At 69.8% G+C, this 56,217-nt stretch carries 54 protein-coding genes (2 of these 54 cut by a window edge); 28 read left to right on the top strand and 26 right to left on the bottom strand.

What is annotated here, in order from left to right:
* On the top strand, nt 1–1,108 hold the 3' portion of the coding sequence (locus AB0K15_RS16295) for a homoserine O-acetyltransferase (protein ID WP_364050156.1). The gene continues 26 nt to the left of window position 1, outside the view; only the last 1,108 of its 1,134 coding nucleotides appear in the window; its start codon lies off the left edge, out of view; the stop codon is at nt 1,106–1,108.
* Nucleotides 1,109–1,193: 85 nt separating this feature from the next.
* Here the strand turns inward: AB0K15_RS16295 and AB0K15_RS16290 are convergent, their stop codons facing one another.
* Complete coding sequence (locus AB0K15_RS16290; RefSeq protein WP_364050901.1) at nt 1,194–1,964, bottom strand: SGNH/GDSL hydrolase family protein; 771 nt, start codon at nt 1,962–1,964, stop codon at nt 1,194–1,196.
* Nucleotides 1,965–2,161: 197 nt separating this feature from the next.
* On the opposite strand from AB0K15_RS16290, the gene AB0K15_RS16285 reads away from it, so the two are divergent.
* From AB0K15_RS16285 to AB0K15_RS16255, 7 genes are all read left to right on the top strand, one after another.
* Nucleotides 2,162–2,752, top strand: coding sequence for a TetR/AcrR family transcriptional regulator (locus tag AB0K15_RS16285; protein WP_364050154.1), 591 nt, complete (start codon nt 2,162–2,164; stop codon nt 2,750–2,752).
* Nucleotides 2,753–2,806: 54 nt separating this feature from the next.
* Entirely contained in the window at nt 2,807–3,304 is a 498-nt protein-coding gene (locus AB0K15_RS16280) for a hypothetical protein (protein WP_364050152.1), read from the top strand.
* Between the two features lie 47 nt (nt 3,305–3,351).
* Entirely contained in the window at nt 3,352–3,726 is a 375-nt protein-coding gene (locus tag AB0K15_RS16275) for a VOC family protein (protein WP_364050150.1), read from the top strand.
* A 19-nt stretch (nt 3,727–3,745) separates the two neighbouring features.
* Nucleotides 3,746–4,633: an oxidoreductase gene (locus AB0K15_RS16270; RefSeq protein WP_364050148.1), complete on the top strand. Its 888-nt coding sequence runs from the start codon at nt 3,746–3,748 to the stop codon at nt 4,631–4,633.
* Nucleotides 4,634–4,747: 114 nt separating this feature from the next.
* Complete coding sequence (locus AB0K15_RS16265; RefSeq protein WP_364050146.1) at nt 4,748–6,361, top strand: carboxyl transferase domain-containing protein; 1,614 nt, start codon at nt 4,748–4,750, stop codon at nt 6,359–6,361.
* Nucleotides 6,362–6,381: 20 nt separating this feature from the next.
* The gene (locus AB0K15_RS16260) at nt 6,382–8,355 is read left to right on the top strand and encodes an acetyl-CoA carboxylase biotin carboxylase subunit (RefSeq protein ID WP_364050898.1); all 1,974 of its coding nucleotides are present in this window, start codon (nt 6,382–6,384) and stop codon (nt 8,353–8,355) included.
* Nucleotides 8,352–9,509, top strand: coding sequence for an acyl-CoA dehydrogenase family protein (locus AB0K15_RS16255; RefSeq protein ID WP_364050144.1), 1,158 nt, complete (start codon nt 8,352–8,354; stop codon nt 9,507–9,509). The genes AB0K15_RS16260 and AB0K15_RS16255 overlap by 4 nt, the downstream gene beginning before the upstream one ends.
* Before the next feature lie 3 nt (nt 9,510–9,512).
* Here the strand turns inward: AB0K15_RS16255 and AB0K15_RS16250 are convergent, their stop codons facing one another.
* Entirely contained in the window at nt 9,513–10,241 is a 729-nt protein-coding gene (locus AB0K15_RS16250) for a class I SAM-dependent methyltransferase (protein ID WP_364050142.1), read from the bottom strand.
* A 128-nt stretch (nt 10,242–10,369) separates the two neighbouring features.
* Between AB0K15_RS16250 and AB0K15_RS16245 the strand changes: the two genes are divergently transcribed.
* On the top strand, nt 10,370–11,251 hold the full coding sequence (locus AB0K15_RS16245; protein WP_364050140.1) for an alpha/beta hydrolase: 882 nt from the start codon (nt 10,370–10,372) through the stop codon (nt 11,249–11,251).
* 258 nt (nt 11,252–11,509) lie between these two features.
* On the opposite strand, the gene AB0K15_RS16240 is transcribed toward AB0K15_RS16245, so the two are convergent.
* Nucleotides 11,510–11,989, bottom strand: a complete 480-nt coding sequence (locus AB0K15_RS16240; RefSeq protein WP_364050138.1) for a RidA family protein — start codon at nt 11,987–11,989, stop codon at nt 11,510–11,512.
* Between the two features lie 44 nt (nt 11,990–12,033).
* Between AB0K15_RS16240 and map the strand changes: the two genes are divergently transcribed.
* From map to AB0K15_RS16220, 4 genes are all read left to right on the top strand, one after another.
* Nucleotides 12,034–12,801: a type I methionyl aminopeptidase gene (gene map / locus AB0K15_RS16235; protein ID WP_364050136.1), complete on the top strand. Its 768-nt coding sequence runs from the start codon at nt 12,034–12,036 to the stop codon at nt 12,799–12,801.
* A 16-nt stretch (nt 12,802–12,817) separates the two neighbouring features.
* Nucleotides 12,818–13,327: a GNAT family N-acetyltransferase gene (locus AB0K15_RS16230; RefSeq protein WP_364050134.1), complete on the top strand. Its 510-nt coding sequence runs from the start codon at nt 12,818–12,820 to the stop codon at nt 13,325–13,327.
* Between the two features lie 95 nt (nt 13,328–13,422).
* Complete coding sequence (locus tag AB0K15_RS16225) at nt 13,423–14,286, top strand: SDR family oxidoreductase (RefSeq protein WP_364050132.1); 864 nt, start codon at nt 13,423–13,425, stop codon at nt 14,284–14,286.
* A gap of 126 nt (nt 14,287–14,412) precedes the next feature.
* Nucleotides 14,413–15,465, top strand: a complete 1,053-nt coding sequence (locus AB0K15_RS16220; protein ID WP_364050130.1) for an alpha/beta fold hydrolase — start codon at nt 14,413–14,415, stop codon at nt 15,463–15,465.
* Between the two features lie 54 nt (nt 15,466–15,519).
* Here the strand turns inward: AB0K15_RS16220 and AB0K15_RS16215 are convergent, their stop codons facing one another.
* The 4 genes from AB0K15_RS16215 to AB0K15_RS16200 form a co-directional block, all read right to left on the bottom strand.
* Nucleotides 15,520–15,948 (bottom strand): hypothetical protein, encoded by a 429-nt coding sequence (locus AB0K15_RS16215; RefSeq protein WP_364050128.1) that lies wholly within the window; start codon nt 15,946–15,948, stop codon nt 15,520–15,522.
* A 100-nt stretch (nt 15,949–16,048) separates the two neighbouring features.
* Complete coding sequence (locus AB0K15_RS16210; RefSeq protein ID WP_364050126.1) at nt 16,049–16,660, bottom strand: hypothetical protein; 612 nt, start codon at nt 16,658–16,660, stop codon at nt 16,049–16,051.
* A gap of 110 nt (nt 16,661–16,770) precedes the next feature.
* Nucleotides 16,771–17,973 carry an acyl-CoA dehydrogenase family protein gene (locus AB0K15_RS16205; RefSeq protein WP_364050124.1) on the bottom strand — a complete coding sequence of 401 codons (1,203 nt, stop codon included), beginning with the start codon at nt 17,971–17,973 and terminating at the stop codon, nt 16,771–16,773.
* Nucleotides 17,974–17,985: 12 nt separating this feature from the next.
* Nucleotides 17,986–19,284 (bottom strand): acyl-CoA dehydrogenase family protein, encoded by a 1,299-nt coding sequence (locus AB0K15_RS16200; protein WP_364050895.1) that lies wholly within the window; start codon nt 19,282–19,284, stop codon nt 17,986–17,988.
* Nucleotides 19,285–19,547: 263 nt separating this feature from the next.
* Between AB0K15_RS16200 and AB0K15_RS16195 the strand changes: the two genes are divergently transcribed.
* Entirely contained in the window at nt 19,548–20,069 is a 522-nt protein-coding gene (locus AB0K15_RS16195; protein ID WP_364050122.1) for an EF-hand domain-containing protein, read from the top strand.
* A gap of 10 nt (nt 20,070–20,079) precedes the next feature.
* Here AB0K15_RS16195 and AB0K15_RS16190 read toward each other — a convergent pair whose 3' ends face one another.
* On the bottom strand, nt 20,080–21,282 hold the full coding sequence (locus AB0K15_RS16190) for a low temperature requirement protein A (RefSeq protein ID WP_364050120.1): 1,203 nt from the start codon (nt 21,280–21,282) through the stop codon (nt 20,080–20,082).
* A 312-nt stretch (nt 21,283–21,594) separates the two neighbouring features.
* Nucleotides 21,595–22,767: a TetR/AcrR family transcriptional regulator gene (locus tag AB0K15_RS16185; protein WP_364050118.1), complete on the bottom strand. Its 1,173-nt coding sequence runs from the start codon at nt 22,765–22,767 to the stop codon at nt 21,595–21,597.
* 159 nt (nt 22,768–22,926) lie between these two features.
* On the opposite strand from AB0K15_RS16185, the gene AB0K15_RS16180 reads away from it, so the two are divergent.
* The 3 genes from AB0K15_RS16180 to AB0K15_RS16170 all read left to right on the top strand — a co-directional run bounded on the left by AB0K15_RS16180 (nt 22,927) and on the right by AB0K15_RS16170 (nt 29,373).
* Nucleotides 22,927–24,138: an acetyl-CoA C-acetyltransferase gene (locus tag AB0K15_RS16180; protein WP_360594468.1), complete on the top strand. Its 1,212-nt coding sequence runs from the start codon at nt 22,927–22,929 to the stop codon at nt 24,136–24,138.
* Between the two features lie 9 nt (nt 24,139–24,147).
* Nucleotides 24,148–26,319 carry a 3-hydroxyacyl-CoA dehydrogenase NAD-binding domain-containing protein gene (locus AB0K15_RS16175; protein WP_364050116.1) on the top strand — a complete coding sequence of 724 codons (2,172 nt, stop codon included), beginning with the start codon at nt 24,148–24,150 and terminating at the stop codon, nt 26,317–26,319.
* Between the two features lie 252 nt (nt 26,320–26,571).
* Nucleotides 26,572–29,373: a hypothetical protein gene (locus AB0K15_RS16170; RefSeq protein ID WP_364050114.1), complete on the top strand. Its 2,802-nt coding sequence runs from the start codon at nt 26,572–26,574 to the stop codon at nt 29,371–29,373.
* Nucleotides 29,374–29,544: 171 nt separating this feature from the next.
* Here AB0K15_RS16170 and AB0K15_RS16165 read toward each other — a convergent pair whose 3' ends face one another.
* From AB0K15_RS16165 to AB0K15_RS16140, 6 genes are all read right to left on the bottom strand, one after another.
* Nucleotides 29,545–29,760 carry a hypothetical protein gene (locus AB0K15_RS16165; protein WP_364050112.1) on the bottom strand — a complete coding sequence of 72 codons (216 nt, stop codon included), beginning with the start codon at nt 29,758–29,760 and terminating at the stop codon, nt 29,545–29,547.
* 98 nt (nt 29,761–29,858) lie between these two features.
* The gene (locus AB0K15_RS16160; RefSeq protein ID WP_364050110.1) at nt 29,859–30,644 is read right to left on the bottom strand and encodes a class I SAM-dependent methyltransferase; all 786 of its coding nucleotides are present in this window, start codon (nt 30,642–30,644) and stop codon (nt 29,859–29,861) included.
* 319 nt (nt 30,645–30,963) lie between these two features.
* Complete coding sequence (locus tag AB0K15_RS16155) at nt 30,964–31,512, bottom strand: dihydrofolate reductase family protein (RefSeq protein WP_364050108.1); 549 nt, start codon at nt 31,510–31,512, stop codon at nt 30,964–30,966.
* A gap of 80 nt (nt 31,513–31,592) precedes the next feature.
* Nucleotides 31,593–32,966, bottom strand: a complete 1,374-nt coding sequence (locus tag AB0K15_RS16150; protein WP_364050106.1) for a hypothetical protein — start codon at nt 32,964–32,966, stop codon at nt 31,593–31,595.
* A gap of 34 nt (nt 32,967–33,000) precedes the next feature.
* Nucleotides 33,001–34,167: an SPFH domain-containing protein gene (locus tag AB0K15_RS16145; protein WP_364050104.1), complete on the bottom strand. Its 1,167-nt coding sequence runs from the start codon at nt 34,165–34,167 to the stop codon at nt 33,001–33,003.
* A gap of 119 nt (nt 34,168–34,286) precedes the next feature.
* Nucleotides 34,287–35,396, bottom strand: coding sequence for an FAD-dependent monooxygenase (locus AB0K15_RS16140; protein WP_364050102.1), 1,110 nt, complete (start codon nt 35,394–35,396; stop codon nt 34,287–34,289).
* A 237-nt stretch (nt 35,397–35,633) separates the two neighbouring features.
* On the opposite strand from AB0K15_RS16140, the gene AB0K15_RS16135 reads away from it, so the two are divergent.
* Nucleotides 35,634–36,107 carry a DUF3761 domain-containing protein gene (locus AB0K15_RS16135; RefSeq protein ID WP_364050100.1) on the top strand — a complete coding sequence of 158 codons (474 nt, stop codon included), beginning with the start codon at nt 35,634–35,636 and terminating at the stop codon, nt 36,105–36,107.
* A 135-nt stretch (nt 36,108–36,242) separates the two neighbouring features.
* Nucleotides 36,243–37,652 (top strand): MFS transporter, encoded by a 1,410-nt coding sequence (locus tag AB0K15_RS16130; RefSeq protein WP_364050098.1) that lies wholly within the window; start codon nt 36,243–36,245, stop codon nt 37,650–37,652.
* Nucleotides 37,653–37,718: 66 nt separating this feature from the next.
* Here AB0K15_RS16130 and AB0K15_RS16125 read toward each other — a convergent pair whose 3' ends face one another.
* Complete coding sequence (locus AB0K15_RS16125) at nt 37,719–38,342, bottom strand: NAD(P)-binding domain-containing protein (protein WP_364050096.1); 624 nt, start codon at nt 38,340–38,342, stop codon at nt 37,719–37,721.
* Between the two features lie 24 nt (nt 38,343–38,366).
* Nucleotides 38,367–39,101: an SDR family oxidoreductase gene (locus AB0K15_RS16120; RefSeq protein ID WP_364050094.1), complete on the bottom strand. Its 735-nt coding sequence runs from the start codon at nt 39,099–39,101 to the stop codon at nt 38,367–38,369.
* A gap of 125 nt (nt 39,102–39,226) precedes the next feature.
* Here AB0K15_RS16120 and AB0K15_RS16115 point away from each other — a divergent pair, with 125 nt between their 5' ends.
* A complete protein-coding gene (locus tag AB0K15_RS16115) occupies nt 39,227–39,805 on the top strand; it encodes a helix-turn-helix domain-containing protein (protein WP_364050092.1) in 579 nt (192 codons plus the stop codon).
* Between the two features lie 133 nt (nt 39,806–39,938).
* Here the strand turns inward: AB0K15_RS16115 and AB0K15_RS16110 are convergent, their stop codons facing one another.
* Both AB0K15_RS16110 and AB0K15_RS16105 read right to left on the bottom strand, forming a co-directional pair.
* Nucleotides 39,939–41,492 carry an acetolactate synthase large subunit gene (locus AB0K15_RS16110; protein WP_364050090.1) on the bottom strand — a complete coding sequence of 518 codons (1,554 nt, stop codon included), beginning with the start codon at nt 41,490–41,492 and terminating at the stop codon, nt 39,939–39,941.
* A 33-nt stretch (nt 41,493–41,525) separates the two neighbouring features.
* Entirely contained in the window at nt 41,526–42,899 is a 1,374-nt protein-coding gene (locus tag AB0K15_RS16105) for an FAD-binding oxidoreductase (RefSeq protein WP_364050088.1), read from the bottom strand.
* 862 nt (nt 42,900–43,761) lie between these two features.
* On the opposite strand from AB0K15_RS16105, the gene AB0K15_RS16100 reads away from it, so the two are divergent.
* Complete coding sequence (locus AB0K15_RS16100) at nt 43,762–44,067, top strand: winged helix-turn-helix transcriptional regulator (RefSeq protein WP_364050086.1); 306 nt, start codon at nt 43,762–43,764, stop codon at nt 44,065–44,067.
* A 75-nt stretch (nt 44,068–44,142) separates the two neighbouring features.
* On the opposite strand, the gene AB0K15_RS16095 is transcribed toward AB0K15_RS16100, so the two are convergent.
* Nucleotides 44,143–44,643: a DUF3830 family protein gene (locus tag AB0K15_RS16095; RefSeq protein ID WP_364050084.1), complete on the bottom strand. Its 501-nt coding sequence runs from the start codon at nt 44,641–44,643 to the stop codon at nt 44,143–44,145.
* Between the two features lie 3 nt (nt 44,644–44,646).
* On the bottom strand, nt 44,647–45,906 hold the full coding sequence (locus AB0K15_RS16090) for an aminotransferase class III-fold pyridoxal phosphate-dependent enzyme (protein WP_364050082.1): 1,260 nt from the start codon (nt 45,904–45,906) through the stop codon (nt 44,647–44,649).
* 110 nt (nt 45,907–46,016) lie between these two features.
* Between AB0K15_RS16090 and AB0K15_RS16085 the strand changes: the two genes are divergently transcribed.
* The 3 genes from AB0K15_RS16085 to AB0K15_RS16075 all read left to right on the top strand — a co-directional run bounded on the left by AB0K15_RS16085 (nt 46,017) and on the right by AB0K15_RS16075 (nt 49,099).
* Nucleotides 46,017–47,480, top strand: a complete 1,464-nt coding sequence (locus AB0K15_RS16085) for an NAD-dependent succinate-semialdehyde dehydrogenase (protein WP_364050080.1) — start codon at nt 46,017–46,019, stop codon at nt 47,478–47,480.
* Nucleotides 47,477–48,535 (top strand): tartrate dehydrogenase, encoded by a 1,059-nt coding sequence (locus AB0K15_RS16080; protein WP_364050078.1) that lies wholly within the window; start codon nt 47,477–47,479, stop codon nt 48,533–48,535. Before AB0K15_RS16085 ends, AB0K15_RS16080 begins: the two co-directional genes overlap by 4 nt.
* A gap of 84 nt (nt 48,536–48,619) precedes the next feature.
* Nucleotides 48,620–49,099, top strand: coding sequence for a DUF4262 domain-containing protein (locus tag AB0K15_RS16075; protein WP_364050076.1), 480 nt, complete (start codon nt 48,620–48,622; stop codon nt 49,097–49,099).
* A gap of 310 nt (nt 49,100–49,409) precedes the next feature.
* On the opposite strand, the gene AB0K15_RS16070 is transcribed toward AB0K15_RS16075, so the two are convergent.
* The 3 genes from AB0K15_RS16070 to AB0K15_RS16060 are packed head-to-tail and all read right to left on the bottom strand — an operon-like array spanning nt 49,410 to nt 51,630.
* A complete protein-coding gene (locus tag AB0K15_RS16070; protein ID WP_364050074.1) occupies nt 49,410–50,105 on the bottom strand; it encodes a GntR family transcriptional regulator in 696 nt (231 codons plus the stop codon).
* Nucleotides 50,106–50,108: 3 nt separating this feature from the next.
* Entirely contained in the window at nt 50,109–50,843 is a 735-nt protein-coding gene (locus tag AB0K15_RS16065) for a maleate cis-trans isomerase (RefSeq protein WP_364050072.1), read from the bottom strand.
* Between the two features lie 46 nt (nt 50,844–50,889).
* On the bottom strand, nt 50,890–51,630 hold the full coding sequence (locus AB0K15_RS16060) for an Asp/Glu/hydantoin racemase (protein ID WP_364050070.1): 741 nt from the start codon (nt 51,628–51,630) through the stop codon (nt 50,890–50,892).
* 114 nt (nt 51,631–51,744) lie between these two features.
* Between AB0K15_RS16060 and AB0K15_RS16055 the strand changes: the two genes are divergently transcribed.
* The 3 genes from AB0K15_RS16055 to AB0K15_RS16045 all read left to right on the top strand — a co-directional run bounded on the left by AB0K15_RS16055 (nt 51,745) and on the right by AB0K15_RS16045 (nt 54,439).
* Entirely contained in the window at nt 51,745–52,737 is a 993-nt protein-coding gene (locus AB0K15_RS16055; protein ID WP_364050068.1) for a D-2-hydroxyacid dehydrogenase, read from the top strand.
* The gene (locus AB0K15_RS16050; protein ID WP_364050066.1) at nt 52,734–54,116 is read left to right on the top strand and encodes an amidase; all 1,383 of its coding nucleotides are present in this window, start codon (nt 52,734–52,736) and stop codon (nt 54,114–54,116) included. The genes AB0K15_RS16055 and AB0K15_RS16050 overlap by 4 nt, the downstream gene beginning before the upstream one ends.
* Nucleotides 54,117–54,178: 62 nt before the next feature.
* On the top strand, nt 54,179–54,439 hold the full coding sequence (locus AB0K15_RS16045; protein ID WP_364050064.1) for a hypothetical protein: 261 nt from the start codon (nt 54,179–54,181) through the stop codon (nt 54,437–54,439).
* Here the strand turns inward: AB0K15_RS16045 and AB0K15_RS16040 are convergent, their stop codons facing one another.
* Complete coding sequence (locus AB0K15_RS16040) at nt 54,440–55,147, bottom strand: helix-turn-helix transcriptional regulator (RefSeq protein ID WP_364050062.1); 708 nt, start codon at nt 55,145–55,147, stop codon at nt 54,440–54,442.
* A gap of 65 nt (nt 55,148–55,212) precedes the next feature.
* Here AB0K15_RS16040 and AB0K15_RS16035 point away from each other — a divergent pair, with 65 nt between their 5' ends.
* Nucleotides 55,213–55,683 carry a MaoC family dehydratase gene (locus AB0K15_RS16035; protein WP_360594512.1) on the top strand — a complete coding sequence of 157 codons (471 nt, stop codon included), beginning with the start codon at nt 55,213–55,215 and terminating at the stop codon, nt 55,681–55,683.
* Between the two features lie 16 nt (nt 55,684–55,699).
* Here AB0K15_RS16035 and AB0K15_RS16030 read toward each other — a convergent pair whose 3' ends face one another.
* Nucleotides 55,700–56,217: the 3' portion of an MFS transporter gene (locus AB0K15_RS16030; RefSeq protein WP_364050060.1), read on the bottom strand. 706 nt of this gene lie beyond the right edge of the window; 518 of the gene's 1,224 nt are visible here — the last part of the coding sequence; the start codon falls outside the window, past its right edge; its stop codon occupies nt 55,700–55,702.

The following is a 56,217-nucleotide window of genomic DNA, read 5'->3' as shown; positions in this document are numbered from 1 at the left end:
GCCCGTCACCGGTGCGTGGCGGGCGGGGGACCCACCCGGCAGGCGGCAGTGGTTCACCGGTTCCGGCGCGCTGTCGCTGGAGGCCGGTGGGTCGCTGCCGTCCTACACCCTCGCGTACGAGACGTGGGGCACGCTCAATTCCGACGGTTCCAACGCGGTCCTCGTCGAGCACGCCCTGACCGGCGACAGCCATGTCGCCGGCCCCGCCGAGCCCGGTCACCTCAGCGCGGGCTGGTGGGACGGGCTCGTCGGCCCCGGCAAGGCGCTGGACACGGACTCGCTGTTCGTGGTGGCGCCCAACGTACTCGGCGGCTGCCAGGGCTCCACGGGCCCGTCGTCGCCCGATCCCGACGGCCGGATCTACGGCAGCCGCTTCCCGGCCGTGACCGTGCGGGACCAGGTGGCGACCGAGGCGGCGCTGGCCGACGCGCTCGGCATCGACCGCTGGGCCGGCGTCGTCGGCGGCTCGATGGGCGGTATGCGGGCCCTCGAATGGGCGGTGACTTTGCCCGATCGGGTGGCGTCTGTCCTGGTTCTCGCTTCGACGGCCCGCGCGTCGGCCGAGCAGATCGCCTGGGCCGCACCGCAGCTGCACGCCATCCGCTCCGACCCGGGCTGGCACGGCGGTGACTACTACTCGTCGGCGCCGGGCGAGGGCCCGCACGCCGGCCTCGGCGTCGCCCGCCGGATCGCCCACGTGACCTACCGCAGCGAACCCGAACTCGCGCGACGCTTCGGCCGCCGGGCGCAGGGTTCGGAGAACCCGCTGCGCCGTGGCCGCTTCGCCGTGGAGTCCTATTTGGACCACCACGCCGACAAACTGCTGCGCCGCTTCGACGCCGGTTCCTACGTGGTCCTCACGGAGTCCATGAACACCCACGACGTGGGCCGAGACCGTGGCGGCGTGGGATCGGCGCTGTCGCGGGTCCGGGCGCGCACTGTGGTCGCCGGCGTGGACAGTGACCGGCTTTATCCGCTGTACCAGTCGGCGGAGATCGCGGAAGGTGTCGGCGGTGAGACGGCGGTGGTTTCGTCGCCGTACGGGCATGATTCGTTTTTGATCGAGACGGGGCAGATCGCGGCTTTGGTGAAGTCTCTCCTGGGCTGACCGCTCCGGCACGAAAACCCCGAACCAAAGGAAAGGGGCGCCCCACCACGGGGCGCCCCTTCCGAACGAGCAGCAGACAGGAAGATCAGCCGATCGCCGACGTCAGCGGGTTGTAGTAGCCGCCCCGCTGGCCGGCCGCCGTCGGGTGGTACGACTCGTCCACCGGCCAGGTGAGGCTGTGGAGGTAGTCGCTGGCCGACGAGCAGATGTTGTGCCCCACGAAAGCCGAGCGTACGTCCACGAACTGGGCGCCCGCGGCCGCCGCGCGGGAAGCCAGCACCGAGGCCAGCGTGTCCGCGCCGGAGTTGATCGCGGAGCGCTTCGTGTCGCTCAGGCCGACGCTGCAGGAGCCCGGCACGGTGTAGAAGCGCGGGTAGGACAGCACCACGAGCTTCGCGTTGGGCGCCTTGGACTTGACGGCGCGGTAGACGTTGTCGAGCAGGGCCGGGAGGGTGTTCTGCACGTAGGTCTTGGCGGTGTTGACCCGGTCGATGCAGGTCTGGTCGCCGTTGAGGGTGCAGGTGGTGATCACGTCGGTGAAGCCGGCGTCGTTGCCGCCCACCGTGAGGGTGACCAGGGTGGCGCTGGACGGCATCGAGTTGATCTGGTTGAGCACGTCACCGGTCTTCGCGCCGGAGCAGGCGAGGAAGGTGAACGTGGTGCCGGAGTGGGCGTTGGCCCACAGCTGGCCGTAGGCGTTGGCGCTGCGCTTGCAACTGCCCGAGCTGCCGTAGCTCCCGGCGCCCACCCCGGAGGAGTAGGAGTCGCCGAGTGCGACGTAGTTGGCGGGCGCCGCTTGGGCGATGCCGGCGAGGCCGAGAGAGGCGAGTAGAGCGACCCCCAGGGCCGCGCACATCCGGAGGAACGATCGTGAGGTGGGACGGGTGGCTTCAGCCATGGGTCACTCCTGGTCGTGACGGCTCGACGAGGAATACGAATACCAGGTGGAATCCCCACACGACACCCCAGAATCCGCAGGTGACTCCACTTGGCTCAAGCAGGAAGTAGGGCCGTAAGTTAGCGCTCGCTAACCGCCCGCCCTACTATGGCCAGATGCCGGCGAACCCCACCCCACTCGTGAACGGCGAGAAGGCGAACAGGCGTGAACAGATCATGGCGGCCGCCGCCGAGCTGTTCGCCCACCACGGCTTCCACGGTGTCGGGATCGACGACATCGGCGCGGCCGTCGGCATCTCGGGCCCGGCGCTCTACCGGCACTTCCGCAGCAAGGACGCCATCCTCGGCGAGATGCTGAACTCGATCAGCCACTACCTGCTCGAAGGCGGCACCGACCGCGCCGAGAAGGGCGGCACGCCGCTCGAACTCCTCGAAGCGCTGGTGCGCTTCCACGTCGGCTTCGCGCTCGATCACCCGGCGCTGATCACCGTGCAGGAGCGCAACCTCGCGAACCTCACCGACAGTGACCGCAAGCAGGTGCGCGCGCTCCAGCGGCAGTACGTCGAGGTGTGGGTGCGCGCGATCCGCGACGCGATCCCCGGTCTCGAAGAGCGCGAAGCCCGCTCGGCGGCACACGCCGTGTTCGGCTTGATCAACTCGACGCCGTACAACCGCCATCTCGGTGACGTAGAGCTGTCCGAGCTGCTCTGCCGGCTCGCTCTGGGCGCACTTTCCGCGGCGGGCTGATCACCCGGATTCGGGGTATCCCCACGGAAGCCGGTGCTGGTGTTTGATAGGCACGTGACCCCGGACCGGAGCGAGGACGAGCAGCGGCTCGTGGAGAAGGCGCAGCGCGCGCTCGTCGCGATCAGCCTCGGCGAGGACGCCGAGGCGCTCGAAGAGGTCACCCCGTCGTCCGACGAGCCGCAGGCGCGCTCGGAGGAGACCAAGGAGCTCATGCTGCTGCTGTTCGGCGAGTGCAGCGCCATGGTGTCCACGCTCGGTGACGGCGGCACGGCCCCGGTGAAGGTCCAGGTCTTCGACGAGGACGGCGAAGAGGTCTCCATTGATCAGGCCGACCCGCCCGTGCGCACCGCCGTGCGCACGCTGCTGGCCGAGGTGCACGGCAACACCGCCGCCGCGCGCGAGCAGGTGGAGATCGCGTTGGCCAGCGCCGCGCCCAACGAGGTCGACAGCCTCGTGCTCCAAGCGCTGCGCTGGACGATCCGGCTGTCGGTCGAATGCCTCGACCGCGACCTGCCCGTCGCCGACTGGATCTCCGACGCCGTCACCGGCTGAGCCCCGGCTTCCGGACAAACACCCGCCGCGCTGGCAGGATCACGTGCATGGAACGCGTGCTCGGCATCGGCGGCTACTTCATCCGCGCCGCGGACCCGGCGGCCCTGGGCGCCTGGTATCGCGACTGCCTCGGCCTCGACGCCGACGAGAACGGGCTGTGGCAGCAACAACCCGGCCCCACCGTCTTCGCGCCCTTCGAGGCCGGCACCGACTACTTCGGCTCGAAGTCGCAGCAGACCATGCTCAACTTCCGCGTCCGCGACCTCGACGCCATGCTCGCCCAGCTGCGCGACAAGGGCACCGCAGTGGCCGAGGAGACGCAGGAGATGGCCGGCGTCGGGCGCTTCGGCTGGGTCACCGACCCCGGAGGGCAACCGCATCGAGCTGTGGCAGTCCGCGTGACGACAAGCCGGTCGCGGTGAACCGGGCGATACTCGAACGATGACGAGCCCGAACGTCGCCGTGGTCGGCCCCGGAGCGATCGGGACGACCGTCGCGGCGGCGCTGCACCAGGTCGGCCGCACGCCCCGGCTGTACGGCCGCACCGCTCGTGATCAGCTCGAACTCCACGCTCCGGCGGAACGAATCGTGGTGCCCGGCCCCGTCCGGATCGCCGCCGACCAGGACGTGACCCCGGTCGATCTCGTTTTCCTGGCCGTCAAGGCGACGCAGGTGGAAGCGGCCGGGCCCTGGCTGTCCGCGCTGTGCCGGGCGGACACGATCGTGTGCGTGCTCCAGAACGGGGTCGAGCAGGAATCCGTCGTCGCGGCCCACAGCCGCCTCGGCCGGGTGTTGCCCAGCGTCGTGTGGTTCCCTGCGCAGACCCAGGCCGACGGGACGGTGTGGCTGCGCGCCCGGGCCCGCTTGACGGTGCCGGACACCGAGCCGGGCCGCGCGGTGTCCGAAGCTCTGGCCGGGAGCCTGTGCACCGTCGAGACGGCAGGCGATTTCCGCTCCTTGGCCTGGCGCAAGCTCATGCAGAACGCGCTCGCGGGGCTCATGGCGCTCACCGGCCGGCGCGCCGGCCTGTTCGCGCGCGCCGACATCGCCGAGCTCGGGCTCGCCTATCTGCGGGAGTGCCTCGCCGTGGCCCGGGCCGAGGGCGCCGACCTCGATGACGAGGTGCCCCGGGAGATCATCGACGCGTTCCGCGCCTACCCGGCGGACCTGGGTACGTCGATCCTGGCCGATCGCGACGCCGGGCGGCCGCTGGAATGGGACGTCCGCAACGGGGTCGTACTGCGTCGTGGGCGCCACCACGGCATCCCGACGCCCGTCAGCGAAGTCGTGGTCCCGCTGCTCGCGGCCACGAGCGACGGGCCGGGATGACGCGGGTGTGAGCCCCCGCGCCCTGGCTGGACACTCCGGTTAGCGGTCGCTAACATCCGAAGGGGAGTTAACGACCGCTAACATCTTGGATCACCAACGTCTCGACGGGGAGTCATGGACACGCCGGTACTGAGCAGTTCCGCGGATCCGCGCAGCGACGCGTTCGCCCGCAGCGTCACCTCGCACGGCGAGCTGGTCGAGGACCTGCGCAAGCGCCTGGACACCGCCCGCCTCGGCGGGCCCGAGAAGTCCCGTGCCCGGCACGTGGAACGCGGCAAGCTGCTGCCGCGCGACCGCGTCGACACGTTGCTGGACCCGGGCTCGCCGTTCCTGGAGCTCTCGCCGCTCGCGGCCAACGGCCTCTACGACGACGACGCGCCGAGCGCCGGGATCATCACCGGCGTCGGGCGCGTCTCCGGGCGTGAGTGCGTGATCGTGGCCAACGACGCCACCGTCAAGGGCGGCACGTACTACCCGCTGACGGTCAAGAAGCACCTGCGCGCTCAGGAAGTGGCGCTGCACAACAACCTTCCGTGCATCTACCTCGTCGACTCCGGCGGCGCGTTCCTGCCGCGCCAGGACGACGTGTTCCCCGACCGCGAGCACTTCGGGCGCATCTTCTACAACCAGGCCACGATGTCCGCGCGCGGCATCCCGCAGATCGCCGCCGTGCTCGGCTCGTGCACCGCAGGTGGCGCGTACGTGCCGGCCATGAGCGACGAAGCGGTCATCGTCCGCAACCAGGGCACGATCTTCCTCGGCGGCCCGCCGCTGGTGAAGGCCGCCACGGGTGAGGTCGTCACGGCCGAAGAGCTGGGCGGCGGCGACGTGCACTCGCGCCAGTCCGGTGTCACCGACCACCTCGCCGACGACGACGCCCACGCGCTGCGCATCGTCCGCGACGTCGTCGCCACGCTCGGCCCGCGCACGCCGCGGCCCTGGGACGTGCGGCCCGTCGAGGAGCCGGTGGTGGACCCGCGCGAGCTCTACGGTGTGGTGCCCACGGATTCGCGCACGCCGTACGACGTGCGCGAGGTGATCGCGCGCGTGGTGGACGGCAGCCGGTTCTCCGAGTTCAAGAAGGAGTACGGGGCGACGCTCGTCACCGGCTTCGCGCACATCCACGGCCACCCGGTGGGCATCATCGCCAACAACGGTGTGCTGTTCGCGGAGTCGGCCATGAAGGGCGCGCACTTCATCGAGCTGTGCGACCGCCGCTCGATCCCCTTGGTGTTCCTGCAGAACATCACCGGGTTCATGGTCGGCAAGGCCTACGAGGCCGGCGGTATCGCGAAGCACGGCGCGAAGATGGTCACCGCCGTCGCGTGTGCGCGGGTGCCGAAGTACACCGTGATCATCGGCGGCTCGTTCGGCGCCGGGAACTACTCGATGTGCGGCCGGGCGTACTCGCCGCGGTTCTTGTGGATGTGGCCCAACGCGCGGATCTCCGTGATGGGCGGCGAGCAGGCGGCGTCGGTGCTTTCGACGGTCCGCCGCGACGCGATCGAGGCCCGCGGCGACGAGTGGTCGGCCGAGGACGAGGACGCGTTCAAGGCGCCGATCCGCGACCAGTACGAGCACCAGGGCAGCCCGTACTACTCCACCGCACGGCTGTGGGACGACGGCGTGATCGACCCGGCGGACACCCGCACGGTGCTCGGGCTCGCGCTGTCGGCCGCGGCCAACGCGCCCCTGCCCGAGGTCAACTACGGCGTCTTCCGGATGTGATGAGCGTGTCTGACGGTTCTTTGTTCACCACGGTCCTGGTCGCCAACCGCGGCGAGATCGCGGTCCGCGTGATCCGCTCGCTGCGGGAGCTGGGCATCCGCTCGGTCGCGGTGTACAGCGACGCGGACGCCGACGCCAAGCACGTGCGCGAGGCGGACACAGCGGTGCGCCTCGGCCCGGCCGAGGCGGCGAAAAGCTATTTGTCGATCCCGGCCATCGTCGCCGCGGCTCAGGTGACGGGCGCGCAGGCCGTGCACCCGGGGTACGGCTTCCTCGCCGAGAACGCCGCGTTCGCGCGAGCGTGTGAAGAGGCGGGGCTGGTGTTCATCGGCCCGCCCGTCGCCGCGATCGAGCAGATGGGCGACAAGATCCGGGCCAAGGCCACGGTGTCCGCGGCCGGCGTGCCCGTCGTCCCCGGCGTGTCCGATGTGGACATTTCCGAGGGCGGGTTCGCCGAAGCCGTGGCCGGGGTGGGCTACCCGGTGCTGCTGAAGCCGTCCGCCGGTGGCGGCGGCAAGGGCATGCGGCTCGTGCACGAGGAATCGGAGCTCGCCGCCGCGGTCGAGTCCGCGCGCCGCGAGGCCCGGGGTTCCTTCGGCGACGACACGCTGCTGGTGGAGCGGTTCGTCACCACACCGCGCCACATCGAGATCCAGGTGCTGGCGGACCGGCACGGCACCGTCCTGCACCTCGGCGAACGCGAGTGCAGCCTGCAGCGGCGGCACCAGAAGATCATCGAAGAGGCGCCGTCGGTGCTGCTCGACGAAGCCACGCGGCAGAAGATGGGCGCCGCGGCGGCCGAGGCCGCGCGGTCCGTGGGTTACGTCGGCGCGGGCACCGTCGAGTTCATCATGTCCGCGCACGACCCGGACGAGTTCTTCTTCATGGAGATGAACACGCGGCTGCAGGTGGAGCACCCCGTCACGGAGATGGTGACCGGGCTCGACCTCGTGGCGTGGCAGGTGCGCGTGGCCGCCGGTGAGCCGCTGACGGTGAAGCAGGAGGACGTGCGCCTCGAAGGCCACGCCGTCGAAGCCCGTGTGTACGCGGAGGACCCGGCACGCGGCTTCATCCCGACCGGCGGCACGGTGCTGGCCGTGCACGAGCCGTCGGGCGACGGCGTGCGCGTGGACTCGTGGATGACCGAGGGCGCGGTGGTCGGGTCGAACTACGATCCGATGCTGGCCAAGGTGATCGCCTACGGTCCCGACCGTGCGGCGGCGTTGCGCAAGCTCGACCGCGCGCTGGCGGACACGGCGTTGCTGGGCCTGGGCACGAACATCGCATTCCTGCGCGGCCTGCTCGCCGACGAGGACGTGCGCGCGGGCCGGCTCGACACGGAGCTGGTGGACCGGCGGCTGTCCTCGCTGGTGTCGTCGGAGGTGCCCGAAGGGTTCTTCGTGGCGGCTGCGCTCGACCGGCTGCTTTCGTTGCAGCCCAAGGGGTCCGTGGTGGATCCGTGGGACGTGCCCAGCGGGTGGCGCATCGGTGGCGGGGGCGGCGTCACGTTCCGTCTGCGCGTCGGTGAAGTCCAGGCTGCGGTGCGAGTGTCGGGTTCAACCGTGCAGGTCGACGACAACGAGCCGGTCGAGGCGACCGCGACCCGCGTCGGCGACGTGCTGGAAGTCCGGCGGGACAGCGGAATCGAGCGGTACCGCCGCGCCGATGGTCCACAACGGACGGTCTGGCTCGCCCGCGACGGCTTCGGGTTCGCGTTCGCGGACCAGGAAGTGCGCCTGGCCGCTCGTGGTGAAGCCGCGGGTGCCGGGCCGGTGAAGAGCCCGATGCCGGGCACGGTGCTCGTGGTCAAGGTCGCCCAGGGCGACGTGGTCGCGGCCGGCACGCCGTTGCTGGTCGTGGAAGCGATGAAGATGGAACACACCGTGACCGCGCCGATCGACGGCGTGGTGAGCGAGCTTTCGGCGCGCGCGGGCCAGCAGGTGGCGTTGGACGAAACCCTGGCCGTGGTGAGCCCGAGCGAGGAGCAACGATGATCGACTTCCGGCTGGACGAAGAGTACGAAGCGCTCCGCAAGACGGTCGAGGACTTCGCGCACAACGAGGTCGCGCCCGTGATCGGGCCGATGTACGAGAAGGAAGAGTTCCCGTACGAGCTCGTCGCCAAGATGGGGGAGATGGGCCTGTTCGGCCTGCCCTTCGCCGAGGAGTTCGGTGGCATGGGCGGCGACTACTTCGCGCTGTGCCTGGCGCTGGAGGAGCTGGCGCGGGTCGACTCGTCGGTCGCGATCACGCTGGAGGCCGGCGTTTCCCTCGGTGCGATGCCGATCTACCGCTTCGGCACGCAGGAGCAGAAGGAAACGTGGCTGCCCGCGCTGTGCTCCGGCGAGGCCCTCGGCGGCTTCGGCCTCACCGAACCGGGCGGCGGCTCCGACGCCGGCGCCACGCGCACCCGCGCCAAGCTCGACGGCGCCGAGTGGGTGATCAACGGCAGCAAGGCCTTCATCACCAACTCCGGCACCGACATCACGCGCCTGGTCACCGTCACGGCCGTCACCGACGTGATGGAGAACGGCCGCAAGGAGATCTCCGCGATCCTCGTGCCCTCGGGTACGCCGGGCTTCGGCGTGGCGCCGAAGTACTCCAAGGTCGGCTGGAACTGCTCGGACACCCACGAGCTGTCGTTCGCGGACGTTCGCGTGCCGGCGGACAACCTGGTCGGCATCCGCGGTCGCGGCTACGCGCAGTTCCTGTCCATTCTGGACGAAGGCCGCGTCGCGATCGCCGCCCTGAGCGTGGGCCTGGCCCAGGGCTGCGTCGACGAGTGCCTCAAGTACGTGAAGGACCGCGTCGCGTTCGGCCACCGCATCGGCGAGTATCAGGCGATCCAGTTCAAGATCGCCGACATGGAGGTGCGCACCCACACCGCGCGCCTCGCGTACTACCAGGCGGCGTCGAAGATGCTGCGCGGTGAACCCTTCAAGAAGGAAGCGTCCATCGCGAAGCTCGTCGCCTCCAACGCCGCCATGGACAACGCCCGCGACGCCACCCAGATCTACGGCGGCTACGGCTTCATGAACGAGTACCCGGTCAGCCGCTTCTACCGCGACGCGAAGATCCTGGAGGTCGGCGAGGGGACGAGCGAGGTGCAGCGGATGCTCATCGCTCGCCACCTTGGCGTCGCCGGGTAGCGCTTACCGAGCGGTCAGCACGAAGAACAGGAAACTCGGGCTGATCGTGAGCAGCCGGTAGTCCTCGGGCCACAGCTCGCGGGCTTCCGGCGCGGGCATGGGTTCGCTGATCACGGAGATCTCGAAGCCCGCCGCGGTGAAGGCGGCGGTCATCGCGTGCAGCGGGCGGATCCAGAACGACATCGGGACGGTCTGGCTGCCGAACGTCCAGTCTTCGGTCCACTGGTAGGTCTCGAAGTAGTTGGTCTTGAGACCCTCCAGGCGCTGCAGGGCGTGGATCGCGAACGGGTGGTCGACCGAGATCAGCAGGCGGCCGCCCGGTTTGAGGATGCGCTTCAGCTCGGTGAGCGACGGGCCCCAGTCCTCCAGGTAGTGCAGCACGAGGGACGCGATGACGTCGTCGAACGCGTTGTCGGCGTAGGGCAGCGGCTCGGCCAGATCGGCGACGCGCAGGTCGGCTTCGGGCCCGAGCCGGCGGCGGGCCAGCTCCAGCATGCCCGCGCTGAGGTCGAACCCGGACATGATCGCGCCGCGATCGCGCAGTGCCGCGGACAGGGGACCGGCGCCGCAGCCGGCGTCGAGGATCCGTCTTCCGGCGACGTCCCCGGCGAGCTCCAGCATCGCGGGCTGCTCGTAGTAGGCGTTCTGGATGCCGCCCTCGTTCTGGGCCGCGTATGCCTCGGCGAAACTGTCGTAGTGGTTGGCCGGCAGTGTCTGGTTGTCCGGGGTCATGCGACCGATCATGGCAGAAACCGCCGGACCGCCGGTTGATCCCCTTTCACCATAACCCGGGTGGCAAGCCGGAAACATCGGTCCTCGGAGCGATGTTTCGGCGCCGCCGAATGATTACTGTGGTCGGCATGTCTGAGGAACTCGCGCTGAACGTCGGCCCGTCCGGAATCGAGCTGGCGTACGAATGCTTCGGTGATCCTGGAATGCCGCCGGTCGTGCTGATCATGGGCGGTGGCGCGCAGATGATCAACTGGCCCGAGGAGTTCTGCCGGGAACTGGTGGACCGCGGTCTGTACGTGATCCGCTTCGACAATCGCGACTCCGGCCGGTCCACGCATTTCGACGACGCGCCCGTGCCGGATTTCGCAGCCGTTCTCGCGGGGGATTTCGCGACGGCGTCCTACACGCTGTCGGACCTCGCGGATGACACGGTCGGGCTGCTGGATCTGCTCGGACTGGAGAGCGCACACCTCGTCGGAGCATCGCTCGGCGGGATGATCGCGCAGATGGTCGCCATCGAGCACCCCGATCGGGTGCGGACGCTGACGTCCGTCATGTCCACGACCGGCGCCCCGGGTGTGGGCGCGCCCGACCCGTCGATCCTGGCCGAGATGGGGCAGCCGCCGGCCGAGCGGGAGGCGTTCGTCGCGTGGCAGGTGCGCGCGTCGCGGATCACGGGGTCGCCGGGGTTCGGGTTCGATGAGGCTGCCGTCGCCGAGCGAGCGGGGCGGACGTTCGACCGGGGCTACCCCGCGCTGGGTATGCCACGGCAGGCGATCGCCGTGGTGGCGTCGGGCGACCGCACGGACCGCCTGCGGCGGTTGGACGTACCGTCCCTGGTCATCCACGGCGACGCCGACCGCATGTGCGACCTCAGCGGCGGGCGCGCCACCGCGGCGGCCATCCCGGGGGCGGAGCTCGTGGTGGTGCCCGGCATGGGGCACAGCCTGCCGCGCGAGTTGTGGGCGGACTTCGCGACGCGGATCGCCGCGCTGGCCAAGACACGATGACCGCGGCCGGCGCGGCTGGTCCGGCGCGCTGCGCGAAGTCGTCCGTCCCACCGCCAGGCACTGGCTTTCGGCCGGCGACGCCGCGACGATCGCCAGCTACGTCATGCCCGGCGACCTCTCCGATCAGTCCGGAGTGGACAGTGCGGGCCGCGAGATCATCGGCCGCACCAGGCGCTCGCGTCGCGCTACGCCGACAGCCCGCTCCCCGGTTCGGGACTTCCGGTGCCCGGTGAGCGCGTCACCCGCGTCGGCCGGCGGTTAGTCGATCGCCACTTCCGCTTCGATCTCCACCGGAATGCCGAACGGCAGCTCGGCGAGGCCGACCGCCGAGCGCGCGTGGTCGCCCGCCTCCGCGCCCCACAGCTGCACGATGAGGTCGGAGAACCCGTTGACCACGGCGGGCGTGCGGGTGAAGCCAGGGGCGGTGTTGACCATGCCGAACACGCGCAGCCACGCCGTGACGCGATCGAGGTCGCCGAGCGCGAGCTTCAGTGAACTGAGCACCGCGAGTGCGGTCAGGCGGGCAGCCTCGTACGCCTGCTCCTCGGTGACGTCGCCGCCGACCTTGCCGAACGGGCCGGCGAGCGACCCGTCGGGCAGCAGTGGCGCGTGGCCCGAAATGAACGCTCGATCCCGGAAGACGCGGACCCACGGGAAGGAGAGTGTGACGCCGGACGGCGGGGTGATCGGCTCCGGCAGCTGCAGGCCGAGCTCGGCCAGGCGGTTTTCGATGTGCACGACGAAAGCGTACGCCGGATAGTAATACCGGTATAGTTATCCGCATGGTGGAGCTGAAGACCGCGACCGAGCTCGCGGTGATGCGGGAGGCGGGCCGCGTGGTGGCCCAGGCACTGGCGGCCGTGCGGGAGGCCGCGGACATCGGCGTTTCGCTGGCCGAGCTGGACGCCGTCGCCGCTCAGGTGATGGCCGGCGCCGGGGCGAAGCCGTCGTTCCTCGGCTACCACCCGGACTGGGCGCCGACGCCGTACCCGGGGGTGATCTGCGCGAGCGTGAACGACGCGATCGTCCACGGCATCCCCGGCCGGTACCGGCTGCGCGACGGCGATCTGCTCGGCATCGACTGCGGCGCGTCCGTCGACGGCTGGCACGGCGACGCCGCGGTGAGCTTCGTCGTCGGCGCGGCGGACCCGGCCGACCTCGCCCTCATCGCGGCGACGGAAGAAGCGCTCGCGGCAGGCATCGCGGCCGCGCAGCCGGGCGCGAAGATGGGCGACATCTCGGCCGCCATCGCCACGATCGGCCGGGCGGCCGGCTACGGCGTCACCGAAGACCACGGCGGCCACGGCATCGGCCGCGCGATGCACGAGGAGCCGCCGGTGCCCAACGACGGCCGCCCGGGCCGCGGCCTGCGCCTGCGCCCCGGCCTGGTCCTGGCGCTCGAGCCGATGTTCACCCGTGGCGGCCTCGACGACTACCGGCACGCCGACGACGGCTGGACCGTCCACACCACCGACGGCACCCGCGCGTCGCACTCGGAGCACACCGTCGCGATCACCGAGGCCGGGCCGGTGGTCCTGACGCCGCCCTAGGGGTACAACGTCGAAGATGGGGACTTTCACGATCCGCCCGGGCGAGCCTGCCGACGCCGACACGTTGCTGCGCTTCTTCGACGAGGCCGTGGAGTGGCTGGTGGCGCGCGGCAGCGCCGGCCAGTGGGGTGATCAGCCGTGGAGCGGCATTCCGCACCGGGCCTCGCGCGTGGCCGACATGGCGAAGGAGCCGGGTCTCAGCGTCGCCGAGGTCGACGGTGAGCCCGCGGGTGCGCTGATCGTCAGCGAGGAGTGCCCGAAACACGTGCCGCCGGCCGTGGAGCGGGAGCTGTACATCGGGCTGCTCATCACCTCGCGGCGGTTCGCGGGTCACCGCGTGGGCGCGCGGCTGCTGGATCACGCGCTGGAGGAGGCCAGGAAACGCGGCATCGGCCTCGTGCGGGTCGACTGCTGGGCCGGTGGCGACGGCGAGCTGCAGCGCTACTACGAGCGCCAGGGCTTCACGCCGACGGACCGCTTCGACGTCGGCGGCTGGATCGGTCAGGTCTTCGAGCAGCGCCCCTGATCGGGGCAGTCGACTGGCGCTCGGCGTCGCGGCGGGGCACGATATTGACACAACGCCAACAGTGTTCCGTCTCCGTCGACGCAGGAGGAGCCGCCATGGCCAAGCAGCCGCGTTCGCTCGCCGGGAAGGTCATCGTCATCACCGGTGGCGCGCAGGGCATCGGGGCCGCCACGGCGACCGCGCTCAAGCGGCTCGGCGCGCGCGTGGTGCTGGGCGACCTCGACCACGTCCGCGCGGAGAAGACGGCCGGTGAGCTGGGGCCGGAGGCCGTCGCGTTGCCGCTGGACGTGACCGACACGAACGCGTTCACCGAGTTCCTCGACGAGGTCGAGCGCCAGGTCGGGCCCGTCGACGTGCTGATCAACAACGCCGGCATCATGCCGCTCGCGCCGCTCGACGAGGAGGACGACGCGGCGACGCGCCGGATGCTGGAGATCAACCTGCACGCCGTCATCCACGGCACGCGCGAAGCCGTGAAGCGGATGAAGCCGCGCGGGACCGGGCACATCGTGAACGTCGCTTCGATGGCCGGGAAGTCCGGGTTCCCGGGCGCGGCCACCTACTGTGCGACCAAGCACGCCGTGGTAGGGCTGTCGGAGGCGGTGCACCTCGAGCTGCGCGGCACGGGCGTGTCGGTGTCGTGCGTGATGCCGGCGGTGGTGCGCACGGAGCTGGCGTCCGGGCTCGGCGAGGCGAAGTTCATCAAGTCCGTGGGGCCCGAAGACGTCGCCGCGGCCATCGCGGATGCCCTGAAATACCCGAAGTTCGATGTTTTCGTGCCGAAATCCCTGGATTTCACCGGCCGGATCACGCGGCTGTTCCCGCGTGCGTTCGGCGAATGGTTCGTGCGCGCGCTAGGCGGTGATCAGCTGCTGGCGTCGGCCGCGCATTCCCCGGCGCGGGCGGAATACGAGTCCCGTGCTGCTCAGAGCGCCCCGGCGGCCGACTCGGGGAGCTAGGTTCCCGGTCACCGGACACTGTCCGAAATGGACGTGCTTGCCGGGTGCTTGCAAGTGTGGCGGTGTTGATGCCGCCCGCTGCCCCGGGCAAGATTGCCTCCGAGAGGTCGAGCTCAGGAGGCACGCATGGTTTCACCCACGGCACGGCTGGCCGCAGCGGCGTCGAACGTCGTGGGGAAGGTGCTGCACGGTGGCGTCGCCGACCTGCGCCCGATGCCCCGGGTGCTCATCGACCAAGGCCCGAACCGCTCGTTGTACCGGATGACCCACAGTGGCGCGCCGGTGTCGGGGCCGCCGATCCTGCTCGTGCCGCCGCTGGCCGCGCCCGCGCTGTGCTTCGACCTGCGCCGCGGCTGCAGCCTGATCGAGCACCTGGTGGAGGCCGGGCGCAACGTCTACCTCGTCGACTACGGCAACGTCGCGTTCTCCGACCGGCGCCTCGGCATCGAGCACTGGATCGACGAGGTGCTGCCGCGCGCGATCCGCAAGGTGAGCGAGGACGCGGGCGGCGAGGGCGTGCACCTGGTGTCGTGGTCGCTGGGCGGGATCTTCTCGCTGCTGGTGAACGCCGACCAGCCCGACCTGCCGATCGAGTCCGTCACCGCCATCGCGTCGCCGGTCGACTTCACGGCGATCCCGATCGTCGCGCCGTTCCGCCCGCTCGTCGACCTCACCGGTGGCCACCTGCTCACGCCGGTCTACCGCGCGTTCGGCGGCGCACCGTCCTATTTGGTCAGCCGGGTCTTCCGCGCGACGGGCATCAGCAAGGAGATCACGAAGCCCATCGCGATCCTCAAGAACCTCGACGACCGCGACTACCTTGCGCAGATCGAGGCCGTGGACCACTTCATGGACAACATGTACGCCTACCCGGGCCGCACGTTCGGGCAGCTCTACCACCGGCTCTTCCGCACCAACGACCTCGCCGAGGGCACCGTCGACCTCAACGGTCGCAAGATCAGCCTGTCCGACGTGAAGGCCCCGGTGCTCGTCGTCGCGGGCGAGAACGACACCATCGCCCCGCAGCCTTCGGTGGAACGCGTGGTGCGGCTGCTGGAGAACGCACCGGAGGTGCGCTTCCGCACGGCGCCTGGTGGTCACCTCGGCGTGCTGACCGGGCGCAAAGCGCGGGGCACGACGTGGACTTATCTGGACGAGTTCCTCGACGACCGCACCTGACCGCCACGCAAAGCGGGCCACCCGGAGAGTCCGAGTGGCCCGCGTGGGTTGGTGTCAGATCGCGGGCGCGGGACCGCGCTGGGCGGCGATCCACGCGCGGACGTCCTTGTGCAGCAGGCCTCGCAGCGCGAGCGCCGCGAAAACGATGGGCAGCAGCCCGGCCACACCCGAGTTGATGATCGTGATGATGCCGTTGATCACGACGATCGCCTCGACCACGATCGCCAACACCCACGGCCATTGCTTGCCCGACGGCAGCGTGATCGCGCAGACGACGAGGACCACGATCATCAGCACGTCGATCACGAGGTTCACGATCAGCAGCCCGGCGACGCCGGTGTCGTCGGCCGTGGTCGTGGCCAGCCTGCCCGCGAGGACCAGCAGCAGAATCGAGCCAAGCACAAGGATGCCGGCCTGGATCCACATGAAGATCCGCGCCTGGCCCACGCCTTTCGGCGGGCCGTAAACCCCAGGGTTCGTCATGCGGGGAAGGTTAAGGCAAAGGTGCGGAAAACGATCGTTCGGAGATCAATCCGATATTCCGCACCTTGGCCGCTCATTGTGATGCGAGTTGGGGAAAAACTCACTTGAGTGCGGAAAGCGCCTTTTCCAGTGCGTCGAGCGCGCCGACGGCGTCGCTGTAGCAGTTGGGGAGGAAGTAGACGGAACCGTAGAGGCGGTTGGCCTTCGTGGCGGGCAGGGTGGTGAAGGCCTTCTGGCCGAACAGTTCCGGGCCGAGGTTGGCCGGTTTGTTCGCGTTGGTGGCGTAGTAGAAGATCGCGTCGGCGTGGATGCCGCCGATGGGGGATTTCGGGCCGTAGACCCAGAACTGGCCCTGGTCGAAGCCGCCCTGGATGATGTCCCAGCGGACGTGGGCGAGCACGTCGGCGTGGTCGCGCTTGATCGCGGCGGCGCGGTCGGCGTAACGCTGCTGCAGGCCGTGCAGCGCGTTGCCGAGGCCGAGCGCTCGCTTGAGCGTCGCGACCTTCTCCAGGTCGATCGACCCGCCGACGGTACCCATGGAAATCTTCGTGATCGGCCGCCACTTCTCCACGAACTGCGGCTCCACGTACGGCTCACCCGCGCTGTACACCCCGACCGGCGTCCGCCCGATATCGAACGCGGCGCCCCTCGTGAAGCTGTCGAGCGTCACCACCCGCCGCGCCTGCCCGGGCACGTCCACGGGGCCGTTCACCGTGGACACCCGGCGCGTCTTGCCGGCGACCGGCGCGGCCGGCTGCGCGGAACAGGCGCTTCACTTGGTTGATAGCCATTGTGACGCTGAAGCCAGGAGCGGGGCCGCGTCTACTTGAGCTGCGCCGAAGTCTTCCCCAGCACCCGCCGGGCCACGATCAACTGCTGAATCTGCTGCGTCCCTTCGAAGATGTCCAGGATCTTCGCGTCCCGGGCCCACTTCTCCAGCAGCGATTCCTCCGTGTACCCGTACACGCCCGCGAGCTCGACGCACTTCAGCGTCACGTCCACGACCGTCCGGCCGGCTTTGGCCTTCGCCATGGAGGCCTGCAGGGAGTTGGGCTTGCGGTTGTCCGCCATCCACGCCGATTCCAGCGTCAGCAGGTACGCGGATTCGAAGTCGGCCTCCAGTTCGAGCCAGGTGGCGGCGGCCGGGTGCTGCGGGGGGCGGTCGTAGTCGATCGTGACGCCCGCGGAGGTGAGGATTCGGCGCGTCTCCTCCAGGGCGGCACGGGCGACACCCACCGCCATGGCCGCGACCAGCGGCCGGGTGTTGTCGAAGGTCTGCATGACCCCTGCGAAGCCCTTGGCGGTGTCGATGTCCGGCGTGCCCAGCAGGTTCTCGCGGGGGACGCGGCAGTTCTCGAAGCGCAACACGGCCGTGTCGGACGCGCGGATGCCCAGTTTGTGTTCCACGCGAACGACTTCGAAGCCCGGGGTGCCCTTTTCGACCACAAAGGACTTGATCGCCGCGCGGCCCTTCGAACGGTCCAAAGTGGCCCAGACGACCACGGCATCGGCGCGCTGGCCCGAAGTCACGAAGATCTTCTCGCCGTTGAGCACGTAGTCGTCGCCGTCGAGGACGGCGGTGGTGGTGATGGCGGCGGAGTCGGAGCCGCAGTCGGGTTCGGTGATGGCCATCGCCGCCCACAGGCCGGAAAACCGGGCGAGCTGCTCGTCCGTCGCGACGGAGCTGATGGCTGCGTTGCCCAGGCCCTGACGCGGCATGGACAGCAGCAGGCCCACGTCACCCCAGCACATCTCGATCGTGCCGAAGACGACGTTGAGGTTGGCGCCGTTGCGGTTGCCCTTGGCGGCATCCGGAGCGGAACGGCGCACGCCCGCCGCGCCGGCGCCGCCTTCACCGGACGAGTTGAGGCCGTCGAGCAGAGCGGCGAACATGTCGAGCTCGGCAGGGTAGGTGTGTTCGGCGCGGTCGTACTTGCGCGAGATCGGCCGGAACACTTCGGCCGCGGCCTGGTACGCCTGGTTGATCAGCGTGCCGGCCTTCTTCGGAACTTCGAGGTTGATCATCGGAAAGCCTTTCTAGAGGAGGACGGCGCCTTCCATCACACCGATCGCTCGCAAGTCCCGGTACCAGCGCTCCACGGGGTGCTCCTTCACGAAGCCGTGCCCGCCCAGCAGCTGCACGCCCGCGTTGCCGATGCGCATGCCCTTGTCCACGGCCAGCTTGCGCGCCAGCGCGGCCTCCCGTGCGTAGTCCTTGCCCTGCTCGGCCCGCGCCGCCGCGCGCAGCGTGACCAGGCGCAGGCCCTCCAGCTCGATGGCGATGTCGGCGACGGAGAACGCCACCGCCTGCCGGTGGCTGATCGGTTCGCCGAATGCGGTGCGCTCGTTCACGTACGGCACCACGTAGTCGAGCACGGCCTTCGCCGTCCCGGCCGCGAGCGCCGCCCAGCCCAGCCGCGAGAGGCGCACGACCTCGGTGAACACGTCGGCCTTCCCGCCACCGAGCAGCGCACCCGCCGGCAGCGCGACCTTCTCCAGGTGCAGCTTGCCGGTCGCGGCGCCGCGTAGGCCCATCGCGGGCTCGGCCTCCACCGTGACGCCCGCCGACGAAGACTCCACGAGGAACAGCGCGGGGCCGCGGCCTTCGAGATCGGCCGAAACGAGGAACAGCTCCGCTTCCGCCGCGCGCGGGACCAGCGACTTCACGCCGTCGAGCTGGTAGCCCTTCGGTGTGCGCTTGGCTTTGGTGGCGGGCTTGAACGGGTCGAACAGCGGCGTGCGCTCCAGCAGCGCCAGCGCCGCGGCGGGCACCTGGTCGCCGGCGAACGCGGGCACGTAGTCGGCCTGCTGCTGCTCGTCGCCCCAGGCCACGAGCGCCGTGCTCACCGCGGACGGCGCCAGCACCGCCACGGCCAGCCCCATGTCGCCGTGCGCGAGGGCTTCGGCGACGAGCGCGTTGGTGACAACGGACCTTTCGGTCCCGGCGCCGCCCAGCTCTTCGGGGATGCTCAGGACGCTGATGCCGAGCTCGGCGGCACGCGTGAGCAGGCCTTCGGGCGCGGCGAGTTTGGCGTCGGCGTCCGCGGCGGCGGGCCGCAGCTGCTCGGCGGCGAACTCGGTCACCGTGTCCGCGATGAGCTGCTGGTCTTCGCTGGGCGTGAGGTCGAACAGCCCGGTGTTCTCCTGCGCGGGGGCCAGCCGCGCGGGTTTGCCGAGCCGCCGTACCGACTTGAACGACCGCGTGGCCGCCCCCGCAGCGCGGAAACCGTTGCGGGTGCCCGCTTTGACCAGATTCTGCACGGGCCCGCGCAGCCCGGCCCTGTCGATCACGCCGCTCCCGGCCAGCCGGGTGAGCGCGGCCAGGCCGAAGCCCATCGCGTCTCGTTTCCTCGCCGCAGCCATGTGGCCTCTCCCTCGGGTTACCTACTCGTGAGTAGGTTAGCGGGTGACGGACGAGACCGCCAGTCGGGTGTGGCGGTGCGTCACCAGTGCCGGTTCGAACGGCCGAACTGCTGGGCTTCTCCGGTGAATTCGCCGGGTGACGGCAATTGCACTCTTTAGTGTGGAAACGGTTTCATGGTTACCTGGGTCTCGGCACACTTCGATGTGGAATTTTCGCCGGAATGATGTGGGGAGTCATGGCCGTCACTGCCGAAGATCGGACCAAGGTTGTTTTCGAATTGTTCGATGTTGATCACAGCGGATACCTCGAGGAGAGCGATTTCGCGGCGATGTCCACCCGCGTGGAGCAGGTGGCGGACGGCTCGAGTGATGACGCGAAGGCTGCGTTGAGCGCCTCTTTCGGCAAGTGGTGGACCACCGTCGAACGCGAGCTCGACGTCAACCGCGACGGCAAGGTGAGCTATGAAGAGTTCACCGCGTGCGTCCTCTCACCCGAAAAGTTCGACGACACCGTCACCGACTTCGCCGACGCCCTCTCCGCTCTCGGCGACCCCGACGGCGACGGCCTGATCGAACGCCCGCTTTTCACCGCTTTGATGCTCGCCATCGGATTCAACCCGGCCAATGTCGACGCATTGTTTGATTTTTTCCAACCCGACGGTGAAGACCGAATCACCGTTCGCACTTGGCGCGACGGCATCGTGGAGTACTACCACCCGACGAAACCTGATGTCGCCGGGAACTACCTGGTTCCCTGACGCCGGCAGGTCAATGCGGCGGCAGGGGCACCTGCCGCCGCACCCAGGACATCCGCTCGAACGCGACCAGCCCCAGCACCGCGACGGCCGCGGTGACCACGGCCACCGCGGCGGGCGCGTGCTCCAGCAGCGGCGTGACGCCGAGCAGCACGACGGCGAGCACGAGGCGCTGGACGTTCCAGCTGCCGACATTCCGCCGCCGCAACGCACTCAGCGCCACGAGGTACAACGCGAGCCCGCCGGTGAGTGCCCAGATCGGCACGCCGTGCAGCGCCTCGCCGGGTGCGTGGTGCGCGGTGTCGGACAGGTACAGGAACGCCTTCTTCAGGCCCAGCGCCACGAGCACGATGCCCGCGATCAGCGGCAGGTGCAGGAACGTGTACGAGTCTGTCGCGAGCTTCGTCCGCTCCACGCCCTTCGCGCCCGCGAGCCGGTGCTCGGCGACGCGCGCGACCACGTCGAAGTAGGTCCACCACATGCCCGCCGCGAGCGCGACCCCGCACAGCGCGCAGCCGGCGATCAGCCACGTCATGGGCACCGGCCCGATGCCGATCCCGATCGCCACGATCGACTCGCCGAACGCGATGATCACGATCAGCCCGAACCGCTCCGCGAAGTGCGCCGGTGAGTTGAGCCGCCAGCCGGCGGGGCCGGAGAAGTAGACGTTCAGGTAGTCCACGGTCAGCGCGACCACCCACAGCACCAGCTGCCACGGCCCGGTGAGGAACGCCGCCAGCACCAGCAATCCGATGCTCGGCACCAGCCCGCGCAACATCCGCAGCAGCACGCGTTGCAGCTCCGGGTCGTGCCGCGCGGCGCCCAGGTACGCGACCTCGTGCAGCACCCGCACGATCGCGTAACACCCGACGAACAGCAACGGACCGTCCAGCCCACCCGGGCGGTCCGTGAACGCCTCCGGCACCGTGAGCGACAGCAGGAACATCATGCCCATCGCCGCGAACATCGCGAGCCGCGCGATGCCGTGGTCCACGTGGATCGTCGTGCCGAGCCACGCATAACAGCACCAGCACCACCACAGCACCGCCAGCACCAGGAGTCCCTCGGCGACGCCGAGGGGGCTCAGGTGGTCGGCCATCAGCTGGGTCGTCTGCGTGATCGCGTACACGAACACGAGGTCGAAGAACAGCTCGAGCGTCGACACCCGATGTCCCTCGTCCGCCGTGACCAGGTGCAGCCTTCGTCCGGTGGGCACGCGGCATGTTCGCACGTCGATGCGGTGAGGGGGAGCGATTTCGCCCAGGACGGATATTTCAAGGGAGCTTCAGGATGTCCCGGGTCCCGGGCGGCGGGGTGGCGGTGCCGGCGGCGACCGAGTGCCGGATGCCGTTGTAGACCAGCCAACCGCCGCCGAGCGAAAACCGCCGAACCGAGATCTGCGGACAACTCCCGGTCGCAGGCTGCAGCTGTGGATGAACGGACAGCGAAGGACAACGGCGCGCGAGACGCATCCGAAATCCGCAGATGTGGTGAGAGAGCGATTTCGCCCAGCATGGACCGCGGCGGCTCAGGGAACCGGGCACTCCAACACCGTATGCAGCAGAGCCGTCAACTCCGCCTCCAGATTCGCCCGCCCACTCACCCGGCGGGTCCGCGTCAGGTCGTTGGCGATCGTCAACGCCGCGTGCACGCGGATCTTCGCCTCGCGCGCCGGCAAAGCAGGCGAGATCGTCGCCAGCAGAGCCACCCACTGGTCCACATAGTCTCGCTGCACGCGCAGCAGGTCGGCCTTGTCGCGGTCCGGCATGGTGACGCGGTCGGCGGTGAAGGAGACCAGCAGTTCGGGCGTGTGCAGCAGCGTGCGGACGTACGAAGCCGCCAGGCGGCGCAGGGCCGAGAGTTCGTCCGGTGCCCGCAGGGCCTGCTCGGCGGCGAGGGCCAGGCGGTCCGCCGCGCGGTGGCCGATGGCCACCATCAGCGCCGCTTTGCTCGGGAAGTGCCGGTACACGCTGGGCCCGGCGATGCCGGCCGCGGCGCCGATGTCTTCCATGCTGACCGCGTGGAACCCGCGTTCGCCGAACAACGCCGTGGCCGCCGCCAGTACCTGTTCGCGGCGTGAGGGCGTGCCAAGGCCGTCGCGGACCGGCTCCACGGCGCCGCCGGACGGGAGTGTGCTGTTCAACACAGCCGTGGCCAGTTCGACGAGCAGCGGAACGAAGCGGCGGCGGGCCACCGTCGTGTGGTGCACGGCCACGCTACCGAAGACCGACAGCGCTCCCCAGCACAGGAACTCGGCGTCGTCCACGGCCAGGTCGGGCCGGGTGGCCAGCAGGGCCTTCGTCCACGCGTCGAGCACCGCGCCCGAGCGGCGGCGGATCTCGCGGCGCTCGTCGCGGGGCAGATGGGGGCCTTCCCAGCGCCACAAGGCAGCGATCTCACGCCGCTCGACGGCCTGCGTGGCCAGCCCGGTGAGCAGCACTTCCAGCTGGTCGGAAGCACCGGACAACGCCGAAGCGGTCACGGCCTCCATGTCGTCGATCCCCGCCAGCACGACGTACGCCAGGATCGCCTGCTTGTCCGCGAAGTGCCGGTAGAGCGCCGGCCCGGTGACGCCCGCCGCGGCCGCGATGTCGTTGATGCCGACGCCGTGGAAGCCGCGCGCGCGGAACAGCCCCGCGGCGACCGCGGCGAGCTGGGCCTTGCGGTCGCGGGGGCGCGACCCGCGGGCTGGAGTACTCATGGTGAACCGACGATAGCGCGATTCGGAACACGGGCAACCCATTGACACCATCGGGTTCGCCAGGCTTATGTTAATGGGCATTAGCACCCATGGCTCGGTATGCTCGGCCGTGAGATACACCGAAGTGTCCAACCACGCCGCTGCGCGGAGGAGTGTTCAGTGAGTAGCGAGGCCTACATCTACGAGGCGATGCGCACGCCTCGAGGTAAGAACAAGGGCGGTGCCCTCCACGGCACCAAGCCGCTCGACCTGGTGGTCGGGCTGATCGAAGAGCTCAAGGTCCGCCACCCGAACCTCGACCCAAAAGCGATCGACGACATCGTGCTCGGCGTGGTCTCGCCGGTGGGTGAGCAGGGCGCCGACATCGCGCGCACCGCCGCCCTCGTGTCGGGCCTGCCGGAGACGGTCGCGGGCGTGCAGCTCAACCGCTTCTGCGCGTCGGGCCTGGAAGCCACCAACATCGCGGCCCAGAAGGTGCGCTCGGGCTGGGACCAGCTGATCATCGCCGGCGGCGTGGAGTCGATGTCGCGCGTGCCGATGGGTTCCGACGGCGGCGCGCTGTTCATGGACCCGACCACGGCGTACGACGAGTACATCGTGCCGCAGGGTATCGGCGCCGACCTGATCGCGACGATGGAGGGCTTCAGTCGCGAGGACGTGGACCGGTTCGCGGTGCGTTCGCAGGAGAAGGCCGAGGCGGCCTGGTCCGGCGGCTACTTCGCGAAGTCCGTGGTACCCGTGAAGGACCTCAACGGCGTCACGATCCTCGACCACGACGAGCACCGCCGCCCCGGCAGCACCGTCGAGGGCCTGGCGAAGCTCAAGCCCGCGTTCACCACGATCGGCGACATGGGCGGCTTCGACGCCGTCGCGCTGCAGAAGTACCACCAGGTCGAGAAGATCGACCACGTCCACACGGGTGGTAACTCCTCCGGCATCGTCGACGGCGCGGCCATCGTGCTCGTCGGCAGCGAAGAGGTCGGCAAGACCTTCGGCCTCACGCCGAAGGCGCGCATCGTCGCCACCGCCGCCATCGGCTCGGAGCCGACGATCATGCTCACCGGCCCCACGCCGGCCACGCAGAAGGTGCTCAAGACCGCGGGCCTCACCCCGGACGACATCGACCTGTGGGAGCTCAACGAGGCGTTCGCCTCCGTCGTGCTCAAGTGGATGAAGGACCTGCACCTGCCCGAGGAGAAGGTCAACGTCAACGGCGGCGCGATCGCCATGGGCCACCCGCTCGGCGCCACCGGCGCGATGCTGGTCGGCACCGTGGTCGACGAGCTGGAACGCCGCCAGGCGCGCCGCGCCCTGGTGACCCTGTGCATCGGCGGCGGCATGGGCGTCGCGACCATCATCGAGCGGGTGTGAGGATCCAGAATGGCTGAGAGCAAGACCATCCGCTGGGAGAAGGACGCGGACGGCATCGTCACGCTGACGCTGGACGACCCCAACCAGTCGGCCAACACCATGAACTCCGCGTTCCGCGAGTCGCTCGGCGTGACCGTCGACCGGCTGGAGGCGGAGAAGGAAGACATCACCGGTGTCGTGATCACGTCGGCCAAGAAGACGTTCTTCGCCGGTGGTGACCTGCGCGACCTGATCCAGGCCAAGCCGGAGCAGGCCGAGGCGTTCACCGCGTCCAGCACGCTGATGAAGTCGCAGATGCGCCGCATCGAGCAGCTGGGCAAGCCGGTCGTCGCGGCCATCAACGGCGCCGCTTTGGGCGGTGGCCTCGAAATCGCGCTGGCGACGCACCACCGCATCGCAGCCGACGCGAAGGGCAGTCAGATCGGCCTGCCCGAGGTCACGCTGGGCCTGCTGCCCGGCGGTGGCGGCGTCGTGCGCACCGTGCGCCTGCTGGGCATCCAGAGCGCGCTGCTGAACGTGCTGCTGCAGGGCACGCGCCACAAGCCGCGCAAGGCGCTGGAGCTGGGCCTCGTCCACGAGGTCGTCGACACCGTCGAGGAGCTGGTGCCCGCCGCCAAGGCGTGGATCAAGGCCAACCCCGAAGGCGGCGTGCAGCCGTGGGACGTCAAGGGGTACAGGATCCCGGGCGGCACCCCGTCGAACCCGAGCTTCGCGGCGAACCTGCCCGCGTTCCCGGCGAACCTGCGCAAGCAGCTCAAGGGCGCGCCGATGCCGGCGCCGCGCGCGATCCTGGCCGCGGCCATCGAGGGCGCGCAGGTCGACTTCGACACCGCGATCAAGGTCGAGACGCGCTACTTCGTCAGCCTGGCCACCGGGCAGGTCTCGAAGAACATGACCAAGGCGTTCTTCTTCGACCTGCAGTCGATCAACTCGGGCGGCTCGCGTCCGGACGGTTTCGAGAAGTACACCGCCAAGAAGGTGGGTGTGCTCGGCGCCGGGATGATGGGCGCGGCGATCGCCTACGTGTCGGCCAAGGCCGGCATCGACGTCGTGCTCAAGGACGTCTCGCAGGAAGCCGCCGACAAGGGCAAGGGCTACGCCGTCAAGCTGGAGGAGAAGGCCCTCTCGCGCGGCAAGACCACGCAGGAGAAGTCCGACGAGCTGCTGGCCCGGATCAAGCCGACCGCAGACGCGGCCGACTTCGCCGGCGTCGACTTCGTGATCGAGGCCGTGTTCGAGAGCGTCGAGCTCAAGCACAAGGTCTTCGGCGAGATCGAGAGCGTCGTCAACTCCGACGCGGTGCTGGGCTCCAACACCTCCACCCTGCCGATCACCACCCTCGCCGAGGGCGTGAAGCGGACCGAGGACTTCATCGGGATCCACTTCTTCTCGCCCGTGGACAAGATGCCGCTGGTCGAGATCATCTGCGGTGAGAAGACTTCGCCCGCGACGCTCGCGAAGGTCTTCGACTACACCCTGCAGATCAAGAAGACCCCGATCGTCGTCAACGACAGCCGCGGCTTCTTCACCTCGCGTGTGATCGGCACGTTCATCAACGAGGCCGTCGCCGCGCTGGGCGAGGGCGTCGAGCCGGCGTCGATCGAGCAGGCGGGTTCGCAGGCCGGCTACCCGGCGCCGCCGCTGCAGCTGATGGACGAGCTGACGCTCACGCTGCCGCGCAAGATCCGCGTCGAGACCAAGAACGCGGTCGAGGCCGCGGGCGGCACCTGGACGCCGCACGCGTCGGAGGCCGTCATCGACCGCATGCTCGACGAGTACGACCGCAAGGGCCGCAGCACCGGCGCCGGCTTCTACGAGTACGACGAGAACGGCAAGCGCACCGGCCTCTGGCCCGGCCTGCGCGACGCCTTCAAGTCCGGCACCGGCGACGTCCCCTTCGAGGACCTCAAGGAGCGCATGCTCTTCGCCGAGGCGCTCGAAACGGTGAAGTGCTTCGACGAGGGCGTCCTCACCACCGTGGCCGACGCGAACATCGGCTCGATCTTCGGCATCGGCTTCCCGGCGTGGACCGGTGGCGTGATCCAGTACATCAACCAGTACGCCGGTGGCCTGCAGGGCTTCGTCGACCGCTCCCGCGAGCTGGCAGCCCGGTACGGCGATCACTTCCTGCCGCCGGAGTCGCTGGTGGCGAAGGCGGCCAAGGGTGAGATCTACGAATAAGCGCTGACTGAGAGGGGCCCTTTCCCGGTGTCTGCCGGGAGAGGGCCTTTTTCGTGGTCGGCGGCAGGTTCAGCCGTGCAGCCGAGCAACGGGCGTACCACAGTCCTGGTCGTGCACCGCCGGGATCGAGGCGCCAGCAGAAGCCGATGGGGCTGGTGGCGAGAGCGACCGGAGCCCGCCGACTAGGCCATTCGCCGCTGTGACGGCAGAAATGCCGGGAGCCCTCCCGCTCGTCGCATGTGAAACTGGTTCATGGACCAGACCACGACGGCGCCCACCGAGGAGCGTGAAGACCCGCTCGCGTTCGCGGGGTCCGACAAGCTGGTGAAGCTCGTCGGCGCGCTGTACCAGCGGCCGCGGATGGGGGATCTGCCGCGGTCGTTGCACGCGGCGAACGTCGAGTGGGAGGCCAGTTACCAGCAGGAACGCGCGGGGCGCAAGGGTTTGCCGATGGTCTGCCTGGTGGGGCCGGCCGAGGGTGTGCTCGAAGAGTTCAAGCGGCGCCTGGGCACGGCGCGGCCCAGCGGCGGTGTGCGCTACGCGTACCTCCCGCTCGACCAGCGCAAAGACACCGAAGGCCCGGCGACCGAGGCCAGCGTCCACGCGATCCGCGACATCCTGTGGGAGGCGCGGACCGAACTGTTGCGCAGCCCGCGTTCGCGGGGTTCCGGCCTCAGGTTCGGGCTGTTCACGCTCGTCGTGCAGCTGATGGCCGAGAAGCTGCCCGCGTCGGATCCGCCGGAGCGGACGTTGCTGCGCAAGCTGCAGGACAACGGCCTGCTGGTGCGGTTCCGCTCGGCGATCGAGAACGTCGGCAAGGAGCTGGTGCCGTCCAACGACGCGTGGAAGTACCCGTTGCTGGTGCTGCGGTTGCTGACGATGGCGACGTTCCGGCTCGCCGTCACCGGCCGGGTGCCGCTGCTTTCCGGGCGGTACCGCTGGTTCCTGCGCCAGCCGCACCTCGCGCCGGAGATGTCGGGCAGCTTCGTGCGCTTCGCGGTGCGCCTCACCGACGGCGAGTGGCAGCAGGAGTCGCCGGAGTTCGTCGCGCGGCTGCTGGTCAACGCGTTCCTCGAAGACCTGCGCCGCGGCTACCGGCTGCAGTTCTTCCGGCGCCGGCGGATGACGTACCCGGTGCTGCTGCTCGACCACGTCACCACCACCAACGGCGGCTACCGGCTGCTGGAGCTCATCAACGACGTGCGCAACCAGACGGGCCTGTTCGACCCGTTGCTGGTGGTCAGCACGAGCGACGCACCGCCGCCGGACGACCGGCCGAGCCAGGACCGTCCACGGTGGACCGCGGCGGACGCGGGCGACGCGTACCGCTCGTGGCAGCACGAGCTGCTGCGCGACCGCCGCGCCCGCGACGCCGCCGCGTGGTACCTGCCGATCGGCCTCGACCCCGGCACGCCCGAGCAGCGGAGCAGGGCGCGCAAGCACTTGCAGTCGCTGGGGGACACGTATGTGCTGCGGCGTCGTCAGGCCCGTCCGCCGTGGTGGGCGACGCGGTGGATGCGGCTGGGGGTGCCGCTGGTGATCGTGGCGCTGGTGGCGAGTGTCGTCGCGGTGCGGTACGAGGACTTCCGCACGAGCCACTGCGGCACGTCGAGCGAATGGCTCACGTGGACGGGCACCGAGTGCGTGGGGATCTCCGACGGGTCGTTCACGGTGTTCCAGCCCGCCGACGACACCATCCGGCAGGTGCTTTCCGTGATCACCGACCAGAACCGGCGCGCGGCCGAGCTGCACGAGGCGCACCCGGAACGGCCGTACATCACGCTCGTGGACCTCGAAGCGCTGACGTCGTCCAACGGCACGCCCGAAGGCCTCACGGCCGAACGCGAGTCCCTGGAAGGCGTCGCGGTCGCGCAGCTTCGGCAGCTCACCGCGACCGCGACGGCCGAGCCGATCGTGCGCGTGCTCGTGGCGAACGGCGGACTCGGGATGCGGAAGGGCGTGGCCGTCGCGCAACAGCTGAGCCGGATGGCCGAGCGGGACCACAGCATCGTCGGCGTGGTGGGGCTGGACATGAGCAGCCTGCCGACGCAGCAGACCATCCGCGCACTCGGCGACGCCGGGCTGCCGGTGGTGGCTTCGACGCTGTCGGCCGACGGGCTCGCCGACCAGAACCCGGTGTATTTCCAGGTGGCGCCGCAGAACCGGCGCGAGGCCGCGGTGGCCGCCGCTTTCGCTGCCACGCGACCGGGCCCGCGGGTCCTGCGCGTGTACTACTCGGACGACGATTCCGACACCTACAGCACCAACCTGCGCGACGACGTCGTGAAGTCGTTCGCGGACAAGGGCTTTTCGGTCGAGGCCCGGGCTTTCACACCGGACGGCGGCCAGCAGGCGCCTTCGTCTCACGACCGCTACGGCGAAGGTCTCGTCGGCAACGCCGCCGCGGCCGGCCGGGACACCTGCTCCTACAACGGTTTCGTCCTCTTCGCCGGCCGCGGCGTCCCGGACTTCGGCGACTTCGCCACCGGCGCCGCCCAGTGCGGCAGCACCGCCACGATCCTCGGCGACGACGACGTGTCCCGCCATGTCGCCGACCAGGTGGCGCGCGAGCAGATCCGCGCGCTGCCGTACTACTACCTGTCCTTCGCCAGTGAACCGGCCACCGACCCGCAAGGCCTGGCGCGCGACTTCTACACCACGCTGGACCGCACGCTGTTCCCGTTCGAGCAGACCGAACGCGGCCGCTCCTTCGACGGCCACGCGGCGCTGTCCTACGACGCCGCGCTGGTGATGATCACGGCCACCGCCTACCTGCGCGAGACGTCCGCCAACATCCCCGTGACACCGGGCGCGGTCTGGCGCGAGATCACCGCCATCCACACCTCCCGCCCCGACGACCACCAGACGAACAAATACATCGAAGGCGTCACCGGTACCATCGACTACGGCGGCGACATCGGCCGCCACGTCCCGGAAGCCAAGCCCGTCTCGGTGCTGCGCGTCGAGGGCGGCGAGGTGGTGCGGGGCCTGCAGGGCTTCTGTGGCATGGCGGCGGGGCGGGCGTCGGACGCGTGGTGCCCGGCGGATTCGTGACGGGCCGGATCAGCTCGACGGTTGCGTGGCAGGCCGGTAACGGACGTAGGTTTCGGGCAAGGTGGTGTCACCCTCGGAGTTCGACATTCCGGATGTCCGGCCGGGGCAGGGTCAGACCATGCTCGTCGATCGCGAGGTCAACCGTGTCGAGTACGCAGTCGATCAGCCGGATCATGCGCTCATGGCGCTTGTATGCGGTGATTTCCCAGCGGCACCGGGTGAATCGCACGTCTTCGAAGACGAGGCGCGGCCTGCGGTCCTTGTGCGACCAAGGCCCTCGATCGAGCCGAAGTCCAGCTGGGCGTCGGTGAACTCGAACCGCTGGACGGTCTCCGGTTCGTCCTTTTCGACGGCGAGCAGCACCGTGGCGCCGAATCCCGCGGCCACCGGCAGCGCGATCGAGCCACGCCCTCGGCTCAGGAACCCACGAGGAACTCGGCGAAATCCACCAGCGCGGACCGGGCCGAACGTCGGCGCGCAGGCGATCAGTCAGCGGATGGCGACCTCGCAACCGCCAGGAAGTGAGCGCTGGCGTTGATCAGCGATGGATCTTGTTCGACGAGGCGCGCGCAGTGCAGTGCCGAGTGCGCAAGAGCAGGGAACGCGTCCATGCCGGCGACGTCGAGCGCGGCCCAGGCTGGTCCTTCGACTCCGTAGACCTCAACATCGCTGAAACCGGCGGATTGGATCTCGACTCGCAGCTCGTCCGCGGTATGCCAGTGGGTGGGAGTGAATCCGACATGCCCGTCGTAGCGGCCTGATGCGATGACGGCCTCCACCGAGGACATCAGAGTTGCGTCGAGAGTGCCGTTGGTGCCTGTCTCCACAACGGAGAGATAGCGGCTGATACCTGCCGCTGCCAACACGCCTCCCGGTCGCAACACCCGCCGTGCTTCCGCCAGTGCTCGTGCGCGGTCAGCTTGATCAACGAGGTGGTAGAGAGGCCCCAGCATCAGTACCGCGTCGTTGCCGGCGTCGGAAACAGGCAATTGACGAGCATCGGCGACCTGCGCCGTGACGCCAGGCAACATCGATGCGGCGTCGACATGTGCGGGCACCAGGTCAATGAGATGCACTGTGTGACCGTCGCGCGCAAGCCATTCGGCATGCACTCCGGTTCCGCCTCCCACGTCGAGCACGGCTGCCGGCGTAGCGAGGCTCCGGCGGAGAAGTTCTTGCGTGCGCAGGAACTCCAGTCGGCCATGTGGCGACCTCGCCAATCGGATGTTTTCGGCGTCGGTGGCGTAGTGCCGGGCGAGGTCGGTGTTCATAGTGCATGGTGTGCGGCACCACAGCGGGCGGTCAATTGCATTTCTCCTGCTCGGCGTCTTCTGCTCGCAGGCCTACTCGTTTCATCGCGGTCGTCGCAGTGGTGTCGGTGTGGGCAGATCGACGGTGCGGCCTTGCGTACCTTGAGTCCGTCGACCTCGCCGAGCCGGCCGCGTTCGCTCGCTTCGCGCAGCCGGTCGTTGAGGTTGACGATGATGGTCAGCGACCGCGGCTCCTGCGCAGGATCCGGTCGAAGAACCGGGCACCTGATGCGGGCGTGCTCGTGGCGGCAGGGGCTGCGGTAGGGGCGGGCGCACGTGCTCACCGCACCGGGCGGTACCGCAGGTCCACCGCCAGCGCCGGGTCGCCGTCGTAAATGCGGGCCCAGTGGACGGGCGCGGTGCCCGGGCTGTCGAAGAGGCGCACGCCCGAGCCGAGCATCACGGGGGCCAGGTGGACGCGGAACTCGTCGATCAGGCCGAGCGCCAGGCATTGGCGCGCGATGTCCTGGCTGTGGATCTCCAGGTCCTTGCCCTTCGCGGCGGCCAGGCCGATCTCGACGGCCTCGGTCAAATCGCAGTCGAGGAACGTGATGCCGGCGTCCGGGACGGCGTCGTGGGGGTGGTGGGTCAGCACGAACACGGGGCCGGTCCACTCGCCGCCGTACGGCTGGCGGCTCGCGTTGCCGGGGAAGCGCCGCGCGAGGGCGTCGTAGCCGCGGCGGCCGCCCAGGACGGCGCCGAGGGTGGACAGGGCGTCGCGGTGGGTGGCGGGGGCGACTTTGGTGCCGGACATCCAGTCCATCGAGTGGCCGGGGCCGGCCGCGAAGCCGTCGAGCGACATCATGAGGTGCCAGCGCACGTTGCCCATGGGAGTCTCCGTTCGTTTTCGGTGTGCCCGTACTGACTGCGGGCACACCGAAAACTCATCGGACCGTCGGGCGGACCCGGTCAATGGTGGTGCGTGACCGTGGTGTGGTGGCTGGTCGAGTGGGTGGTCGACGAATGCGTTGATCCGCTGCTGTGGCCGCGGATCGCGACGAAGTAGACGATCGCGGCGATGACGATCAGCGCGAGGAGGGCAGCGATGGCGATCTTCACCTTGCTGTAGGGCCGTTCGCCTTGCACTTCGCCGGTGCGGCCGTTGACGAGGATCCGCCAGTTCTTGCCGGCGTAGACGTAGGTGGCGACCCAGACCGGGAGCAGCATCAGTTTGAAGGTGACGTCGCGGTGCTGCGTGTTCATCGACTGCACGCGCTGTTCGTCGCCGCCGATGTCGTGGCGGCAGTCGTCCTCGATGACCGGCGTCATGCGGCGCTTCGCTTCCTCGAAGCCGCTTTCTGCCTCGATGTCGTAGCGCAGCGCGAAGTGCCCGGCGAGGAACTGCGGCTGATACGGCTCGGCCTGCTCCAACGGCCACGGCGCGAGCCGGTCGAGCTCCTTCGGCGGCAGCTGGGTGCTGCCGGGCACCAGCACGTCGTCGAAGAACCGGGCCACCCGGCCGCCCGCCGGGTACCAGCGCGTGTGCCGCACCCGGCGGGTCTTTTGCTGCCCGTTGTCGTAGTAGGTCTCGGTGACCCAGTAGTGCTCGCCGCGCTGTCCGGAGTAGACGGTGTCCGTCTGCGAATCGTAGGTCCAGTGCGGGATGTAGGTGCTCTTGGTCGACTCGGCCGTGCCGACCTTCTTCAACGCGTTCGGCGCGAACCAGCGCGAATTCGTCCACTTCTTCAGGTGCGTGCTCACCGCGCCCTTGTCGAACTGGAACGGCAGCACGCCTTCGGGCACGAGCTGCCCGGACGCGTGCGCGTCGATCACCAAGGGTGCACCGCAGAACTGGCACAGACTGGCCGTTTCGTTCGTCTCGGTGGTGGCGCCGCAGCGCTGGCACTTGAAGACGTACTGGCCGATCGTGGCCACCGGTTTGCGCGCCAGGTCGGTCAGATCGGCGAACGCGATCTCGCGGATCTGCCGGTCGCCCGCCGTGATCTCCTGGCGGAACCCGCAATACGGGCACTGCATCGAGGTGGACCCCGGCGCGAACTCCAGGCGGGCGCCGCAGCCGCCGCACGGGTAGGTGGTCGCGGCCGTGTTCGCCGGCGCGAACGCGGGTGGCGGACCGGACTGCTGGGGACCGCCGGGCATGGGTGCCCCTGGCATCGGCCCGCCGGGCACGGCGCCGCCCGGCATCGGCCCGGCGGGCAACGTGCCGCCCGGCATGGCACCGCCGGGCACGGGTGCCCCCGGCATCGGGCTACCGGGCATGGGCCCGCCGGGCATGGGTCCGCTCGGCATCGGGCCGTGGTGCGGGTAGTTCGGGTTGGTCATGGCGGCTCCCCTCCGCTGGACGAGTCAGGACGGCTCAGGACTGCGGCGGCAGCGGCGGCGGAGTCGCGCCGAACAGCGGCGAGACCTCCGGCACCTGCGAGGCCGGCGTCCATTGCGGCATTCCGGACTTCCACACGAGGGTCTCCCGGGTCAGCGTGCCCGACGAGATCTGCTGCCCGAGCTGGCTCCGGTCGAACGGGCCGAGCTGCTGACCGTTCGCCCCGAGGAACCACTGCTCGGACTGGGGCAGTGGTGGCGGCATCTGCGGCGTCGGTCCGGACGGCGGCTGCTGCTGATACTGCTGCGGCTGCGGCTGGTACTGGGGCTGCGGCTGCTGGTACTGCTGCGGCGCGCCCTGCGGCCCCGCGGCCCGCTGGCCGAGCGCCATGCCGAGGCCGATGCCCAGGCCTTCACCCGCGCCGCCCTGGTTGTTCGCGGCCGCTTCGATCGCGTTGGCGGACTGGAACTTCGTGTACTGGTCGAGATCACCGACCACGCCCATCTGGGTCCGCTTGTCCATCGCGGCCTCGACCTCGGGCGGGACCGAGATGTTCTCGATGATGAACTTCGAGATCTCGATGCCGTTGGCGTGCAGTTCGAGGTTGAGCGCGTTGGCGATCGCGCCGCCGATCCGGTCCTGCTGGGTGACCAGGTCGAGCATCGGCACCTTGGCCGCGGCGATGGCGGGGCCGAGCTTGCCGATGATCATCTGCCGGAGGTACTCGGAGACCTCCTCGGTGCGGAACTGCGGGTCGGTGCCCGCGAGCTCCTTGAGCAGCGCGACCGGCTCGATCACGCGCACCGCGTACCCGCCGAACGCGCGGAGCCGGACCATGCCGAACTCAGGGTCGCGCAGGATGATCGGGTTCTGCGTGCCCCACTTGAGGTCGGTGAACTGCCGGGTGTTGACGAAGTACACCTCGGCCTTGAACGGCGAGTTGAACCCGTACTTCCAGCCCTTGAGCGTGGACAGGATGGGCATGTTCTGCGTCTGCAGGGTGTGCAGACCCGGCGCGTAGGCATCGGCGACCTGGCCCTCGTTGACGAAGACCGCGGCCTGCGATTCGCGGACGGTGAGCTTGGCACCCATCTTGATCTCGTTGTCGTAGCGCGGGAAGCGCCACACGATCGTGTCACGACTGTCGTCGGTCCACTCGATGATGTCGATGAACTCGCCGCGGATCTTGTCGAAAATCCCCACGTACTGGCCCCCGTAGCCTCCGTCGGTTCCGGGCACTCCCCGGCCCGTCGACACCGTACCGCGCGCCCCGACCGGACGTAGCCGGAACCACCGATGCCGCCGACCGTGACGCCGGGCGGTCAGCGGCCGAGCATCCACCGGACGAAGTCGAAGAACTCCTTGGCGTAGAGGTGCGGCTCGTCGGCGGCCGCGGCGACCTCGTCGACCCAGCGGTACACGTCGGCGTAGCGGGGGAGCCGGTCGGCTTCGTAGGCCTGCAGCGCCGTCGGGACGTCGGCGTCGCGCAGGCAGCCGGCGAGGACCGCGGCGTCCTCGATGCCCAGAGACGCGCCCGACGTGATGTGCGGCGAGACGGCGTGCGCGGAGTCGCCGGCGAGGGCGACGTGGGCGGAGACCCAGCGCGACTGCAGGGGCAGCGCCATCACGCGGTTGCTGACCGCGCGGTCCTCCGGCGTCGCCTCGATGGCCTCGCGCAAGGGGAACGGCCAGCCGCCGTCGTGGAGATGGGGGACGCGCGCGAGGGCTTCCTCCTTCGCGGAGCGCGTGGTGGGCGGTGCGCCCAGCTGTGCGAGGACCCAGAACGCCGTGCCGCCGCCGCTGCGGACCACGCCGCCGCGGGTGCGCTCGCGGCCGACGACGAAGCGTTCCACCGTGATCTCCGGGATCGCGCTCTCGGCGACGATCCCGCGCCACGCCAGGTGGCCCGGGTACTCCTGCGCGGCCGAGCCGGGGGAGAGCTGCTCGCGGACGCGCGAGTACACCCCGTCGGCGCCGACGAGGAGGTCGGCTTCCTCGGTGGAATCGTCGGCGAACTCCACGGTCACACCGCCGTCGTGGTCCCGGTAGCCGGTGACGCGGGCACAAGTGCGCAGCTCGGCAGCGGCCGGTTCGTCTGTGCTCAGCGCGGCGGCGAGCAGCTCGTTGAGGCGCTGGCGCGTGACCATGAGGTAGTCGACGTCCGCGAGGTCGCCGTAGTACTCGTCCATGACCTGCCCGGCCGGGTCCTGGTACCGAATCGCGCTCGGCACGCCGGCCGCGCGGATGTCCCCACCCACACCCAGCCGGTCGAACACCGCGAGCGCGTTGGCCCACAAACCCAGCGCGGCGCCGACGCCACGGATCTCGGATTCCTGTTCGCACACCAGGGTTTCGAACCCCGCCTGCCGGAGCGCCAGCCCCGTCGTCAGCCCGACGACTCCGCCCCCGGCCACCACCGCTCGTTTCCGCACGCGCCACATCTTCCTCGGGGGAACGGCGCTGTGACAACCGGGAAAAAGTGTCACAAGATCACCGGTGCGGCCGAGCACGCCGGCCGGAACCCACTTGCCGGGCGGACCTCGCGGACGAGTCGTTTTCGTGGCCGGGCAACGGATTTCGCGCCTTTCCGAGTATTTGTTCACAAACGTAACATTCGTCGCCATTTCCTCGACAAGGCGGCGCATGTTCTTTTTTCGAGGAGGCACAGGGTGTTGCGCAAACTGGGAATGGTGCTGGCTGCCGGACTGCTGGTCGCGGGTTGTGGAGCGACGCCGGAGCCGGCCGGGCACACCGGCGTCGTCGCACCGGTCACCACGACGGCGGCGCCGAGCAGTTCTGCTTTACCGGAAAGCACTTCCGCGACGCCGGCGACGACCGATTCGCCCGTTTCGACCACTTCGGTGCCGACATACGTCGCGCCGGAAACCACCGCGACGAAGGCTGCGGCTCCGAAAACAACGGCGAAAGCCAAAACCACTCCGAAAACCACCGCGGCCCCGCCGAAAACCAACTCGGCCGCCTGCGGTGCCGACTACTACCGCAATTCGTCCGGCGTCTGCGTCCACCGCCCGTCGTCCAATCCGGCAGGTGCGACCGCTCTCTGCAAGGACGGCAGCTACAGCTACAGCCAGCACCGTTCAGGCACCTGCTCGGGCCACGGCGGCGTCCGAACCTGGCTCTGATCCGCCACTGTCCGGAATGACTGCTCCGTTCGGCCCAGTCCGGTAAGTCGCTTCGATCACGAAGCTCCCATGATGGTCCCGACAACCGGTACGGTGCGTTCCGGTATCACGTACGGATAAAACCGGGGGTCGGAAGTGGCTCAGGCAGGTGGGCGGGCGATCGTCGTGGTGCTCGCGTCGTGCGGGCTGGTCGCGTCGTTCATGCAGACGTTGGTGGTGCCGCTGATCCCGGCGTTTCCGAAGCTGCTCAACGCATCCGCGACCGACGCGTCGTGGGTCGTGACGGTGACGTTGCTGGCGGGGGCGATCATCACGCCCGTCGCGGGGCGGCTCGGGGATCTGTACGGCAAGCGGCGCGTGCTGCTGGCGAGCCTGGCCGTGCTGGTGGCCGGCTCGGTGATCTCGGCGCTGACGAGCTCGCTGGCGCTGATGGTCGTCGGCCGTGGGTTGCAGGGTTGCGCGATGGGCGTGATTCCGCTGGGGATCAGCATCATGCGCGACGAGCTGCCGCCCGAGCGCGTGAGCGGCGCGGTCGCGTTGATGAGTGCGACGTTGGGTGTCGGCGGTGCGATCGGCCTGCCGCTGGCGGCCGTCGTGGCGCAGAACGCCGACTGGCACGTGCTGTTCTGGAGCGCCGCCGCGCTCGGTGTGGTGTGTGCGGCGCTGATCCTGCGCTACGTCGGCGAGTCGCCCGTGCGCACGCCCGCGCCGTTCGACTACCTGGGGGCGTTCGGCCTGGTCGTCGGCCTTACCTGCCTGCTGCTGCCGATCGTCAAGGGCGGCGAATGGGGCTGGGGCAGCGCCGGCACGCTCGCCACCGCGGCCGCGGCCGTCGTCGTGCTGCTCGCGTGGGGCTGGTACCAGCTGCGCCGCCGTGACCCGCTCGTCGACCTGCGCGTGTCGGCGCGGCGGCCGGTGCTGTTCACGAACCTGGCGTCGATCCTCGTCGGATTTTCCATGTATGCCATGGCTTTGTCGTTCCCGCAGCTGCTGCAGGCACCGTCGGCCACCGGCTACGGACTCGGCCAGACCATGGTCCAGGCCGGCCTCTGCCTCGCGCCCAACGGCCTGGTCATGATGGCGCTGTCGCCCGTCTCCGCGCGCCTGACCAACCGCTACGGCGCGCGCGTCACCCTGATGACCGGGTCCGTGGTGATCGCGCTCGGGTACGTCTTCGCGATCCTGCTGATGGACAACGTCGTCGAGCTCGTCACCGCGTCCGTGATCATCGGCGCGGGCGTCGGCATCGCCTACGCCGCCATGCCCGCGCTCATCATGGGTTCGGTGCCGGTGACGGAAACGGCTTCCGCCAACGGCCTCAACTCCCTCATGCGGTCCGTCGGCACCTCCACGTCCAGCGCGGTGATGGCCACGCTGCTCGCCAACCTGACCATCACCGTCGGCGCGCTGACGGTCCCTTCGCTCACGGGCTTCCGCACGACGTTCGCGGTGGCGGCCGTCGCCGCGGTGATCGGGCTGGGCCTCACGGCCCTCGTGCCCCCGGTTCGCGCGAAGACGGCCGCCCCGGAACCGGCTGCCGTTTAGGAAAACGGTCTGGGGAGCGCGGCGTGGTAGTTGTGGGTGTCCCCACATGCCGGGTGTGGCGGCGGCTCAGCCGAGGTTGTTGATGCCGAGGGAGAAGTCGAAGTTCCCCACGCCGTAGCGGGCCAAGCCCATCGTCAGCACACCCGCTCCCTCCACCCAGTGGGCCATGCTCAGGTCGCCGGTGTCCCGTGGGTGTAGCCCGAGGCTCTCGATGAACGTCGACACGCTCGCCTTGGCCTGCGCATCGTCGCCGGCCAGGAACACGTCCACGGGGCCGCCTCGGGCCAGGACGTGGCGGAAAAGGGTGTTGAACGCCTTCACGACATGGGCGCTCGCGGGCGCGGCATCGGCCACGCTTTGGGCGACGGAGGTGTCGTGGGGGAGGGCCAGCCCGGTGCCGGTCGCGTTGAAGGGGTTGGTGATGTCGACGATGATCTTGCCGGCCAGCGCGTCCCGGAACTCGCGGACGACCGGCACGGCGCTGTCGAACAGCACTGCGAGGATGACGATGTCGCCGGCCGGGGCAGCACCGAACGTCCCGGTTGTGGCGCCGCCGCCGAGTGTCTTGGCCAGGGCTGCGGATTTGGCCGCGTCGCGGCCGATCACCTCGACGGTGTTGCCGCCCGCCACCGCGAGCGTGCCGATGGTACGGGCCATGTTTCCCGTACCGATGAGGGTGATGTTGCTCATGAGGTGCGCTCTCTTCTGCGTGGGTCAGATGGCGGTGGCGCCGCCGTCGGCAACGAGTTCCAGGCCGTTGACGTAGCCGGAGTCGTCGGAGGCGAGGAACAGGGCGACGGCGGCGATTTCTTCGGGGCGGCCCATCTTTCCGCGGGGGATGAGGGACTCGAATGCGGCTTTGGTGGCCTCGTCGAACAGTTCTTCCTGTTTGGCGGTGGCGACCTGGCCGGGAGTCAGGACGTTGACCCGGATATTGCGGTCGCGCAGTTCGTTGAGCCAGACGCGGGCCCAGGCCTGCTGGACGGCTTTGCTTCCCGCGTAGAGGCTCCAGCCCGGGAAGGCGCCGAGTGAGGCGTTGGATCCGGTCATGAAGATCGACCCGTTGTCGTTGATCAGTGGCAGTGCCTTCTGGACGGTGAAAAGGGTGCCTCGCGCGTTGAGCCAGAAGGCGCGGTGGAACTGCTCCTCGGTGATCTCGCCGAGGACGGCGGGTTCACCCGTTCCGGCGCTGGCCCACAGCACGTCGATCGAGCCCTTTTCCCGCTTGACGGTGTCGTACAAGCGGTCCAGGTCGTCCAGGTCGGCTGCGTCACCCTGCACTGCGGTGACGTTGCGGCCGATCAGCTTGACGGCGTCGTCCAATGCTTCCTGCCGCCGAGCCTGGATGAAGACGTGCGCTCCTTCCTCGACGAACAGCTTGGCGCCGGCCAGTGCCAGGCCGGTGGATCCGCCGGTGATCACCGCTACCTTGCCGTCGAGCTTTCCCACAGCCACTCCATTCACTCGCTCTGCCGATGTTATGTACACCGATCTGAGTGCTTAACTTAGCGGGCAGGTGCGCGGGATGCAAGCTATGTACACCGGTCAGTACCCAAGTCGGCTACACTGGGCGCGTGACAGAATTGGAGAAGGGGCCGCGAGGCCTGCGCCGCGGCAGGGGCGCACGAGAGCGCATCGTCAGCGCGTCACAACAACTGTTCCGCGATCAGGGCATCAACTGCACCGGCATGGACCAGCTCTGCGCGGCGGCTGAGGTATCCAAACGCACGCTGTACCAGCACTTCGCCGGCAAGGACGAGCTGATCGCCGAATGCCTGCACCGATTCGATCCCGACATCCTGCCCGAAGTGTTCGACCGCACCGACCTCACACCTCGCGAACGACTTCTCGCCGTGTTCGACGCGCACGCGCCCCTGTGCCCCTTCATCCAGGCGGCCGTCGAAATCCCCGACCCGGGCCACCCGGCCCGCGTGTACGCCCGCGACTACAAGCGCGCCTTTGCCGCCCGGCTCACCGAAGCCGCCCGCGAGGCCGGCGCCACCGACCCCGAACACCTCGGTGAGCAACTGGCGCTGCTCCTGGACGGCGCCGCGGCCCGCACCCGCGTCCTGAACACCGACGTGTTCACCACCGCCGCCGCCATCGCTGCCGTCCTCATCGACAACGCCATCCCCGCGACAGCCCGGCGATGACTGCGGCAAGGGCTACCCACCGAGGCTGAACCGGGTCAGACAAGACCACCGGTAACTGCCACGACGCCCGCTGCCTCGCTGCCACCTTCCACTGGCTCGACAGCGGGTTCGGCAACGCAGGCAGTTCGGTCTTCTAGAGCAGCGGCGCCACCGCGGCGTCGATCAGGTGCGGCCCCGGCTCGGCCAGCGCCCGGCTGAACTGCTCGGCCAGCTCCTCCGCCGTGGTCGCGCGCGTGGCGGGCACGCCCATGCCCTCGGCCATCTTCGCGAAGTCCATGTCGGGCCGGCTGAGGTCGAGCAGGTCCTTGGCCTTCGGACCGTCCGACGCCGCGCCCACGCGCTGCAGCTCCATCCGCAGGATCGCGTACGCGTGGTTGTTGAGGATGACCGTGGTGACGTCGAGGTTCTCGCGCGCCTGCGTCCACAGCGCGGAGATCGTGTACATCGCGCTGCCGTCGGACTGGAGGTTGATCACCGGACGCGACGGTGCGGCGATCGCGGCGCCCGTGGCCACCGGCATGCCGTAGCCGATCGCGCCGCCGGTCAGCGTCAGCACGTCGTGGCGCGGGGCGCCCGCCGTGGCCGCGGGCAGCAGCAGACCGGACGTGTTGGCCTCGTCGGCGATGATCGCCTGCTCCGGCAGCAGCGCGCCGATCACCTCGACCCAGTTCTGCGCCGTCAGCGGTCCGCTCGGCAACGCCGGCCGCGAAGCCTCCTGCAGCACCGGCTCGACGTCGGCGGCGACGATCGCGGCCACGTCGCTCAGCGCGGTCGCCACGTCCTGCCCGACCTCCGCCAGCACGTGGACCTTCGCGCCCTCGGGCACGAGGACGCTCGGCTTGCCGGGGTAGGCGAAGAACGACACCGGCGCCCGCGTACCGGCCACGATCAGGTGCTTCACACCGTCGAGCTGGTACATCGCCTGCTCCGACAGGTACCCGAGCCGCTCGATGTTCGGCAGGCCCGCGCCGCGTTCGAGGCGGGTCGGGAAGGTCTCGATCAGTGCCTTCGCGCCCGTCGCGGCCGCGATGCGGCTGGTGGCCAGCAGTCCGGCCTCGCGGCAGGCGGGACCACCGATGAGCAGCGCCACCGATTCACCGCTGCGCAGCACCTCGGCGATGTTCTTCACCGTCGTCGCGTCCACGGCCTGCGGCGCGCGCGGCGGGATCGGCGCGCACGTCTCGCCGCCGTCGCCCCAGGACGCGTCTGCGGGCAGGATCAGCGTCGCCACCCGGCCGGGCGCGTCCTGCGAAGCCGCGACGGCCGCGGCCGCGTCGGCACCGACGTCCTTCGTGTGCGAAGACCGGCGTACCCAGCCTTCGAGCGATCCCGCGAGCGCGTCGATGTCCGACTCGAGCGGCGCGTCGTACTGCTTGTGGTAGGTCGCGTGGTCACCGACGACGTTGACCACCGGCGTGTGCGCGCGGCGCGCGTTGTGCAGGTTCGCGAGGCCGTTGCCGAGCCCGGGGCCGAGGTGCAGCAGGGTCGCGGCGGGCTTCTCGGCGATGCGCGCGTAGCCGTCGGCCGCGCCGGTCACCACGCCCTCGAACAGCCCGAGCACCCCGCGCATCTCCGGCACGGAGTCGAGCGCGGCGACGAAGTGCATCTCCGACGTGCCGGGGTTCGAGAAGCAGACCTCCACCCCGGCGTCGACGAGGGTGCGGATCAGGGACTGGGCGCCGTTCATGCTGCTCACTTTCTGGGTGGACGTCCGGAGAACTCAGCCGAAGAGGACGCCGGGGTTGAGGATGCCGGCGGGGTCGAACCCCTGCTTGATCCGCCGCAGCAGCTCGAGCTTCGCCGGGTCTTCGAGTTCCTTGTGGTACTTGGTCTTCGTGCGGCCGAGGCCGTGTTCGCCGGAGATCGCGCCGCCGAGGTCCATGGCGCAGGTGAAGATGTCGGTGAGCAGTTTCGTGCGCACTTCGGGGTCCTTGCAGAAGATCGCGAGGTGGACGTTGCCGTCGCCCGCGTGCCCGCAGCCGATCGCGCCGGCGCCCGCGGTCTGCGCCAGCTCGCGCGCCTTGGTGAGGAAAGGCGACATCGACGAGCGCGGTACCACGACGTCGATCACGTCGTCGGCCCCCGCGGACTTGGCCGACCAGAACGCCTTTTCCCGCGCCTCGATGAGCTTGCGCGCGGAGCCGCCTTCGAGCACGTACACGTCGATCGCACCGAGTTCGCCCAGCAGCGCGCCGAGCGTCTCGACGTCCTCGCCCAGCCGGCCGGTGTCGCGGTTTTCCAGCGCCACCACCAGATACGCCTGCACCTTGTCGCGGATCGCGTCGGGGACACCGAGCTCGAGCTTCTCGTTGTAGACGATCGCGGCCATCGTGAGGTTGTCGATGTACTCGAGGATGTGCGGTGCGAGCCCGCTCGTCACGATCTTCGGCACCGCGGCCATCACCTGGTCGAAGTCGTCGAACGGCGCGAGCACGGTGGCGCCGTGGGGCAGCCGCGGGTGCAGCTTCACCGTGACCTCGGTGGCGAGCGCGAGCGTGCCCTCCGAACCGACGATCAGCTGCGTGAGGTCGTAGCCCGTGGAGATCTTCGACGTACGCCCGCCCGTGCGGATGATCTCGCCGGTGGGCAGCACGGCCTGCAGGCCGAGGACGTTGCTGCGGGTCACGCCGTACTTGATCGCGCGCATCCCGCCCGCGTTGGTGCCGACGTTGCCGCCGATGCTCGCGCTCAGCTCCCCGGGGTACACGGGGTAGGTCAGGTTCGCCTCCGCCGTGCGCTGGTCCAGCTCCGCGAGCGTGACGCCCGGCTGCACCACGGCGACGTGGTTCTCGGTGTCGATTTCGAGGACGGAGTTCATCCGCTCGAACGACACGAGCAGACCGCCTTCGACGGGCCGCGCGGCCGCGGAGAGCCCGGTGCCGGAGCCCCGAGCGGTCACGGGCAGGCCGGCTTCCGTCGCGGCCTTCAGCAGCTCTGCGACTTCCTCGGCGGTGTGCGGCTTCGCGACGTACGCGGGCTTCTGCTGCTGCACGCTCAGCGCTTCGTCGTGGGCGTAGTCGTCGGAGATCGCTTCGCCGACCAGCAGATTCTCCGCCCCGACGATGTCCGCCAGCCGTGCCGCGACGGTACCCATCAGCTGCCACTCCCTCACGCGCCGGTGCCTGGTTACCGAAGCGTAGTACGTCGCGAGGAGGGCTCGCTATGAAACTTCTTCACGTTCATGGGAGGGGTGTCGCGACGGGGCCGTTCGCGCCCCCGTGGCGACCGGCGGCCTCGGTGCCGACCCGATTCACCGGAAAACGAAAAACGGCCTTTTCGGCGACGCCCCGCGAGTCGCCGAAAAATGGCCGGAACGAAAACTGTGCCACGCCGTTGCGCGCGGCGTGGCGGGTGATTCGGGCTGGTTCGAAAAAAGGCCGACCGAGGGGACCGGCCCGCGCCAACAGGCCGGCCCCCGGTGAAACTTTGCCGCCAGATCAGACAAGCCAGCCGAGCACGTGCGCCAGGTGGGCGAGCAGACCCGTGATCAGGTCGTGGCCGTGGTGCGCGTGCTGGATGAACGTGTGCATTGAGGGGCTCCTTGTTCTGATTTGTGTTCAGTTGTGCTCTCGCGAGGAGCGACCGAAGATTTTCACCGCCCTGGCGTGGTGTCAAAAAGCCATTCGCCGGCAGGGGTGGTCGTCACGAATCTTCCCACCATAAACGCGTAAGGCTTTCGTGTTCTGCGGCGGGGTGCCATTGTGGACGGTCGGCCACCGTAGGTAGCCAAGAGTCCTGTTGATCACTCTCGGTAGCAGACTTCCGTTGCGACAACCGGGCGTCGCCGTTACCCGAACCGGTGACGGGGCTGCCACGAATGGTGAGTCTCGGAGGTTCACACGCCCGGGTGACAGAAGCGTGGTGTCAACGCCCGCGACGGCCACGTCAAAGCTTCGTCAACGGCCCGAGTTCCTTGTGCCTGACCGCTTTAACGTCGCGGGCGAAGGAGGTGTGCCGTGCCCGGACCGCTGCACGTGACCGGCTACCGCAAGGCCGTCGAGGTCATCGACGTGCTCACCGAGGGTGAGACCGGCTTCACCGAACTGCGCAGGCGCACCCGACTGTCGCGTCACTGGCTCGCCCGGGTGCTGCGGGTGCTCGCCGCCGAGGGGCTCGTCCGGGGGACCGGTTCGTGGGACGAGCGCCCGGCGCCGGACACGCGGTTCGCGCTCACCGGAGAAGGCCGGTGCCTGGCCGACGAGCTCGCCGATCTCGACGTGTGGAAGGCGCTGTACGAGAACTACGTCAACGGCGCCAACTGAGCCGGGGGTGCTGGGGGACGACGAAGGCCTCCGCGCCCGTCCGGACACCGGACGCGGAGGCCTTTGCTGGGGGTCCTACTCGGCGCGGGCGTACGTGAGCGTCTCGCCTTCGACGCCGCGCAGCCACAGGTCCTGCGCGGCAGCCGCCATCTCGGCCAGGCCCTCTTCGATCGTGGCGAACACGTTGCCCGGCACCCAGCCGGCGTCGCCGTTGATCAGGAGGTTGTTGCGCCCGTAGAAAATCGCGAGGTCCGTGGCGCCCTGGTCGCCGTGCGCCTCACTGTCGTCGTCGTAGCCGTACGCGGGGTTGCCGATCTCCCACGCCTCGAACCCGAAGTACACGACGTCGCCCGGGATCGGCGTGATGGTCGGGTTTTCGCGGCCCGGCTTGGGGTTCGCGAAGGGCGGTACGAGCGTGTAGACCTCGTTGCGCGCGTACTTCGCGTGGTAGGCCGAGCCGCTCTGGGGCAGGGCGTCCCATACGGCCTGGCAGGTGCGCGGCGCCTCGGCGTCGAGCAGCCGCGCGCGGCAGGAGACGCCGCGCTTGTCGAGCGTGATCGTGATGTAGCGCGCCATTCCTCAGCTCCCCGCGGTGACGGAGGCGACCACGTCGCCCCAGATCTTCAGTGCGTCGTCGACCTGCTCGGCGTTCACGACGAGCGGCGGGACCATGCGCACCACGTTCGAGTAGGCACCGCAGGTGAGCAGCAGCAGGCCGCTCTTCGACGCGAGCTGCTGGGCCGCCGCGGCCGTCGCGCCGTCCGGCTCGCCGTCGGCGGTGGTGAACTCGGTGCCCACGAGCAGGCCGAGGCCGCGGACGTCGCCGATGGCCGGCGTCTTGTCCGCGATCAGCCGCGCGCCTTCGAGCAGCTGGCGGCCGCGTTCGGCGGCGTTCTCCACCAGCTTCTCGTCGCGGATCACGTCGAGCGTCGCGATCGCCGCGGCGCACGACACCGCGTTGCCGCCGTAGGTGCCGCCCTGCGAACCCGGGTACGCCTTGGCCATCAGCTCCTGCGAAGCGGCGATACCCGACAGCGGGAAGCCGCTCGCGAGGCCCTTCGCGATGAGCACGACGTCGGGCGTGATGCCGAAGTGGTCGTGGCCCCAGAACTTGCCGGTGCGGCCGAACCCGGCCTGCACCTCGTCGACCACGAGCACGATGCCGTGGCGGTCGGCGCGCTCGCGCAGGCCGGCCATGAACTCGCTGTTGGCCGGCACGTAGCCGCCTTCGCCGAGCACGGGCTCGACGAAGAACGCGGCGGTCTCGCTCGGCGCGGAGACCGTCTGGAACAGGTAGTCGAGCTCGCGCAGCGCGAACTTCGTGGCGGTCTGCTCGTCCCAGCCGTAGTGGAAGGCGTAGGGGAACGGCGCCACGTGCACGCCGCCCATCAGCGGGCCGATGCCCGTGCTGAACCGGGTGCCGGACGTGGTCATCGTGGCCGCCGCGACCGTGCGGCCGTGGAAGCCGCCCTGGAACACGATCACGTTCGGGCGCTTGGTCGCCTGGCGCGCGAGGCGCAGCGCGGCTTCGACGGCTTCGCTGCCGGAGTTGGCGTAGAAGAGCGAGTCGAGACCGGTCGGCAGCACTTCGCCGAGGCGCTTCGTGAGCTCCAGCAACGGCTTGTGCATCACGGTCGTGTACTGCCCGTGGATGAGCTTGCCGATCTGGTCGCGCGCGGCCTCGACGACGCGCGGGTGACAGTGGCCGGTACTGGTCACGCCGATCCCCGCGGTGAAGTCGAGGTGACGTTTCCCGTCGACGTCGTAGAGGTACACCCCTTCACCGTGGTCGACCACGACGGGAGTTGCCTGCTTGAGCAGCGGGGAAAGCTCGGCCATGCGGCGCTCCTGGTTCTTGGTGTGAGGTTGCTTGGGAAGCACGGTAGCGGTTGTCGATTGTTGACAATATCCATAGCATGGCCTCGGGACAACACGGAGGAGCAAGCTGGATGAGCGCGATCACTGAAGCCGGCGTCGTCGGCGCGGTCGACAAGGAACTCTTCATCGGCGGCAAGTGGGTGCCCGCGAAGAGCGGGAAGACCTTCGAGGTGCAGGACCCGTCCACCGGCACTGCCCTGTGCGAGGTCGCCGACGCGGGCGCCGAGGACGGCATGGCGGCCCTCGACGCGGCCGTCGCGGCGCAGGCCGGCTGGGCCGCCGTCGCACCCCGTGAACGAGGCGAAATCCTTCGCCGGGCCTACGACAAGCTGATCGAGCGCCGCGACGAGCTGGCGCTGCTGATGACCCTCGAGATGGGCAAGCCGCTGGCCGAGGCCGCCGGCGAGATCACCTATGCCGCCGAGTTCTTCCGCTGGTTCGCCGAGGAGGCCGTGCGCATCGACGGCGGGTACGCGACGGCGCCCAACGGCGCCGGCCGCTTCCTGATCACCAAGCAGCCCGTGGGGCCGACGCTGCTGATCACGCCGTGGAACTTCCCGATGGCGATGGGCACGCGCAAGATCGGCCCGGCCGTGGCCGCCGGCTGCACGATGGTGATCAAGCCGGCCGCGCAGACGCCGTTGTCGATGCTCGCGCTGGCGTCGATCCTCGCCGAGGCGGGGCTGCCCGAGGGGGTGCTGAACGTCGTCACGACCACCGACGCGGGTGGCGTGATGGAGCCGCTGATCCGCGACGGACGCGCGCGCAAGCTGTCGTTCACGGGGTCGACCGCGGTGGGGCGCAAGCTGCTGGAGCAGTGCGCGGAGAAGGTGCTGCGCACGTCGATGGAGCTGGGTGGCAACGCGCCGTTCCTGGTCTTCGACGACGCGGACCTCGACGCCGCCGTCGAAGGCGCGATGCAGGCGAAGATGCGCAACATCGGCGAAGCGTGCACGGCGGCCAACCGCTTCTACGTGCAGCGCGGGGTGGCCGACGAGTTCTCCCGGCGGCTGACCGAGCGCATGCAGGCGCTGGCGATGGGACGCGGCACGGAGGAGGGCGTGGTCGTCGGCCCGCTGATCGACGAAGCCGCCGTGAACAAGGTGACCGCGCTGGTCAAGGACGCTACCGACCGCGGTGCGCGGGTGCTCACCGGTGGCGCGACCGTGGACGGGCCCGGCCACTTCTACCAGGCCACGGTGCTCACGGACGTGCCGGTCGACGCGCGGATGGCGTCGGAGGAGATCTTCGGGCCGGTCGCGCCGATCACCCCGTTCGACACCGAGGACGAGGCGGTCGAGAAGGCCAACGACACGGAGTACGGCCTGGTGTCGTACTTGTTCACCAACGACGTGAAGCGGGCGCTGCGCGTGTCGGAGCGGCTCGAGGCCGGGATGATCGGGCTGAACCAGGGCATCGTGTCGAACCCGGCGGCGCCGTTCGGCGGCATCAAGCAGTCCGGGCTCGGGCGTGAGGGCGGCACGGTCGGCATCGACGAGTTCCTCGAGACCAAGTACATCGCGGTGAGCCTGTGAGCGAGTACCGCATCGCGAGCATCCCGGGCGACGGGATCGGCGTCGACGTCACGGTCGAGGCGCGCAAGGTCCTGGACGCGGCCGCTGCTCGGCATGGCTTTTCCTTGCGGTGGACCGAGTTCGACTGGAGTTGCGAGCGCTACACCCAGACCGGCTCGATGATGCCGGACGACGGCGTGGCGCAGCTGGCGGCGTTCGACGGCATCCTGCTGGGTGCCGTCGGGTTCCCCGGCGTGCCGGACCACATTTCGTTGTGGGGCTTGCTGATCCCGCTGCGGCGCGCGTTCCAGCAGTACGTGAACCTGCGGCCGGTGCGGCTGCTGCCGGGCACCACGTCGGTGCTTTCGGGGCGGACGGCCGAAGAGCTGGAGATGGTGATCGTCCGCGAGAACTCCGAGGGGGAGTACTCGGCGATCGGCGGACGGCACAACTCCGGGCGGCCGGACGAGTTCGTGCTGCAGGAATCCGTGTTCACGCGGGTCGGGGTGGAACGGATCATCCGCTACGCGTTCGAGCTGGCGCGTACGCGTTCTTCTCGTGTGACGTCGGCGACGAAGTCCAACGGGCTGATCCACTCGATGCCGTTCTGGGACGAGATCTTCGCCGAGGTCGCGGCGAAGTACCCGGACGTCGAAAGTGGACAGATGCACGTGGATGCGTTGGCAGCGCGCATGGTTCAGGCGCCGGACCGGCTCGACGTGGTCGTCGGGTCGAACCTCTTCGGCGACATCCTGAGCGACCTGGCGGCCGCCGTCACGGGCGGACTGGGCATGGCACCGTCCGGAAACATCAACCCATCGGGTGAGTTTCCGTCGATGTTCGAAGCGGTTCACGGGAGCGCTCCGGACATCGCCGGCCAGGGCATCGCCAACCCGGTGGCCCAGATCCTGGCGGGCGCGATGCTGCTCGAACACCTGGGCGAAACCGTTGCCGCGCAAGCGATCCGCACGGCCGTCGACGAGGTGCTCACGGCCGGCGCCGAGCTCACCCCCGACCTCGGCGGCACCGCTACCACAACTCGCCTCGGCACGGCGGTGGCCGAAGCGCTCCGCTGATTTTTCGTCGGTGCTCCCCGCTTCACTTCTCCTCGACCGACCGGCTCCCGCCGGACCGGTTTCGTCGAACGAGGGGGAGCACCGATGTGCGAGCAGTGCGAGGGCCGGGACAGCGCAGGCAGACCCGGGGCGCGTTACCTGGCGGAGATCCTGGAACGGATCCAGGAGTACGGCTGGTGCGTCCAGGGTGTGCTGGGCGCGGGTCCGCGGCCGCCCTGGGCCTACACCGTCGGCCTGACGGCGCACGGCCTGCCGGAGCTCGTCGTCACCGGCCTGCCGCCACACGCGTCCATCCTGCTGCTGGGCGCCGTCGCCGAACGCTCCTTCGACTCCGGCCCACCCCAGCCCGGCGAGGTCTTTTCCTTGCGCGGCTTGCCTTCCGTCGAGGTCGTCGCCCTCACGGCACCGTCGGCGCACCTGTCGGTCGCGGTTTCCTTGTACGGCCACGACATCCGCGCCCTGCAACTCGTCCACGCCGACGAAGCCGGCCGTTTCCCGTGGTCCTCGTCCTACCGCGACGGCCTCGGTGGCCAGCCGGTGCTGGGGACGCGGTCCGATGACTGAGCGAATGTGGCGCGGTCTTCGGCCGGCGTTGCTGAGCGGTCGCGGCCGGCCATTGTCCTGTGCGGCAAGCGAATCGGGGCGCGGAAACTGGCACCGGCGGATCACGGGCGCTCGCGCTGCCGTGGCGGCCGTGACGCTCAGCCGGTCCGGCGTGTGCTGGCCGATGGCTCGGCGGGTGTGGCGCCGCCTTGGTCGCGGATTGCCGGGTGCGGCTGTCCGCCGCTCGCGGTTTCTCCGTGCGGCGGCGGGTGATCCGCGGCTTGGCGGCGCGCGGCCGCCCCTGCGCCGGGCTGCCGCGCGCGGCCCGTGGTCACGCAGGAGCCGGCGCTTCGCCTCCCTGCAGGCTCGTTCCCGGCACCAGCCGGCCGATCGCGTCCTCCATGTGCGCGTCCAGCAGGTGCAGGGCCGCGTCCGCGTCGCCGGTGCGCAGGGCGTCGATGATGCGCGTGTGTTCGTCCACGCGGTCTTCCACGCCCTGGTAGGTGCTTTGCAGCAGTGTCAGGCACATGCGCGTCTCGATGAGGAGCGTGCGGGCCATGCGCACGAGGCGTTTGCTGCCGGAGGCGTTGATGAGGGCCTCGTGGAAGGCGAGGTCGGCCGTCGAGAGCGCGTTGTGGTCGTCGTCGTTCGCGGCGGTGGCCATGTCGGCCACGTACTGTTCCAGCGAGGCCGCGATGAGCTCGCGGTCGCCGCGCAGTGCGCACAGCAGGGCGGCGCGCTCCACGGCCGAGCGGGCGAGGTAGATGTCGAACACGTCGCTCGGCTCGAGGTCGATCACGAACAGGCCGCGGTGGCGCTCGCTGCGCAGCAACCCCTCGGAGACGAGGTGCTGCATCGCCTCGCGCAGCGGCCCGCGCGAGACCTGGAAACGGGAGGCGAGGTCGGTTTCGCCGAGCTGGGTGCCGGGGGGCAGCGCGCCGGTCATGATCGCGTCGCGCAGCTGGCGCGCGATCACGGCGGCGGTCGATTCCCGGCTGACGGGTTCGATGTCGGGCAGGACGACCACGGCTCAGCCCCTCACCCGGAACAACGCGCCGAGCGAGCGCACCAGGCGCGTGGTGCTGGTGAGCCGCAGGCCTTCCCAGATCGTCACCTGGTTCGCGGTGAGCACGGGCTTGCCCAGCGCGGTCTCGATGGTGTTGATCTCGCCGAGCGTGCGCATCGCGGTGTCCGGCACGAGCACGGCGTCGGCCTCGGGGTGGTCGTTCTCCACGGCCAGGCGCACCACGGCTTCGGGCTCCAGGCGGCCGACCTCGGCGGCGGTGTCGATGCCCGCGCTCGCCATGGTGAGCACCTCGACGCCGCCGGCGGCGAGGAAGTCCACGAACAGGCGCGCGACGTCGTCGGGGTAGCTCGCGGCCACCGCGACGCGCTTCACGCCGAGGGCCTGTGCCGCGTGCACGAAGGCGAAGGACGTGCTCGATGCCGGGACCCCGGCCACTGCGGTGAGGCGGTCGGCCTGGTCGCGCGCGCCGTCCCAGCCGTACACGAAGCTGCCGGAAGTGCAGGCCCAGATCACGGCGTCGGGCTCGTGCTTGGCGAGCAGGGTGGCACCGTCGGCGAGGCGGGCCTCGCTGCCGAGGTCGAGCAGCTCGGGCACGGCGTGCAGGTCGGTGCCGTAGATGTGCTCGACCGGCAGCCGGATGTCGCCTTCGTCGGCGTCCGATCCGCCGAGCAGCTGCTCGGCGAGCGGGTAGTCGTCCTCGGCCGCGTGGTCGGGGTAGATGAAGCCGATCGTGGTCACGAAACCTCCGGGATACGCAGATTGTTGACAATCTTAGACAGAGGCGTCAAGACACCTCCCGCAGCCACTTGCCGGGGCCGACGATCGGCAGGTGCATGCGGCGGAGACAGGCCCACATGGTCAGCTGGTTGGCCGTCAGCACGGGCTTGCCCAGCGCCGTTTCGAGGGGCTCGATCAGGTCGAATGTGGGGAGGTTGGTGCAGCTGACGAAGATCGCTTCGGCGTCGCTGTGATCGGCGGCGAGGATGCGCTCGGCGATGGTGCGGTAGCTGACCTTCCAGATGCCGCCGCCCAGGCCGAGGTGGTCGCTGGACACCGTGGTCACGCCGAGTTCGGCGAGGAAGTCGTGGAGCTTGCCGGTGAGGTCGGCGTCGTAGGGGGTGAGCACTGAGATCCGGTGCAGGTCGAGCTGCTGCAGCACCTCGGCCAGCGCCCCCGAGGTCGTCACAGCGTCCGTGGCTCCCGCGTCGCAGATCGCCTTGGTGAGGGAGCGCTCGTAGTCGATGCCGTTGACGAAACTGCCCGACGTGCAGAGGTAGGCGACCACCTCGGGCTCGACGTGCAGCACGTCGCGCGTCGCGGCCGCGAGGTGGCGGCTGTCGCTCACGAGCTGCGCCATCTCCATGCTCACGGGCACGGGCTCGTACGGCGTGCGGGCGAGGTGGAGGGAGACCTCCATGGGCACCCATCGCCAGAGTTCACGTTCGAGGGCGAGGTCGAACGGGGCGATCACGCCGATGCCGCGCTGTGCGAGCGGGCCCTCGAACGCGAGGAAGTCCAGATCCAAGGCTCAGCCTCCGGAATACGCCTGTGCAGATGACACGTCCGGTGCTCCGGGGGTCGTTCCTCGGATTGTTGACAATCATACGAGCCACTTTTACGGTGTCAATGTGATGTCAATGTGATCGCCTCAGAAGTTCCCGTGCTGGCGGTGCTGTGCGGGTCGGCTCCACCACCGGACATGGCCGCTATCGAAGAAATGGCGGTGGTTCGTTACACGGACGCGCCAGGACTACCCGAAGCGCTTACCGGAGCCCAGGGGCTGTTCGTCTACGATTTCCTCTCCACGGCCGTGCCTGGCGCGTGGCACGCGGCCGGTGACCTGCGCTGGCTGCACATCGCGAGCGCGGGCGTCGACCCGGTGCTGTTCCCGGGCCTGGTCGAGAGTGACGTGGTGCTCACGAACTCGCGGGGCGTCTTCGACGACGCCATCGCCGAGTACGTGCTGGGCGTGGTGCTGGCCTTCGCCAAGGACTTCGCGCGATCGCTCGACCTGCAGCGCGCGGGCACGTGGCAGCACCGCGAGACCGAACGCGTAGCGGGGCGCGAGGCGCTCGTGGTCGGCACCGGGCCCATCGGCCGCTCGATCGCGCGGCTGCTGCGCGCGGCCGGCCTGCGCGTGGCCGGGGCCGGGCGGCGCCCGCGCTCCGGCGACCCCGACTTCGGCACGGTGCACGACTCCGCGCGGCTGACCGAACACTTGCCCGCCTTCGACTACGTCGTGGCCGTCGCGCCGCTGACCGAGCAGACGAAGGGCATGTTCGACGCGGCGGCGTTCGCGGCGATGAAGCCGTCGGCGCGGTTCGTGAACGTCGGACGCGGCGAGCTGGTGGTCACGTCCGACTTGGTGGCGGCCTTGCGCGGCGGGCAGATCGCGGGCGCGGCCCTCGACGTGTTCGACACCGAGCCGCTGCCGGGCGACAGTCCACTCTGGACAATGCCGGACGTGCTGCTCTCGCCGCACATGTCGGGGGACTTCGTCGGCTGGCGCACCACCCTGGTAGAGGTGTTCGCGGCGAACTTCCGCCGCTGGGTGGCCGGGGAGCCGTTGCACAACGTCGTGGACAAACGGCTCGGATACGTGCCGTCGGAATCTCAGGGAGCAGCCGGATGAGCCACCGGGAACTGACCGCCAGCGAACTGGTCGCCGCCTACGCCACCGGGGAGCTTTCGCCGGTGGAGGCGACCGCGGACGCGCTGCAGGCCATCGAAGAACGCGACGGCGAGCTCAACGCCTATTGCCTCGTTGACGCCGACCGCGCGCTGGAACAGGCGAAAGCCGCCGAGATCCGGTGGCGCGACGGCAACCCGATCGGCTGGCTCGACGGCGTGCCCTCGTCGATCAAGGACATGTTCCTCACCGCCGGCTGGCCCACGCGGCGCGGCTCCACGAGCATCCCGGCCGAGGGGCCGTGGGACGTCGACAGCCCCGTGATGGCGCGGATGCGCGAGGCCGGCCTGGTGGTGCTGGGCAAGACGACCACGCCCGAGATCGCGTGGAAGGGCGTGACCGACAGCGCGCTCGTGGGCATCACGCGCAACCCCGTCGACCCGTCGAAGACCGCGGGCGGTTCCAGCGGTGGCAGCGCGGCGGCCGTCGCGGCGGACATGGGCGCGATCTCCGTGGGCACCGACGGCGGCGGTTCGGTGCGGATCCCCGCGTCGTTCTGCGGGATCGTGGGGCTGAAGCCGACCCACGGCCGGATCCCGCTGTTCCCGGCGAGCCCGTTCGGGCCGCTGTCGCACGCCGGCCCGATGGCGCGCAGCGTCGACGACACCGCGCTGCTGCTCGACGTGATCGCCACCTCCGACCCGCGCGACCCGGCCGCGCTGGCGCCGCCCGTCGGCACCTACCGCGAGGCCGTGCGGCGCGACGTGCGCGGGCTGATCGCGGCGTTCTCGCCGACCCTCGGCTACGTGGACGTCGACCCGGAGGTGGCCTCGATCGTCGCGGCGGCCGTGAAGGCGCTCGACGACGCCGGGCTGCAGATCGAGCAGGCCGACCCGGGGTTCGAGGACCCGAAGCCGTCGTTCGACATTCTGTGGTCCACCGGCGCGGCGAAGCTGCTGGACTCGTTCCCGCCGGGCAGCGAGGACCGCGTCGACCCGGGGCTGCGCCGCGTGTGGGAGCAGGGCAAGACCTACAGCGCGAGCGACTACCTCGACGCCACCGCGGCGCGCGCGTCGCTCGGCATCCTGATGGGCGAGTTCCACACGCGCTACGACGTGCTGATCACCCCGACGATCCCGATCCCGCCGTTCGAGGCCGGGCACGACGTGCCGCCGGGCAGCGGCCTGAGCGAGTGGCCGGAGTGGACGCCGTTCACCTATCCGTTCAACATGACGCAGCAGCCGGCGATCAGCGTCCCGGCCGGACGGACGTCGAAGGGATTGCCGGTGGGGCTGCAGATCGTGGGCCCGCGGCACTCCGACGACCTCGTGCTGGCCGTCGCGAAGCTGCTCGAAGAGGTGCGGCCGTGGGTGGTGCGCTGACCCGACGCACGTTGGGGTGAACTCCGGCCGCCAGCACCGGAAACTGTGCCAGGGTCTGGCGCGTGCATTCCACGGGCTGGCGATACGAGCAGGCGATCGCCACTGTCGACATGACCGGTCAACCCACCCGCGTGATCGTGGGCCTCATCGAACGCGACGACCGTCTCTCGGCCGCCCTCCGCATCGAAGACGGCCCGACGGCGCTGGTGCCGCTCGAAACGGGCGGCGAGCTGCTCAAGGCGCTGCGCCAGACCCTCGAGAGCTGGTGGAAGCTCGACGGTCACCGCGACGTCGCGCCGGAGCCGCGGTCGCCCGGGCGCTGACTACCGGAAACGTGCACCACCGGAAACGCTGACCACCGGAAACGCCAGCCGCGCCAAGCGGTCCCGGCCGGCCGGCGTGATCCGCAGGGCTCGCCCGGCCGGACGGCGGCGCACCCAGCCCCCGTCGAGGAGGCCGCTCAGCAGCGCGGCACCGAGCGCGCCGGCGAGGTGGACCCTGCCCTGTGACCAGTCGAGGCAGGCACGGACGGCCGGAGCCGCGGTGACTCCGGTGATCCCGAGCGCGGTGAGCAACGGATGGTCGAAGGTGCGCACGGCGTCGGTGTCGCCGGGGCGGAGCGCGCTGACGACACCGTCTTCGTGAAGCCGTGCCGCGATCGTGACGCCGAGCCGGCCGCCGAGGTGGCCGTAACACACGCGGGCCTCGAGCAGCTCGTTCGTCGGCAGGTCCGGCTGCAGGTTCGCGGGCAGCCGCGGAGGCGCGAGCGCGGCGAGGGCTTCCACGAGCTGGGCAACCTCCGGACCGGCGAGCCGGTGCAGCCGCCGGCGGCCGGACTCCGTCACCCGCACCAGACCCGCGTCACACAGCCTGCGCAGGTGCGCGCTCGCGGTGGAGGGGGCGATCCCCGCGACCGTCGCGAGGGCGCGCGCGGTGTGGGCGGCACCGTCCATGAGCTGCAGCAGCATCGCCGCGCGCGCCGGTTCGCCGATCGCCTGCGCGACGGTCGCGATGTCCGGTCCGGCCGTCATCGGCCGAGATTAGCCCGCTGACAGTTCGCTGCGGAGCGAAGAGTTGTTGTGGCAGGCTGCGAGCCATGACCGAGTTCACGACGCCGATCGACGACCGCTGGTTCGAGGACTACCCGCAAGGCGCGGTATACGAGTTCGGCGAAGCGGTGGTGACCGCCGACGAGATCGTCGAGTACGCGCGCCGCTTCGACCCGCAGAGCTTCCACACCGACCCCGCCGCGGCCGAGCACGGGCCGTTCGGCGGTCTCGTCGCGAGCGGCTGGCACACGGCGGGCGTGATGATGCGGATGTTCGTGGACCACTTCCTGTCGTCGGTGTCCAGCCTCGGCAGCCCGGGCATGGACGACGTGCGCTGGCCGCGTCCCGTCCGCCCCGGCGACAAGCTCCACGTGCGCGCCACCATCGAGGAAGCGCGGCTGTCGAAGTCCAAGCCGGACCGCGGCCTGCTCCGCACGCACATCGAGCTCTTCAACGCCGACGACGAGGTCGTGATGAGCGCGCACGCCATCAACTTCATGGCGGTACGCCCGAAATAACCGGTTTGCGGCGGATTCAGGCGGCCGGCAGCGCGACCGGTTCGTGCCGCACCAACCCGCGCACCTGCCGGCTGGACAACGCGAGCAAGGTCGCCACCACGATCAGCACGCCACAGCCCAGCAGCACGGGCTCGCGACCCAGGTGCTCGACGAGCGGTCCCGCCGCGATCTGGCCGAGAGGCATGGCCGCGAGGGACCCCAGCATGTCGTAGGAGTACACGCGGGCGAGGCGGTCCTCGGGGATGTTCTCCTGCAGGGACACGTCCCACACGACGCTGAACTGCTCCATCGCCAGGCCGGCCAGGACCATCGCCGCGAGCAGCGGGATCAGCGCCGGCCAGAGGCCCAGGCTGAGCACCGGCAGCGCCTCCGTCGTCACCAGCAGGACGCCGACGAACAGCGCGCGCCGCGGTTGCCAGCGGGCGGCGACGAGGCCGCCGAGCATGGAGCCGGCCGTCTGGACCGCCAGGGCGAGGCCCCAGCCGGTGCGGCCGAACGTCTCGTCGGCGACGACCGGGCCGATCACGACGAGCG

This window comes from Amycolatopsis sp. NPDC049253, from assembly GCF_040678995.1.
In the GTDB taxonomy this organism is placed as follows: domain Bacteria; phylum Actinomycetota; class Actinomycetes; order Mycobacteriales; family Pseudonocardiaceae; genus Amycolatopsis.
The sequence above is the reverse complement of the archived record's forward strand: the minus strand, read 5'-3'. Positions and strand labels throughout refer to the sequence as shown.

Excerpts from the sequence above, each read along its gene's own strand:
- AB0K15_RS16110 (WP_364050090.1), bottom strand. The coding sequence starts at position 41,492 with ATGAACGGCGCCCAGTCCCTGATCCGCACCCTCGTCGACGCCGGGGTG.
- AB0K15_RS16035 (WP_360594512.1), top strand. The coding sequence starts at position 55,213 with ATGACCGAGTTCACGACGCCGATCGACGACCGCTGGTTCGAGGACTAC.
- AB0K15_RS16105 (WP_364050088.1), bottom strand. The coding sequence starts at position 42,899 with ATGGGTACCGTCGCGGCACGGCTGGCGGACATCGTCGGGGCGGAGAAT.
- AB0K15_RS16285 (WP_364050154.1), top strand. The coding sequence starts at position 2,162 with ATGCCGGCGAACCCCACCCCACTCGTGAACGGCGAGAAGGCGAACAGG.
- AB0K15_RS16125 (WP_364050096.1), bottom strand. The coding sequence starts at position 38,342 with ATGAGCAACATCACCCTCATCGGTACGGGAAACATGGCCCGTACCATC.
- AB0K15_RS16265 (WP_364050146.1), top strand. The coding sequence starts at position 4,748 with ATGGACACGCCGGTACTGAGCAGTTCCGCGGATCCGCGCAGCGACGCG.
- AB0K15_RS16175 (WP_364050116.1), top strand. The coding sequence starts at position 24,148 with ATGGCTGAGAGCAAGACCATCCGCTGGGAGAAGGACGCGGACGGCATC.
- AB0K15_RS16160 (WP_364050110.1), bottom strand. The coding sequence starts at position 30,644 with ATGAACACCGACCTCGCCCGGCACTACGCCACCGACGCCGAAAACATC.
- AB0K15_RS16215 (WP_364050128.1), bottom strand. The coding sequence starts at position 15,948 with ATGACGAACCCTGGGGTTTACGGCCCGCCGAAAGGCGTGGGCCAGGCG.
- map (WP_364050136.1), top strand. The coding sequence starts at position 12,034 with ATGGTGGAGCTGAAGACCGCGACCGAGCTCGCGGTGATGCGGGAGGCG.
- AB0K15_RS16290 (WP_364050901.1), bottom strand. The coding sequence starts at position 1,964 with ATGTGCGCGGCCCTGGGGGTCGCTCTACTCGCCTCTCTCGGCCTCGCC.
- AB0K15_RS16095 (WP_364050084.1), bottom strand. The coding sequence starts at position 44,643 with ATGGCGCGCTACATCACGATCACGCTCGACAAGCGCGGCGTCTCCTGC.
- AB0K15_RS16250 (WP_364050142.1), bottom strand. The coding sequence starts at position 10,241 with ATGACCCCGGACAACCAGACACTGCCGGCCAACCACTACGACAGTTTC.
- AB0K15_RS16185 (WP_364050118.1), bottom strand. The coding sequence starts at position 22,767 with ATGAGTACTCCAGCCCGCGGGTCGCGCCCCCGCGACCGCAAGGCCCAG.
- AB0K15_RS16075 (WP_364050076.1), top strand. The coding sequence starts at position 48,620 with ATGTGCGAGCAGTGCGAGGGCCGGGACAGCGCAGGCAGACCCGGGGCG.
- AB0K15_RS16245 (WP_364050140.1), top strand. The coding sequence starts at position 10,370 with ATGTCTGAGGAACTCGCGCTGAACGTCGGCCCGTCCGGAATCGAGCTG.
- AB0K15_RS16220 (WP_364050130.1), top strand. The coding sequence starts at position 14,413 with ATGGTTTCACCCACGGCACGGCTGGCCGCAGCGGCGTCGAACGTCGTG.
- AB0K15_RS16230 (WP_364050134.1), top strand. The coding sequence starts at position 12,818 with ATGGGGACTTTCACGATCCGCCCGGGCGAGCCTGCCGACGCCGACACG.
- AB0K15_RS16150 (WP_364050106.1), bottom strand. The coding sequence starts at position 32,966 with ATGACCAACCCGAACTACCCGCACCACGGCCCGATGCCGAGCGGACCC.
- AB0K15_RS16200 (WP_364050895.1), bottom strand. The coding sequence starts at position 19,284 with ATGGGCTTCGGCCTGGCCGCGCTCACCCGGCTGGCCGGGAGCGGCGTG.
- AB0K15_RS16085 (WP_364050080.1), top strand. The coding sequence starts at position 46,017 with ATGAGCGCGATCACTGAAGCCGGCGTCGTCGGCGCGGTCGACAAGGAA.
- AB0K15_RS16170 (WP_364050114.1), top strand. The coding sequence starts at position 26,572 with ATGGACCAGACCACGACGGCGCCCACCGAGGAGCGTGAAGACCCGCTC.
- AB0K15_RS16155 (WP_364050108.1), bottom strand. The coding sequence starts at position 31,512 with ATGGGCAACGTGCGCTGGCACCTCATGATGTCGCTCGACGGCTTCGCG.
- AB0K15_RS16090 (WP_364050082.1), bottom strand. The coding sequence starts at position 45,906 with ATGGCCGAGCTTTCCCCGCTGCTCAAGCAGGCAACTCCCGTCGTGGTC.
- AB0K15_RS16225 (WP_364050132.1), top strand. The coding sequence starts at position 13,423 with ATGGCCAAGCAGCCGCGTTCGCTCGCCGGGAAGGTCATCGTCATCACC.
- AB0K15_RS16275 (WP_364050150.1), top strand. The coding sequence starts at position 3,352 with ATGGAACGCGTGCTCGGCATCGGCGGCTACTTCATCCGCGCCGCGGAC.
- AB0K15_RS16040 (WP_364050062.1), bottom strand. The coding sequence starts at position 55,147 with ATGACGGCCGGACCGGACATCGCGACCGTCGCGCAGGCGATCGGCGAA.
- AB0K15_RS16255 (WP_364050144.1), top strand. The coding sequence starts at position 8,352 with ATGATCGACTTCCGGCTGGACGAAGAGTACGAAGCGCTCCGCAAGACG.
- AB0K15_RS16205 (WP_364050124.1), bottom strand. The coding sequence starts at position 17,973 with ATGATCAACCTCGAAGTTCCGAAGAAGGCCGGCACGCTGATCAACCAG.
- AB0K15_RS16050 (WP_364050066.1), top strand. The coding sequence starts at position 52,734 with ATGAGCCACCGGGAACTGACCGCCAGCGAACTGGTCGCCGCCTACGCC.
- AB0K15_RS16270 (WP_364050148.1), top strand. The coding sequence starts at position 3,746 with ATGACGAGCCCGAACGTCGCCGTGGTCGGCCCCGGAGCGATCGGGACG.
- AB0K15_RS16195 (WP_364050122.1), top strand. The coding sequence starts at position 19,548 with ATGGCCGTCACTGCCGAAGATCGGACCAAGGTTGTTTTCGAATTGTTC.